Source organism: Pontibacter qinzhouensis (assembly GCF_008017455.1).
Taxonomy (GTDB): domain Bacteria; phylum Bacteroidota; class Bacteroidia; order Cytophagales; family Hymenobacteraceae; genus Pontibacter; species Pontibacter qinzhouensis.
This window is the reverse complement of the sequence record NZ_VRTY01000007.1, coordinates 1-57671: the sequence shown is the minus strand read 5'-3', so window position 1 is coordinate 57671 and position 57671 is coordinate 1. Positions and strand designations below refer to the sequence as shown.

Sequence of the window (57671 nt, the reverse complement as noted above, 5' to 3'; positions counted from 1 at the left end):
ACCGGCCGGAGTTATGTATTGAAAAGTGATTTTCTTGACGAAACTATCGAGCGAAACTCCGCTATAGGCGCGGGCATAACCGTTGGTTGGTAAAGTGTGGTTGGTGCCGGAGGCATAATCGCCGGCTGATTCGGGGCTGTAATTGCCTAAGAAAACGGAACCTGCATTGGTAATCTGCTCCAACACATCTTCAAACTGCGCAATGGCTAAAATCAGGTGCTCCGGTGCGTATTGGTTCGAAAAAGCAATCGCTTCTCCCACAGCGTTCACTACCACACCTAAACTATTATTTAATGCTTTTTCTGCCAACTCTTTACGTGGCAAGACATCAAGCTGAGATTTAAGTTCGCCTTCTACCTTATCGAGAAAACCAGGTGAAGTAGTTACCAGCAGTACCTGAGAATCGGCGCCATGCTCTGCCTGCGAAAGGAGGTCTGCCGCTACAAAAGCAGGATTGGCAGTGTCATCGGCAATCACCAACACTTCCGAAGGACCAGCTGGTAAATCGATGGCAACACCGTATTTATTTACCAATTGCTTCGCAACCGTTACGTACTGGTTACCAGGTCCGAAAATCTTATCGACAGCCGGTACGCTTTCTGTACCGAAAGCCATGGCGGCTATTGCCTGAGCTCCTCCTGCCTTCACTATTTTTGTAATTCCTAACAAAGCAGCAACATACAGAATGGCTGCGTGTACCGTTCCGTCTGCTGCCGGTGGGGTACAAAGTACTATATCGCGGCAACCAGCTATTTTGGCTGGCACTCCCAGCATGAGCAGTGTTGAGAACAAAGGAGCTGTGCCACCAGGTATGTATAGCCCTACCTTTTCGATGGCTACACTTTTGCGCCAACAGGTAACTCCCGGCATGGTTTCGGTTTGTTTTACCGGTTCGGACTGCGCCATATGAAACAACTGAATGTTACTGTAGGCCTGCAAAATAGCCTCCTTTAGCTCAACTGATACCTGCTGTTCAGCTGCCTTTATTTCTTCCGGGGAAACAAGTAAATGTTGAATAGTGGCTTTATCAAATTTTAGAGCAAGTGCCTGCAAAGCGGCATCGCCCTGCTCCTGCACCAGCCTAAACGTTTCCCGAATACCGGGCTCCAGCTCCTCCAGGTTTTTGGTAGGGCGCTGCATCAGGTCGGCCCAGGTTGCCTCAGCCGGATATAGTATTCTACGCATCATACAATCATCTTTTCGATTGGCACTACCAATATTCCCTGTGCTCCTGCTTCTTTCAGCTTTTCAATAATTTCCCAAAAATCATCTTCGTTCACAACCGAATGCAGTGAGCTCCAGCCTTCTTCTGCCAATGGCATAACTGTAGGTGCTTTAATCCCCGGCAATAACTGGCTAACCGACTCCACCTGGTCGTTTGGCACGTTTAGCACAATATACTTAGCCCGTTGCGCCCGTTGCACGGCATGCACCCGGAACAGGAGTTTCTCCAATATCTGCTTTTTCTCCTCGTCCAGGTTATCGTTGGCAATTAAAACAGCTTGTGAACTGAACACACGCTCCACCTCGCGTAGGCCATTGCTGATGAGTGTGCTGCCGGAGCTAACAATGTCGCAGATTGCCTCGGCCAGACCAATGCTGGGGGCAATTTCTACGGAGCCGCTAATGGTATGAATATGAGCTGTTACGCCGTGCTTTGTCAGGTAATCCTGCAGCAGGTTCGGGTAAGAGGTGGCAATGTTTTTACCTTCCAGGTCAGCAATGGAGTTGTACTCATCTGCTTTGGGTACAGCCAAAGAAAGGCGGCACTTGGAGAAGCCGAGCTTTTCTACGGTAAGATCCTGCTTGCCTTCTTCTACCAGCACATTTTCGCCCACAATACCAATATCGGCTACACCGTCGGCTACATAGCCCGGAATGTCGTCGTCGCGGAGGAAAAGAATTTCTAATGGGAAATTAGTAGACTCGGTCTTTAACTTTAAAGAACTGCTGATAAAAGAGATGCCACATTCACGGATCAGGTTAAGCGAATCGTCGCTGAGCCTGCCTGACTTTTGGATAGCTATTCGGAGCATTTTTTAGAGAGAAGTTTAGGTACAAAAATAGAGACTGCTTTGCATCTGGCAAAGTAGTTTACGGCTTCATTAGCCTGACGGGGCGATATAATGATATTATTCCTCTTACGAGGAATGATGGAAGTGATGATGAGGCGCAACAGAACCACAGGCAGCAGGCGCTGCAGCATGAAAAAGGGCTGTATAGATAGTGGTTTTGCTCATATGCGCTGCAAAAGTAACAGGAAATTTGAGAAATGAAAATATTTTTGTTTTTCTCTTGCCTTTCCTATAAAAAATCAGCCGAATATAACCGTAATGTTAAATTTCAACCTTTCTTCCTGAACAGCAGGGCAAGGCTAATTTGGAACATCAACGTGCTATGGTAGCCTGTAATTTTTAAAGCTTCTAAATTTTATTCCTTAACTTTATATTTTGATACATCAGCAGATGTATCTGGCATAATTTTTTCAGTTTGCTTCTATATAACGTAGCATATCTTCCTTAGAATGACAAAATACCTGTTAAGCCTCCTGTTGCTGTTGCTCTCTGTGCTGATCAGTGAGCCTGTGCTAGCGCAGTTAAAACTTCCGCAAGCGAGCCCGGAAGCGTTTGTGAAACAGACTATCGGTTTAACAGAAATTTCAATTCAGTACCATACGCCAAGCGTGCGTGGCCGTAAGATTTTCGGCAACCTGGTACCTTACGGCACCTTATGGCGTGCGGGTGCTAACGAAGCAACACTTATTAAGTTTTCGGATGATGTGTATTTGAACCACGAGCGGGTGCCGGCTGGAACCTACTCGTTTTTCATACTGCCGGAAAATGATACGGATTGGAACATTGTGCTGAACAAAGATACTACGCTTTGGGGCCTGGAGGGGTATAACGAACTAAATGATGTAGCCTACTTACGGGTTACTCCACAGAAAATAGATTTACAGGAAACCATGCAGTTTCAGTTTTCTGATATCGGCGCCAATACGGGCAAGCTGCACATGGTCTGGGAAAATTCGCGTGTTACGGTGCAGATAGAGACCGAGGTGGAGAAAAAGGCTATCGCTAACATCAGGCAGGCACTAAAAGAATCAGGCTCCGACGACTGGTTTATCTGGGCCCAGAGCGCTGAATATATGATTCCGAGAAAGGAGCACCATGAGGAGGCACTTACCTGGATAAACAAATCGATTGCAATTAAAGAGAACTTTTATAACAACTGGGTAAAAGCCCGCCTGTACGCTCAGAACCAGGAGTTTCAGGAGGCAGCTAACCTGACAGCTAAAGCCATGCAGCTAGGTAACACAGAGCCAGAAGCTTATAAAGTTTACGCCAGAGAAATTGAGGCTGCATATACCATCTGGAAAAAGAAGCGCTTTTAAAAAAAATTAATCCTTTGTACCCTTGGCCTTCCAGAGCGCAAAACGCTTTGGAAGGCCATTTTTATTTGAATAATTACCCTGGCTGCTTGCGGGTTAATTTGTAAACACGTTGTTATTCTGGAAAAATCTTGTGGGCTAAATCCGCTAGCTTCAGCTGTTGGCTTTGAAGATAAAGTTCGCAAAGTTGCTGTTATGTTATGTCAGCTCTTTTTTGAGGTCCCTACCTGCACAGTCTACTTTTATTGTGTGCACCTGGCCAAGGTATTCGATCTGTAGCAGCCATTGAAGAATAGATTTCTAGCTCCTTCTGATTGAACCTAAACGATAAGAGTAGGCATGTATTCTAATAAATAAGTTTACCCTTGGCAATTTTCTCCTTAAAATTCTTTTGGAGGCATATTTCCTTGAAATAATTCACTCCTGACAATGTACACAATAGGATCTCCCTGAAACATGTTAGTAGGTAACCATTAAAATTCAAGCTTACTTCCTGCCATCAGCTTTTTATTTATTTGCTTCCGTGTAAGAGTCTGCGGAATTTGTAATTTAGAGGTTCGGACAACACAACAGCTACGAATCTACATCTTATGAAAAGAATCATTTTAACCGGCTTGACGGCTGCCTTGCTTTTTTCCTGCTCCAGCCAAAAGTCAGAAACGGCTACTACTGCCATTACCGCAGAAGCCACCACCATACAACAGGACGCGCAGGAGTTTCTGGATGAGTACTCAAAAGAATACCAGCAGCTGTACACTGCCTCCGCTGAGGCAGAATGGGCCTCCAACACCCGTATTGTGGAAGGTGACTCTACCAATGCAGTCGCCACACGGCAGGCGAACGAGGCATTGGCACGCTTTACAGGCAGCAGCGATAACATAAAACAGGCGCGCACTTACCTGGAGCAGAAAGAGGAACTTACCAACCTGCAGGTACTGCAACTGGAGGAGATTCTGTATGCAGCGGCCAATAACCCGCAAACGGTGCCGGAGGTGGTAAAAGCGCGCATTAAAGCAGAAACCGAGCAAACCGAAAAGCTTTATGGGTTCGATTATAAGTTGAATGGCAAATCGGCTACCACCAACGACATCGATAAAATTTTGCGTTCTGAAAAGAATGTTCAGAAGCGGCTGGCGGCCTGGGAATCGAGCAAAGAAGTAGGCAAAGGCCTGCGCGAAGGCATTCTGAAGCTACGTGACCTGCGCAACCAAACGGTGCAGAGCCTTGGCTACGACGACTACTTCAGTTACCAGGCATCCGATTACGGCTTTTCGCGCGAAGAAATGATGGAACTGATGCAGCAACTGAACCAGGAACTACTGCCGCTTTACCGCGAGCTGCATACCTATGCCCGGTATGAGCTGGCAAAACAGTATGGCGTAAAGCAGGTGCCCGATATGCTGCCTGCCCACTGGCTCCCCAACCGCTGGGGCCAGGACTGGAGCGCGATAGTAGAAGTAAAAGGACTGGACCTGGATGGCGCTCTTAAGGCGAAAGGCGATAAATGGCTGGTGGAGCAGGCCGAGCGGTTTTATACCAGCTTGGGCTTCCCGGAGCTACCAAAATCCTTCTACGAAAAGTCGAGTCTTTACCCCTTGCCTGCTACTGCCAATTACAAAAAGAACAACCACGCCTCGGCCTGGCACATGGACCTGGGTACCGATGTGCGTAGCCTGATGAGTGTAGAGCCTAATGCCGATTGGTACGAGACCACTCATCATGAACTAGGCCATATTTATTATTATATGACCTACACCAACCCAGATGTGCCAGTGCTTTTACGGGGAGGTGCGAACAGAGCCTACCACGAAGCCATGGGAAGCCTGATGGGGCTGGCGGCTATGCAAAAGCCGTTTCTGGCTGAACTGCAGCTGGTTGATGCCTCTACAGAAACAGACGAGATCCAGACATTACTGAAAGAGGCGCTTAGTTACGTGGTATTCATTCCGTTTGCCTCCGGGGTTATGAGTGAGTGGGAACACGATTTCTATGCCAAAAACCTTCCGGAAGATCAGTTAAACAAGCGCTGGTGGGAATTAACTAAGAAATACCAGGGAATGGCACCTCCTGCTGAACGAGGCGAAGCTTTTACCGATGCCACCACCAAAACACATATTAACGATGATGCCGCGCAGTATTATGATTATGCCTTGTCGTATGTCATCTTGTTTCAACTGCACGACCACATTGCCAAGAACATTCTGAAGCAGGACCCGCACGCCACCAACTATTATGGCAGCAAAGAAGTGGGCGCTTTCCTAAAAGAAATTATGTACCCAGGTGCAAGTGCCGACTGGCGACAAATGCTGAAAGACAAAACCGGCGAAGAACTCAGTGCCCGCGCCATGGTCGCCTACTTTCAGCCCCTGATGGAATACCTGAAAGAGCAGAACAAAGGCCGGAAAGCAACTATTTAGGCATCAAGAGGTTAAGTTGTTAAAAATAGCCTTTATAATTTTTTAAAATATTTCGAGAACCTGCCTGCTAGAATCAACCAGTTAACAAAAAAGGAGCACAAGCCAAAACTTGTACTCCTTTTTTTGATCAAACTGAAAAATCCAGCATCTCTAATTTAACCTCAATTGCCAAACAAATCAGAGGAGAGGTAACGGTCGCCACGGTCGCAGATGATGCAGACAATCACACCTTCGGTTATGGTGTCCATTAGTTTAAGAGCGGCTGCCACGGCCCCTCCACTGCTCATACCGGCAAAAAGGCCTTCTTCCCGGGCAAGGCGGCGTGTCATGGCAGTTGCCTCTGCCTGAGATACGTCAATAACAATATCTACGCGCTCCGGCTCAAATATTTTTGGCAAGTACTCTTTGGGCCATCTCCTGATACCAGGAATCTGTGAACACTCCGTTGGTTGGGTACCAACAATCTGTACCTGTTCGTTCTGTTCCTTCAGGTAACGCGACACACCCATAATAGTACCTGTCGTGCCCATAGAAGATACAAAGTGGGTAATAGTACCCTGAGTGTCGTTCCAGATTTCAGGTCCGGTGGTTTCGTAGTGCGCCAGGTAGTTGTCGGGGTTGGCAAACTGGTTCAGCATCAGGTAACCTCCCTGCGCCACCTGGGCATGCACATAATCTATAGCGGCTTCCATAGAGCCTTCGGCTGGCGTTAAAACAACTTTAGCTCCAAAGGCTTCCATAGTTAACACACGCTCTCTGGTGGCATTCGCTGGCATCACCAATTCAATCTCTACCTCAAACATGCGTGCAATCATAGCCAGTGCAATGCCGGTGTTGCCGCTGGTGGCTTCAATTAGCTTCATGCCGGGTTTTAATTCTCCACGGTCTAAGGCTCCTTTTATCATGCCATAAGCGGCACGATCTTTTACACTGCCTCCAGGGTTATTACCTTCCAGTTTCCCCAGCAGTTTAACATTTGGGTTGGTCGAGATTGTTTTTAATTCCACTAATGGGGTATTGCCAATCAATTCTAGTAAAGTGGCCATAATCTGGTGTTTATTTTAAAGCGCTGGTTCCTGCTACTTTGCTAAACCTGTTTGCTGTTTTTTTTAAAAGATTTTATTGTTGAATTTCCTTCCGTTGCCACAGCGTAACAGATCGAATCAGAAGCCAGTCCTTTAGAAAAAGTTACAAATTCCTGCTAATCTAGTGAGGCAAAGTCTAGAAAAGGCCAAAATAATAAACCTTTACCAGATTTATTGTATCTGGCTAATTATTTAAACTTCCTGGCAGCAGCAATTGCCCTATAAGGTAAATGAGATTCCTGCAGGAGATGTTTACGATGTGACTAGAGAACTATTATTTTTAATCAATTAGGTGGTGCAGCAGCAGGTTCTCCGATTCTTGGCTTACGCACTACACATACAGACCTTAGTTAGTAGTATGTTCTTGAGGTATAGACTTTTGGAAAAAGAATAGGTAAAAATATATTCTTCTAAAAATTTTACTTATTCAATTAATCCTTCTACTTTAGAGTATCCTTATTTAAACTACCTAAAAATGTGTTCTGTGCAAACCATACAGCTTTCCGGCTGGTTTTGGCATATTTTGTTGTACCTGCTTTACCATACTATAACTTATCGTTTATCATGAAAAAAATTCTACTTGTCCTTTTTCTTGCAACAACATTTTTGTCTGGATGCGGCCCTCAAATTTACCAGGCCAATAATTTTGCCTCTGTTAAACAGAAGCACAAAGTTGTTGCTATTCTTCCTTTTGAGGTGCTGATAGAAGCCAAGCGTTTACCAAAAGGTGTTACCGTTGACATGCTGCAAGACCAGCAGCGTGATTATGGGTATGGCCTTCAAGGCGATGTGTACGGTTATTTCTTAAAGCAAGTGAGTAAAAACAAATACTCTGTCACTTTTCAGGATGTGTCTAAAACAAATGCTATTTTAAACGGTGCCTTTATTTCGTACGAGGACCTACGCTCCTATTCTAAAGATGAACTTTGCCAAATTTTAGGAGTTGATGCTGTGGTATCGGGTAAAGCAACTATGTCTAAACCTATGTCTGATGGTGCTGCCATTGCAGTGGGTTTACTTGTGGGTGCCTGGGGCGCTACTAACAGTGTAAACACCACCATAACAGTGCATGAAGGAGAAAAGGGCGACCTGATGTGGAAATATGATTACACTGCTTCTGGCAGCGTAGGCAGTAGCAGACAATCCTTGTCGAATGCACTTATGAAAAACTCCTCTAAAAACTTCCCTTACAAAAAATCTTAACACATAAAGAAGCAGGTTATCTTGTTCCCGCATCTCTATCTCACCAGTACTTAGCAAAAAAAGTAAAAGCCTGTGACTTCACAGGCTTTCTTATTTCACAAAATGACGAGTTACTCTTTCTACTACTGATGGTAAAATTCTGAACACGAAGTTTATATCTTAAAAGGCAAAACCAACAGAGGCTTTCACTACACTGTTATATGTTCTAAAAGTAGCGGCATTGTCGATAGGGCTAAGGCCGAAGTCGTAGCCGGCACTAAGGTTAAAGCCACTATTGAAGCGGTAGCCGACACCTCCTGTAAGAGCAAAGTCTATTTCACGCATCCCGCTTTTCATGTCCCACTCTGTGTTAAGCAGGTTAATACCAAGCGCCCCTGCCCTTGCACGAACTTTATTTGAGAGCAGGTAAGACACCTGCGGACCTGCAAAAATATGGAAGCCCTCGCCAACATACACCTTTGCCAGAATAGGTAGGTCAAGGTATTCTGCTTTGTTTGTGAGAGTCGCTCTAACGTTTAGAATATCTGTTATCTCAAAAGGTAAGGTTCCTGTTAAACGGGTACCTTTTTGTGAATATAACAGGCCGGGTTCTATTTCGAAGCCGGGTGCGATGGGTATGGAGATAAAAGCTCCGGCATGAAACCCCTCCCGCATCCGCTGCGTTACCGCCCCGTTAGTAAAATCGATTAAACTGTTAGCGCTCTTTACGCTCTCTCCTTGCCAGTTAGCCATATTTAGCCCGGCTTTGATGCCAAGGCGCACAGGTTGCTGCTGCGCCAAAGCCGATGATGCCGATAAACCCAGCACCACAGCCATCGCCATTAGTATGATGATATTTCTCATGATTCCTCTCCATTAAATGTTTGAAACTATTTTGGAGCTGCGCAGCTGTTTGTGTAAATAGAAAAACCGTGCCATGAATAAAATAACATCTATGGACCATCAGGATTGATTGGTTTAACACATTGATTTTCAGTTATAAAAAAATAGAGAATTTATAAAAACAGTTGAGTAAAAACCTGTGGCTGCAAGTAAACTACCGATGCCTTTCCCTAAAACTCCTATAGTTACTGCAGCTGCTACCGGCTTATGTCCTGATGCGATTGAACTGGTACTACGCACAGAGGCCGGTAGTAAAATCTTGTAATTCCAGACATCAATTACTTTCGGATGTTACGCACATCTACCAGGCAGTTCCTATAAGTTAGTTCTAACACTCTTAGTTACTCCTTCATCCGGTGCCCTTAAGCTTTACTGATGCATTGTAAAAGTCTAATAAGCTGTTTTAAAACCCATTATGCTAAGATAGAGAGGGCAGGAATACAATAGCTTCATTGTATCGATAAATCATTCCACTACCTTCTCTTTAGCATATTCTCTGATGAGTTCGGGCATCAGGATACTAAATCTTCAGGATAAAATAATTGCCATTGGGCGTGGTTCGCGTACCTTTGCAGCTTTACAAAAAGTGATTCAGAAAAAAGAATGACCGACAAAAAGTTAGTGCAACTCCACAAGCTGGCAGTTCACCGGGTAGGCAACAAAGCAAAAGAAGAAGGTGTTATCGTATCGAAGGACCTAGTAGATCTGCGGGATGAGCAGCTGACGAACCTGCTGTTAGGGTATTTCCTTTCACCATTTAAGCAAGAAGAGTTTTTTCGTTTTACCCATACCTCCGACCTTACTTTAAATGAGCTGTTTGCGTATGCCACTCTTATCTTTGGTAAACCGGAGAATTTCTATGAGTACTCCATTCACATACTGAACCACTTATATGAGCAGTCGGACCACCCGAAGGTAAAAAGCGGAGAACTGTACATCGCCTACTTTTCCGGCTGCGGCCTGGAAGAAGGAACAACAGTAGATGCCATCGGCATTTTTAAATCGGAGAATAAAGATACTTTCCTGACGTTTCAGGATGAAGAAGAAGACCTGGCACTGAATTACCACTCCGGGGTTAATGTAAAAAGTGTAGACAAAGGCTGCATGATTTTTAACACAGAAGCGGAGGATGGTTATCGGGTTAAGCTGGTTGACGCTAACAGTACAGATGCAGTGTTTTGGAAAGAGGATTTTCTGCACGTAACCGAGTTGAAAGACACCAACTTTACCACCAAAACCTACCTGAATCTTTGTAAAGATTTTTCGGAGGAAGTGTATGCCCAGAAAGACAGCAAAAAAGACCAGATCGATTTTATAAACCGCTCAGTAGATTATTTCTCCAAAAACGAGACGTTTGACCTGGAGGAGTTTACCAGCAGCGTAATTGATGAACCTGAGTCTGCGGAGCGGTTTAAAAACTACTCGCAAAGTTTTGCTGAAGAGCGCGGCATAGAGCAGTTCGATGACTTTACCATAAACAAAGCCACAGTTCGTAACATGAAACGCAAGTTTAAAAATTTCATTAAACTGGATACCCAAATAGAAATAAAATTAAGTGGCTACAACCCGGAGCAAAGCGAGCAGTTCATGGAGCGCGGGTATGACGAGGATCGCAACATGCACTTTTATAAAGTTTATTTCCACAGCGAATCATAAGGGCCACAGCTGCTTTGCGTGGTAGGCAGTTGCAGAATTTTAATTTGCGGAATGATTGTTGTAAAAAAGCAGTAAACTAAATAGCATTGATTCCGACATGTGCTAACACACAAGTACCAAAGACTTTTAACTTTATGAAACATATACTTTTTGTTTTGCTACTGGCAATAGGAACTCCTGCTGCTTTTGCACAAACCACTTCTGCCGCCAAAAAAGCAACTCCTGCCTCAGGTAAAACAGTGGAGCAGCGTGCACAGGAAATAACAGCTGGTATGGCCAAACACCTTGGCTTAACGCCAGATCAGGTGAAAAAAGTAGGAGCTATTAACCTGGCAAGCATGCAGCATGCCGAAGCCGCCAAAAATCAATACAAAGACAACCCGAAAATGCTGATGCAGCAAATGGACATGATCGGCCAGACAAGGCTATCGCAGATAAAGGAAGTCCTCTCGCCTGTGCAATTTGCCCAGTACCAGCAGCGGCGCGAAGAGAAAATGGGCGTTCCGAAAGAAGCACAAAGCAATCCCTCATCTGCCCAACCAGGAGGTTACCAGGATCAGAACTAGTATAGCTTGCTTAAGAGGTCTTAATAAATCTAAACTGTTTCTTACCAGCCGACATACATTGTTGAGAATATAATTGAATATTTCCCAAGTTCATTCGACTTAAACATGCCGGGTAGACCCTTGGCAAAATTTGGATGTTAAACCTTCTGGAGGCTGTATTCATTAGAATAATTTAGAAGCGAAAGTTGCAAAATGTTCATTTAGTTGAAAACAGCTTCATAAATTTTGAATAATTTAAACTAAGAAGACTGAACTGGTATCTGCTCTTAATAACTGATGTTGCGCACATTTATCAGGAAGTCTCCTTTAAATTGGTTCTAACACTTTTTCACTTTGCTGGTCGCATTAATGCGTAACATCAGTAAATAATTATTCACAGGCCTTTCAGTTGCTTTGCTGTGTAAGCCATTGATTTAAAAATAGATTAAAGGCCTTCATAGGAGCTGGCAATTTTACTAATGAATTTGCCCTTCCAAAGAAGTTTAAGCAAAATCTCATCAAGGGTAAGAAAACATAAAAAGCTGCAGCGATATGAGTTCGCTGCAGCTTTTTATGTTTTTGGTTCTACTTTTTTAGTTTATTAATTCTTTAATTCCAATACTCTTAAATTACCTGCTGCCAAAGTAGTATTGCTGTTACTTCGCCAACACTACTTCCTGATCGTGCTGGGGTGCCACATGTTGTATAGGTGCTGTAGCTGGCGTTACTAATCTATTTTTCGCTTCTGCCTCCTGCCGCTGCTGCTCTGTTACAAGTGTGCCTGGGGGCTTAAAGAGCAGCTGAAACACTTCTTTTGCAGATGTGGCATGTTTTAAATCGCGCCAGATGTCTATGTACTCGTGAAATACCAGGTAAACGGGGTTGTAAGATGTGACTGGTGTGGTAAGTCCGTATATTGGTTTTTCTTCTTCAGCCTCAAATGTTCCAAACATTCTATCCCAGATAATTAAAGTTGATCCGTAATTCTTGTCGATGTACTGTGGGTTTGAACCGTGGTGAGCCCGGTGGTGCGAAGGAGTTACAAAAATGTATTCAAAAGCGGCTGGCATTTTCCGGATAAGCTCGGTATGAATCCAGAACTGGTACAGCACTGCAATTTGGTGACAAACAAAAAACGTGAAAGGGTCAATTCCTATAAGGGGTACCGGTATAAAGAACACAAACTTAATCTGGTTTGTCCAACCGGTACGGAACGAAACCGAAAAATTCATTTTGGCGGACGAATGATGCGTAACGTGTGTAGCCCACCAGAACCGCTGCTCATGCGCAATACGGTGCGCCCAGTAACGGCAAAAATCAACGGCAATAAAGCAAACCAGAAAACCCCACCACACGCGTGGCATTGCCCACGGCACGATGTTATAGATGTACATGGCGATCGAGAAAAGAAAAATTTTCATCGCGCCGCCAATTACTGCATTAACGCCACCAATGGTCAAAGCTGCCAGAAAATCCTTTTTATGGTAGTAGTTTTTCTTTTTGTAAACCCCCACCAGCCATTCTGCCACCACCGAAATTACGATAAGGGGGGCAGCGTAGTGCATAATTGTTAAATCATTAAGCCCATCTAACTGGTCAAAGGTAATTAGCTCTTTGTTCATTAAATTTGTTTTTCTCATTCTAAACTTATATATACAAACGGGTATGTAGGTAAAGGGTTAACCGCGACATCAACCACAGCCTTATTTAAACAGATAATAGGGCCTTTACCTATCTGTAACTTAGTTTTTTAACTCAAACTAAGCCTTTGCCAGATATATTTTGCTTAACAGGTTACCACTCAAAAATTTGCTTTTTTATGAGCGGAGGGCTAAATTATCTGTGTCTATAAGATTGATAAAAATGAACATCAGAAAAAAAGTTAAAACGCTGTTACCACTAGAGGCCGGACGTTTTGTGGCATTAGATGTATTTGTTAAAGCTGCCGAGAAAGAGAAATGGAGCGAACAGGAGGTGCAATATGTGATAGATGAGGTGGTGGAGGCGCAAAACGATGGAGAAGGTTTGGAAATATTACAGTCGTATGTAGTTTAACTAATAGCTATAAGACTTGCACTGCCTTTGCTCCTACTGCAGAACCTGTCCAAATTAAATCCTTTGACCGAATATGCCATGAACATAAAAAAAGCCCGGAGATGCTGATGCATCCGGGCCTATGAAACAAACAGGACAACACGCTTAGGTTTATGCCAGCAAGTGCTACCCTTGACTAAATTTTTACCTTTCTTCTTCTAAATGCATTTTTCATTAGAATAATTAGATTAAATTATCATCCCCAAAAGCAGGGGTTAAACTACTGGTACCTACGATTCGGTTGAGGCGATAAATTTAGAAATCTGAACATTCTTCCATTTACCCATTACCTCGTCCTGCCTCCCTACCAGAATATCGATACGGTTACGGATGCGTTTGTGCATAGTGTCGCGAACGATATAAAGTCCGTCCAGATCGTCTGAAATACCGGACACGACCAGCGAATCGCCATAACTGATCTCGCCGCCCCACCGCTCATGCAGATCGCGCGAAACTGCGATCCAACGATGTTTGCCCGGATTTTTTTCATTTATTTTGGAGCCATCTGCGGTAATAAAAGGAGTATCGTCGGTCTGACCTGGCTCAGGAAAGTAAACAGTGGCTGTTACGGTAATAGGTTCAGGAGTAGCATCTGCAGTAGGTTCCTGTTCCGCTATGGTTTTTGGTTTAGCAATATTAAAAATTGTAGTTTCCTTATTTTTGTCAGCTTGCAGCGTCTCTGCTTTACTGACCGAAAATTCTTCATCCAAAACCATGAAAATGAAGAGTGCTACTGCTAGTAATTTGTACCTAATCATAAGCAATCTTTTTGTTATACATCGGTTTTCTAATAATAAATGGCTTTAACGATAGTTTTTCAACTAGGTTTCAAGACCTTACAATAGGCGCTGTTAAGCCAATATTTATATAAAATTCAAGGTATAAGCTCGATTATTATACAGGGTTAAATTTTTTATTTATTTAGTTATAATCAATTCATTTATCTATATGATATCTCTAATTATTAATATTTGTGAATATTTGTATAATTATTTTAATATAACCGGAGCTTAAACGCAGTGTGTTGGTAAAGCAAATTATCAGATAACACGGTAATAACCGAGTGATTTCAGCAGTTTAAAATTAAATTATTTAAAGAACCCTTAATTAATTTTCTTTGGTCAGATGAGTCAATTGTTCAATGTATATGTATCTGGCAATTATTATTACTCCCCAATTGAAACCTGGATCTAGAAGCCAGTTAAAGCAGGTTAAAATAAAAAAAGCCGGCAATTTCTGCCGGCCTTTCTCCTCTTTTTAATCAACTAAATTTAACTTTAGATCTATTTTGAATGGTAAACCATCTATTCCTATTTTTAAGTAATCGCGTAGCTAAAGAAGCAAAAAATTAAGGAGATTTCAAAACGAAATAGCAGGTTCAAGTACTGTTTGTGAAACTGGTGAAACCGGAGGTACTGGTTGGTTTTAAGATTTCTTAACGTATTTATCATACACCACATACCCAATGAACAATAGCAAACTGATGCCACCTAACCAAAGCAAACCAGATTTTAGGCGGTCACTGTTTTCGCCAAGCCAGGCCAGCAAAATAGTCAGGGGTATTATACCGGCAAGTGTTGCCGCCATAAACTTTAAATAACCCATTTTAGCAAAGCCAGCCACAAAACTTACGGCATCGTTGGAGAGCAGCGGAGAAATACGGGCAATTATAACAGCCCATATACCATAATCATCTACAAAACCTGCTACTTTTTTCTCTGCCTTATGGCCGATAATCTTACTTACGCCGGTCTCTCCCAGGGCATGTCCTATAAAATACCCAACCGTAGCAGCCACCGATACAGCTAATACAGCCAGAGCTGATCCCCAGACAGGTCCGTAAGCCAGTATAGCCACCAACATTAACGCTACCACGTTTACCACCACTAGAAACATTTGCGCTACCATAGCGCCAACCAGGAAAAACGGCCCCCAGAATCCAAACTGACTCACCCATTCAGAAATTTGCTCCTCTTCTCCGCTGGTCATCACTAGCCATGCCTCTTGCATGGTGTTTTTAAAATCAGGCGAAACAAAGTAGGCCAGTACCAGCACTACCACAATGGCTCCGGTTAGGTACAAGGGCCATTTACTTTCACCTACTTCTTTATTCTGCTCTTTTTGAGTTGCTTCTGCCATGTACCACCTAAACTTGTTGTTTAACCACTAGACGTAGAAACAGGTGCTTGAGTTGGGGCTTCTACCATGCCTGATGTAGAATTTAAGTAATATCGATGGTGGTAGGAGGTTTTATGATCAGGATTGGCTATTTTATATTGAATGTAGAACGGTAATTCGCTGCCTGATGTGTAGGTGCTGCTAAGATGTTGCTGTTGTAGCTCCTTCTGGTCCGGGCTAAGCGGTAGTAGTTCCTCATGATCGGGTTCGGGTTCGGGCATGCCGCTGCCAAACACGATGGCAGCCAGCAAACCAGCCAATATGCCACCTAAATGCCCCTCCCACGAAATTCTTTCTTCGTTTGGGAACAGGCCATAGATAAAGCCGCTATACAAAAACAGGATGGCCAGCGAAACTGCCAGTGCGCTTCTGTCGCGCCTGAACATGCCCAGGAAAAACAGATAGCCAACCATGGCGTACACAACCCCACTTGCACCAATGTGGTAAGAGTGGCGGCCAATAAACCAGGTTAGCAAACCACTGCCAACATAGCACACGGTTAACACTTGCCAGGCTACACGCCTATGCAGAAAAATAATGAGCCCCGTTAGCAGCACCAGCGGAAAAGAGTTTGAAAGTAAATGCGGTACACCACCATGAATGAGCGGGCTGGTAACCACCCCAATTAATCCGAAAAACCTACGTGGTAAAACTCCCAGCCAAACCAAATGAGCATCTGTCAGGAACTCCATCAGCTTAATAAGCCAAAGCAGACCGACAAACAACGCTCCTGGTAAAAAGCTGTAAGCAAACCGGTCACTTTCCTCCTGCAATGGTTTCATGTTACATGTAGAGTTTAGCTGTAGCGGCGTAAAATTAAAAGAGTGGTTGTGTAAAGTTAAGGTTTCTTTTGAAAGTACAGGAGAGGCTACCAGAGGAACCGAAACAAAATGCACCCTGAATCCATATATATGAATAGTGCTGCAATTTCAGAATAGAGATTAGTAAAACTTCTAAAGACTTTATCATCCGTTGGCGGCATAAAGATCAAACGGCTGATTCTAATAGGAGTTATTTCCGTTGTCTGCATTATTAAACGCCTCGTATGTATTCTATCTATACTAAAACATTCGCTGTGGCTGGCCTCTTGGTGCTGTTGCCAATTTACGCGTTTGTAAGAAAGCGGCAGACTCACCTATCACCCACAGCCGATGCTCCTTATGCAGCCTGGCTTACGTTTCTGGTGTATCTGTACCTGATCTTAACTCCTGTACTGGCTTTCGAGGAAAATCTTCCTGCAGGCAACTTAAGCAGCATCAGGTTTTTCGGATTAATGATTTATGCACGCCTGGTATTGCAGGCGGTACTGGTGCTGTGGGTAAAAAAGTGGTCTCCTCTTATTGGCATTAGCTACAATTTGTTTTGCTTGTTCCAGTTCAGCTACTTGTTTACTGTGTATGCCGAAGATTTCCATACAGAAGCCGTTACCTACCATTCTTCCAGCCTTTTTCTGGCTATTGTCGTGAGTAGCCTTGTAGTGGACAGCGTTTACGCACTGCTGTATTACCGCAATAACACCGTAGACAGGAAGCTTATGATTGCCCTTAATTTTTTGCATGCGGCAGCCTTACTGCTGCTGCTTATGAGTTTCTTTTTTTAAGCGACCCGACTTCAACATATCTACAACATCAGAATTTTCGGTTCGTAATAACAGGTAAAGCTGTCCGAGTTTTTTGGCAGCCATCTCACATTTTTTCAGACTCTCCACCTGGTGTACCTGGCAGCATCTTTTTGCATACTTGCAATAAGGTATTTCTGTAGCCTGTGCATCACTCTCTGAAAGTGTATCCTTCTTATTTCCAGATATTTCGTTATATTCGATATTGTATCATAAAGGCTATCCTCCATGAGTATCCGACTTATAACCAGCCTGTTTGTAATAGCATTTTGGATTTTGCAGCCATTAGTTTCTCCTGCTGCTCAAATTCTGGTGCCCATGGATGTAGCTCAAAAAGATCATTTGAAAGCCTATGGCATTGCCTTCTGGGTACTGCAAAAAGAACAGGAAGTAGACTGGCTACTGAATTACAGAGGAGGTAGCTTCGCTTTCCGGCAGGCCGAACCTGTTGAAAAAGAACTTCTGGCAAGAGGAGTATCTTACCAGGTGCTCTCTGATGCTGCCTACCAAGAGATTATAAGTCAGATCGCTCACCCTGACGCTAACATGGATGTGATGAAATTGGAAAAGGTGCCAAAAATTGCCGTATACTCCCCTCCTATGGCTGAGTTTGGAGAAGATGCTGTTACCCTGGTGCTCACTTATGCCGAAATTCCGTACGAGCTTGTGTTTGATGAGGAAGTGCTGGAACAGAAGCTGCTGAACTTCGATTGGCTGCACTTGCACCACGAGGACTTTACCGGCCAATATGGCCGTTCAATCGGTCGGCGACGCGGCAGAGATAAGTTTCTGGCAGAACAGCAGGAGGCCCAGCGGCTGGTCGTTAAATATGGCTATGACAAAGTATCGCAGATGAAGCATGGTGTGGCAATGCGCATTAAAGAGTTTGTAGCCGGTGGAGGCTTTATGTTTGCCATGTGCTCCGCCACCGACACATACGATATTGCACTGGCCGCTGAGGGAGTAGATATTGTCGATGAGCTTTACGACGGAGATGGCATTGACCCGGATGCACAACAAAAGCTGGATTTTACTAAAACATTTGCATTCCACAATTTTGTTATTAGCCAGAACGGCTACGACCGCGGGTTTTCCAGCATCGACAACCAACGCTGGGAAAGAGGCATTGACGAAGAAAATGACTTTTTTTCGCTCTTCACCTTTTCTGCCAAATGGGACCCGATTCCGACCATGTTAACCCAGAACCACAGCAAAACCATAAAAGGGTTTATGGGCCAGACGACTGCTTTCAAAAAAGAACAGGTAAAGCCTGAGGTAAACATAATGGGCGAGTTGCAGGCAGCAAACGAAGTGCGGTACATGAACGGCACTGTAGGCAAAGGCACCTGGACGTTTTATGGAGGCCACGATCCGGAAGCCTACCAGGCCCGTGGAAGCCATTACCCGACCGACTTAAGTCTGTACCCAAACTCTCCAGGCTACCGACTGATTCTGAACAACATCCTTTTCCCGGCTGCCAAAAAGAAAAAACCAAAAACCTGACAGGCATACCCTTGACACTTTTTGAATCAAGATCCTTTGGGAGGATGATTTCATTAGAATAATTGGGTAGTAGGGTTCAAAGCGTCTGCTGCTTTACAACACCTACACGAACTTATAATTGGTCAGCCGGTAGCTGATAAAAAACTAAATGTGACTTATTTAAAGTTTGCTACCTTCTCTTCCTCCTGTGTTTGCTAATGTACTGAATAACCGTAGCCTCTGAAATAACATCCTTTAAGGTTTAAAGATAGAAAGTGATGGCTTAATCCTGGATTATTGGATTAATTATAGTAGTTTCAGGTTGCTTATTTTGATCCTACATTGGTTTATTCACCAGTTATGCCTTTTACAGCATCCCTTAAGTATAATGTATCATGCCTTTTTCTCTGCCTGCTGCTGCAATCGTGCTTAGTGCAGCAAATTGATTTTTCGCCATACCAGGAAAGCTCTTATTACCAGCAAACGCTACAGGCGCTGGAGCATCAGGGGCCTACCATTACCACGGCAGATACCCTTCAGGTTGGTTGGGCCAAGGTGAATATGACGCCGCCGCGCCACAATCCGCTCGCCGGTTACGGCAAGCGGCGCGGCATGAAATATACCTCCGTACATGACTCAGCCTATGTCCGCACCTTTGCCTTCAACAACGGTAAAAGTCAGGCTTACCTGGTAGCACTCGACCTGCTTATAACACCCATGGCCGTTACAGAGGCCTTAGAAAAAGTCTACCCTAATCTGGGGCTACAGCCAGAGCAGGTATACCTGACAGCTACGCACACTCATACCAGCTTTGGCGGCTGGGGAAAAAAACTAATGGGACGCATCATGGCCGGTAAATACGATAGAAAAATTGTGCAAGCCACCGTTGATCGTATTTTGGAAAGTCTTGTGCTGGCAAAAGCAAATCAGCAACCTGCCAGGGTTGGTTACGGCGAAATTTATGCGGCCGAACTTGTGGCCAACCGCCTCACCGGCGATGCTGCGGCATTAGATACAACCATGCGTTTTTTAAAATTTGAGCAGAAAGGAGGAGCAACAGCCCTGTTTTGCAGCTTCTCAGCCCATCCTACTATTCTGCCCTCCATGCAACCTATCCTTTCCCGCGACTACCCAGGCGCTTTAGTCGACTCTCTGGAAACGCAGGTCGATTTTGCTGCATTTGCCGCAGGTGCAGTTGCAAGCCACCAGACCAAAGCCCCTCATGGCGATTCATTCAGTAGTACCGAAGCCGTAGGCCGGCAATTAGCCAGCAAATTATTAGCCGCAGAAAAATCAGTACCGATGGCCTATCAGCAGACGCTAGGTTATGCCCGTGTCCCTTTTGAATTACCAGCCACACAATGGCGCTCCGGCGATACTCACCGTTTTGCTCCTTTCCTGTTCAGGACGGTATTTGGCAATTATGGAGCCTACGTTAGCAGCCTCCAAATCGGTAGCATGGTATTACTCGGAGTGCCTGCCGATTATTCTGGTGAGTATATGAAACAGTTGCAGCCAGCGGCTCAACAACACAATAAAGAAGTAGTTGTTACAGGCTTTAACGGTGGCTACATAGGCTATATAACTCCAGAAGAACATTATCCACTTAAAAAATACGAAACCCGCGACATGAACTTTTACGGTCCCTATACTGGCACTTACCTGACAGAAATTTTACAGCGCCTGCTCCGGCTGCATGAGCAGAAGTAAAGTAAGTTACTGATGCGACTCCTGAGGTAATGTGCCGGAAAGCATCTACTGCTATCAAATGCTCAAGGGAGCTTCGCACCTTAACCACTTTCAGCCTTACCGATGTAAAGAAGCTTAGCTGCAGTTGCTGGTGCTATACAAATTCTATTTCTGAAAAGTTAAGAAGCCATTTATCACATGGTTTTTCGATTTTCCGGGAACTACTATTTGGAACTCTGATAAGTGAAGACGTTGTAGATAGTTATAGCTAAAACTTTTTACCAACTAGCATATTCCTAAAGTAAAAAGCTCCTGCACAGTGTTACTGCAGGAGCTTTTTGGTGTCTATGCCTTTGCTTTTGATTTTTTGTGCGTCTCCTGCTCCGGGTTAAGCCGGTTCAGTACTTCCAGGGCCTTGTTTACATGCTCCAGTGGTTTGGTACTGGAGTCGAACACATGCCGCACAATACCTTTTTTATCGATAATGTAAGTAGCACGCCCTGGCATAATGCCCAAAAACCGGGGTACTCCGTAGAGGCTCCTTACGCTACCACCTTTGTCGCTGAGGAGCAGAAAGGGCAAATGGTGAATTTTCTCGAACCGCTGATGCGTATCCAAACTGTCGGAGCTCACTCCTACTACCTCAGCGCCTTGTTCCCGAAACACCTCATACTGATCACGAAATTTGCAAGCCTGCTTTGTGCAGTCAGAGGTGTTATCTTTCGGGTAAAAATACAAGACAACATTTTTGCCTTTAAGCGTTTCACAAAGTCTAAAAAAGCCACCATCCTGTCGTTGCAACTCAAAATCAGGTGCTTTGTCACCAACTTTTACTATTTCACTCATTATAAATCTTCCGTCTGAAGTCCAGAATATCATCGAAAAATGTTTTCGATTTACAAACTTAAGTACAAACAACTTAAAAAGTAAACAAGTGCCTTTATTGTTGAAATTATAACAGAAGATCCCGCCAAATAAGCTCCCTTTCTCCACATTAAAACTTGTAAAATCTAATAGCTTAAAATTAATTTGTTCAATAAGCTACAAACAAATAAGCCTAGGATCTAAAATCTAATAAGTGTACTCCTTTGGCAGATTAATCCTCGTATGAATTTAGAGCTATAGTTTAAAATTATCACTTAAACATCTTAAAATAAGCCTCTTACTTCAAATATACATTCTTTTAACTCGGACCTTCCAACGGTTCTATAAGGGTAAATTAAACTCTCCAGGCGGGTAAAGGTATATATAGAAAAACGCTATGTTGTAGCAATTTGCTTTAATGTATTGTTAAAGTAAACCATCTGATTCATGACAGGATCACATAAAAAAGTTTGGGTAGTGGCTGGTTTGTCTGCTGTAGGTTACCTGTTGCTGGCCTATACTAGGCCGGCGCCCCTAAATGGGTGGCTTCTGCCGCTCTATGCGGGTATTTTTGCCTGCTATCTCTACTTAACGCAGCACAAGAGTTCTGTCTGGTTTGGGATTGGCACAGCAATGGCTTTTAGGGCATTGCTGCTGTTCGCCCTGCCTGCTTATCCTGTCGCTACACAAGAGCTTTGGTGGCAATCATTAACTAGTAGCTCCGTTTATGGTGTGCGGGCCTTTTGGATACTTGGTGAGTTCGGCTCTATTCTTCTACTGCTAAGGCTTCTCCGTAAAATGGGGCTGCCAGATAAGCACCTGCTTTGGTATGCCTTAAACCCAGTTGTTATACTTTCATTAACGCTTTACCTGCACCCCTATAACTGGCTTATTTTCTTCCTGTTGTTAAGTTTGTACCTGCTGAACTACCAGAAACATGTCTTAGCTGGTTTGGCTTTCGCTCTTACTATAGCGTTGGCACCCATACACCTGTTGCTGCTGCCATTGCTGCTCAAACGTATTAAGCTTAAATGCTTTGGTTTGTTCACTATAGGTTTATCAGGATCAGGTGCTATAATTTACCTGCTAGTGCAGCAACAGGTAGTCTGGCAACATGCTTTTATTCCGGTTGCGGTTCCTTTTGAAGGAGAAGTTTTTAACGCCAGTATTTTTCCGGTGCTGCAGTTGCTTAGCCAGATGTGCGGCCCAGGGTGCAGCCAGCTCCCGGTAGTGGTGGTGATAAGCACCGTGGCAGTGGCAGCGGTATTGCTTGCTTATTTTAAAGCGCTGCACTCGTTACGCAGGCTAACCGGGTATATGGCAACTGTACTAACAATTTTCTTACTCCTAAGCCGGACGGTGTATAGCTGGCAGCTGGTTCCGCTGCTGGTGCTTACCTGCCTCAGCCATTTCAGGTTTGCCATCGTCTGGACAGCAATGGTGATACTGCTTTACCTACCGGGATACGAGAAACAGGAAGCGCTTTTTGTAGTGCTGGAATACTCGCTGGTGTTAATCTGGCTCGTAGTGGAAATATACCTTTACAGGCAGCGCCGCATCCTCCACAACCTTCAGCCGAAACAAAGTCATCAGAAAGGTAAAACAGTAGGTTAACCGCTATTTGCCTACATCGAGCAAAGGCTGCAACAGAAAATCGTTCAGTGGCTTCACGGTTTTAAATGCATCGAGCACCAGCTCCATAAAATCGTGGCTCAGAACTTCCTTATCCGACAAAGGCTTTACTGCATTCCAGCTCTTGAAACGCAAGTACTGAATGGCAGGGTTATCTTTGTCGTAGCCTTTCGGAGTGGTTTTTAGCTGTTCTCCCGAGAGCTCCGGAAAATAGTTTCTAAATGAATTGCTTTCCACTATATCTTTAAAGGTTTCGAGGTTATAATCGATCTCCTGCCTCACCGCCTTCAGATCATCTGCAGGCGGCATCCAGAGACCACCGGCTACAAAAGATCTGTTGTTGGCTGATAGGTGCAGGTAGTAACCGGGCTTCGTCGATTTACGGCCTCCATCTGCTATGTAAGCGCCAAAATGGTCTTTATAAGGCCTTTTGTCATTAGAAAAACGAACATCGCGGTATATCCGGAAAACGAGGTCTTTGCCTTTTTGCCCATAGGCAATAGGTTCGAAGGCTTGCATGGCTGTCAAAAGCTCCTCCAGAAAATCAATATAATTTTTACGAGCCAGATCATATGAGGCTTTATGCTCCGCAAACCATTCGCGGGTATTGTGTTCAGCCAGTTCTTTTAAAAAACTTAAGGTAGAGGAATCTATTGTGCGTGCCATGGTAGTTATAGTTCAGAGGCTTTTACTGGTGTGTTGTTAAAACGTTGCGGCTTGCACCTTCATTGCAATAGAGAATTTTTTGTATGACCGCCTGCTGTTAAACCTTATTGTAGCATGATAGCTAAATTATGCTAATGAAAAGTGCCTTCCAAAGCAAAAAAGTAGTGTAAGCATGCAAGGGTAATAAGTTGTTAGCTGTATCCTAAAAGCTTATAAATAAGATAACCTGTCACCTCATGCAGCAGCAGGTGCCAATTAGTAAAGGCGTGAATACTAGGAATGAGGAGTTCATCTGGTGTGAATCTTCTGTCGTCGGCGTAGAAGTCGGCGCTGTAAGAAGTGGTGCTTAATCCAGCTTTTGCAAAGCACCCGGACGACCGTCGCATATGATAGGCTGAAGTTACCAGCAGCAGCTTTTGAAGCTCCGGGTGCTCCTGTAACAAGGCTGCCGTTAAAGTGGCATTCTCACGAGTGTTACGACTTTCAGTCTCCAGCAAGATACTATCTGTAGGCACTCCGGCTATCAGCAGCAACTCCCGAAGGTGCTCTGCTTCACTAGCAGGGTTTTTTCCTAATAAAGTAGCACCTCCCCCCGACAAAATAAATTTGTTTACTTTCCCTAATTTATACAGCTGCAGCGGGTGTAGCACCCTATCGGCTCCTTTGCGGGTATGCACTCTGTCGGGAACTGAGCTACTGCCGGAGGAGATGCCACCCAGTATGATGGCTGCATCGTAGTGCGCCACTTCACTCACGGGCGTAGCTTTTACTTCCCAGGTGCGCCAGGCCTCATTTGCTAAAAAAGGGTTTGAAAAGAGCAGCAAAATGGAAATTGCTCCTGTGAGGCAATGCTTTCTCCAGCGCAATGATTTTAGAAAAAATGCCAGCAAGAGTAACACCAGCACCCATATAAAAGGCATCAGAAAGTAATGTAGAACCTTCGAAAGAATAAAAAACATCGGGGTCAGGGAATGAAGCTTTGTTGTTCCTGCAATTGAAACCGGTTAGGTGGCAAAATAAGTAGCCACTTCTTAGTTGCAACAGGGTTGTTTAAGGAGGCAAGTTAGAAAGGGTTCTTTAAAAAATAAGCTTTATGCAGGAATATCCAGATGCATCTTTAAATGATTTACCAATTCTTCTAATGAAACAGGCCTTCAGAAGCAAAATGGCAGTTTTTCATCCAAGGGCATCATCAAAAAGATTAAAGCAAAACGCTTGAGACTTCATTTCAGACAAAGTTGATGAAGTAAAAATAGTTATTCACCAACTATATTTATAAAGAATGCACTTGTAGTTTAGCTTTGATAATTACAGATTAATTTTGTCAATATTAGTTATTTATCTACATTGTATATCTAAAAGTCGGTTTATGTAATTGCTTTACAGCTGATATTTTGGCAAATTCCGGCAACTCACAAGAACCTCCTGATCAGCCACAGCACAAGCGATAACAAGATGCTGAGGAGGATCATGGTGGTAATGGGTGCAAAAAATTTAAAGTTCTTCCGCTCCACCCTTATATCGCCGGGTAACTGGCCGAACCAACTTAACTTGTCGCCTGCCAGCCACACCACCAGCCCAATTACAACCAGAGCAACACCTGCCAAAACAATTAATTTTCCTGTAGATGCCATAATCTTTGTTATCTGATACACCTAAAAACCAATTCGCATCCCTAGCGAAACATTCAGGATGTCCCTGGGGCGCAAACCTCTTTCCTTTATCAGGGAGGTAAGCAGCAGGTCGTATGTGCCAGCTTCGCTATAAAGGCTAATGTTTTTTACAAGTTTAGTACGATCTTTCAGCTCGAAATTAACGGACGAGCCCACATAGCCTAGAATCCTGAGGCGCGTAGACCACCAGTAATAGCCATCCGGGTATAAGTCGTGCCACGAAAAACTGTATTGGTCGCCAAAGTGGTAGCTAAATCCGATACCGGCCCTTAATGGCGTTAAACTATGCCGCGACTTCAACTTGATCCGGAAAGGCTGGTAAATTGGCTTCAGTGTCAGCAGGTACTGGTTCTGCTCACTTTGGAACTTCGGCACAAAACCAGCCAGCAACTCTACCGCCACACGCTGGTTGAGGCTGGTATAATGAGGACCAACAGATAACATACCCATATTACCGGCAAACTGCAGAACCGCCCCATTCGGCACATACCAGGCCGACCTGAAGCTTTCCTGGCTATAATCCTCTTCTTCCTGCTGTTGCCCAAAGGCCATGTTTATAAGTAGAAAAAAAGAAGCTAGACTAAATAGCAGACGTTGCACCATGGGGCTTTAGAAATTAACTCGCTCCAGTTTAAACTGCTCTCCTACGATTTGCATCACCATGTACTCTCGCTCGTTGGTGGTTGCTACAGTCAGGTGGTCTACTCCTTCTTCTTCAACTTTATAAAAATCATAACGGTGCGTGTGCCCATGAATAGACAGACTGACATTATACTTCTCTAAAAGCCTTTGGTAACGGTCGTTGTTATGTTCGCCAAATTCGAAACTAGTTGGCGGAATATGCGACACAACAAACACAGTTTTGTAGCTGGCTCTATCCTGTAGTTGTGTCTCCAGCCAGTCGAGGTCTGGGGCTTTAAAATCGAACTCCAGGAAGTTTGTGTTTAGGAAAATGAATTTAGAAGAGCCCACTGCAAAACTGAAATCAAATTTACCGAACATAGCTCTGTACACATCCTGGCCATTTCCAACAGCATCATGATTTCCTATTACAGCCACATAAGGCACTCGCAGGCGATCCAGACTACGGTGAATCCAACGGAACTCTTTTAGGAGGCCGTAGTCGGTTATATCACCGGCGTGCAGTACAAAGGCGATGTCGTCACGGTGGTTCATATGGTGCACCATGTCGTCGTTATCGGCATAAAACCCTTGTGTGTCGGCAGTTAAGGCTACGGTTAGCGTGTCGGATGAAGAAGGCTGCTCCGCTAGAATCCGAGCGATGTGCTGTTCGTTGATGTTTCTTTCTTCAGGTTTTAGCCGCACTTCATACGGACTATACTCAAAGAGCTCGCAACCGGCCAATGCCAGCAACAGAGCGGGGAGCAGCAACCAGGAGGTTGTGCGGTAACAGTATATATTTTTCATAGTGTAGAAGCGGGTGTAAGCGGTAGTAATAAGCTATACCTACAGTACTATCGCTATGTTTCAATAATAGAGGCTTCTATTGCAGAACCGTGACTATTTTCTGAATATGTATCTCTTTTTTAAGTAACTAACGGTTAAAATTGGTACTGTAACATTAACTTCATTCAAAGGGCCTGGTCGCTGAGGCTTCCTCAAAAGTATAAATTTAGGGCTAAATAAATAGCACTTCTACTCCTGCTCAAAACAAATAAATGTTTAAACTATTAGTCGATAGCTTGTTATAATCAACCTGAATGTTTAGCTAATTACCTTGATGTTATGGCCTGCGACTTTTGTCAGAAAAAATAAGTGGTAGCCAGCAATTACTTATAGTGGTAGTAACAAAACAGCTTCTGCGCCTCCCACTTCTGATACTTTCGGATTATAGCTTATAAAACCTTAAATTTGCTCTTTGACTGAAGCTTAAAAACCGGAAACTTTGAAAGTCTGTATCGCTGAAAAACCGAGTGTAGCCCGTGAAATTGCGCAAGTGCTTGGCGCGAAAAACCGAAAAGACGGCTATTTTGAAGGTAATGGCTACCAGGTTACCTGGACCTTCGGGCATTTTTGCCAGTTGCGCGAACCCGACGATTACCGGCCGGAGTGGAAGCGCTGGAGCCTGTACGACCTGCCAATGCTACCCGAACGCTACGGCATTAAGCTCATGAAAGACAAAGGCATAGAACAGCAGTTTAAAGTAATACAGCGCCTACTCGACCAGGCAGAAGAAGTAATTAATTGCGGTGATGCCGGCCAGGAAGGTGAGGTGATTCAACGTTGGGTGCTAACGGAGGCAAAATACCGGAAACCCTTTAAGCGTCTCTGGATATCTTCCCTCACCGAAGATGCCATACGGGAAGGCTTTGCAAAATTGCGCGAAGGAACCGAATTTGACTTGCTGTACCAGGCCGGTAAAAGCCGTGCCATCGGCGACTGGCTCCTGGGGCTGAACGCCACCCGCTTGTTTACTTTGAAATATGCACAAGGTCGTCAGACACTTTCTATCGGGCGCGTGCAAACCCCTACGCTGGCTATGCTGGTGAACAGGCACCACGAAATCCAGAATTTCGTGCCGCAACCTTACTGGGAATTAAAAACAGTGTACCGCGATACCACCTTTTCGAGCACCAACGGACGGTTTCAGAAAGAGGAAGAGGCCCAGCAAATATTAGCGGCTATTCAAGAACAGGAACTCACCATAACAGATGTCGAGATTAAAAAAGGGATTGAAAGCCCGCCCAAGCTTTTCGACCTGACATCGCTACAGATTGAATGCAACAACAGGTTAGGTTTATCGGCAGATGAAACGTTGAAGACAGTTCAAAGCCTGTATGAGAAAAAAGTTGTTTCGTACCCGCGCGTAGATACTGTTTTCCTTCCGGACGATATTTATCCTAAAATACCAGGTATTCTCCAAGGTCTGACGAACTACCGGCAGGAAGTGGCGCCGCTGTTAGAGAACAAAATCAGGAAAACGAAAAAGGTCTTCAACAACAACAAAGTAACCGACCACCATGCCATTATACCCACTGGTGCTGCAGCCGGAAACCTTTACGACCGTGAAGCGAGTGTGTATGACATAATTACCCGCAGGTTCCTGGCTGCTTTTTATCCGGATTGTATCGTCAGCAACACAACGGTATTGGCTGAGTCAGCCGGTTATGCCTTTAGGGTAAAAGGCAAACAGATTCTGGAGCCAGGGTGGCGCCTGCTATATGGTGCCGAAGAAATAAAGGCAGAGCCCGCCACCAAAGAAGGTGAAAGCAAAGACGAAGAAGAAACTACTGGTGTATTGCCGCACTTCGAAAAGGGTGAACATGGGCCGCACGCTCCCCTGCTCGACAAGAAAATGACCAACCCACCGAAAGAGTACACCGAAGCCACCTTGCTGCGCTCTATGGAAACAGCAGGCCGGCAAGTGGAGGACGATGAACTGAAGGAGGCTCTGAAAGAAAACGGGATAGGGCGACCTTCTACCAGGGCCGCTATCATCGAAACGTTGTTCAAGCGGCAGTATATCCGGAAAGAGAAAAAGAAGATTATCCCTACTCAAATGGGGATTGACCTGATAGGCGTTATTCCAAACCAAACCTTAAAGTCTGCAGAGATGACGGGGCAATGGGAGCGAAAACTGCGGCAGATCGAAAGCGGCTCTTTCGCATCGGATGCCTTTCTGCAGGAGCTGCAGCAATTTGTCATTAGTTTGGTGCAGGAGGTGAAATACGACAAGGCAACCGTTACCCTGGAACCTCAGGAAGCGCCACCTGCTACTAAAACCACCAAACCATCAGCTACAAAAAAAACAGAAAAGCCTGCAAAAGCTGCAGCAACCGGAGAAACAGCTGAACTTGGCGCCTGCCCCGCCTGCAAACAAGGTCATGTTGTAAAAGGGTCAAAAGCTTTTGGATGTATTAGGTATAAAGACGGCTGTCGCTTTTTAATACCTATAGAACAGCACGGCAAGCAGCTAACTGAGAAGCAGGTTTCGGTACTGCTTCAGAAAGGAAGAACCAGTGTGATAAAAGGCTTTAAAAACCCGGCAGGTGATCGCTTTAACGCCAGCTTAGTTTTAAACGACGCGCATCAGGTGACAGTAGAAATTGCTGAGAGTGCTGAAGCCATAGATCCGTTTGCCCAATGCCCCCGCTGCAAACAAGGTCGGGTGCTGAAAGGCAAAGCTGCCTTTGGATGCAGCCGTTTCAGAGAAGGGTGCCATTTTACGGTTCCTTTTGAAATGAGTGGTAAAGCACTTACTGAAAAACAAATAGGTAATTTGCTGCTAAAAGGAAAAACCCCTGTGATTAAAGGCTTTGTATCGGCTAAAACAGGGCAGCCTTTCGATGCAGCCTTAACCCTGAATGAGCAGGGGCAGGTAGTGTATCAGTTCAGCTAGAAGTTCCAGATAGAGATAAAACCACAAGGCTTATGACGCAGGACGGGTTGAAGCTTTGAATTAATCTGTATAAGATATGCCACGCGTGAATTATTTGAATGAAACTGGCCTTCAGAAGCTTTTTCAGCTAAAATACCTCAAGGGTATACAAGGATTACCTGCACTTAATAGATTTGTTCTAAAATAAAGAGACATAAAAAAAGCGCCAGGTTATGGCGCTTTTTTTATGAAGTTTACTGATTCTTGATTTTAAAACTTACCTCTTTCGACGCGATGTTAGACCGGTGATCGGTGGCGGTTATCTCGAGGGTGTAGGTGCCTGGTGCAAACTGTTGCTGTCCCACAATAGTATCCAGCTCCAGCACTTTCACATCCGGATACTTGCTAAAGTTAATGAGGTCTGGCTCACCGTAGCTCCCTTTTACCAAAATTTTGAGTTCTTTAATCTCGTCTTTGTCAATTACCGATAATTTTATGGGTAGGCCCTCAGCAATGGCATAGCTCCTGCTGCTGGTCGGGGCTAAAACCCTAACTTCTGGTTTAGATCCATCAGGCGCGTTCTTATCCTCAAATATATCTTCGCAGGCAGTAAAACACAACAAGGCAACTATAGCTGCCAGTAATGCATTAAATTTCATAAAAGGTTGGCTTAAAAGTTTTTAGACTTAAAATTCATTAAAAGTATTGATGTAAACAAAATTTATAACAGATCATTTTGCATAACGTCTGCTCCTTCTGCAAGAACCAAGAAGACGCCAGGTATAGCAAGTTATTTTAGCGTTACAACATCAGACTTATTACATTCATTCCCTTTAACTATTACAAAATAATAATATTGTTTAAGAAAGATAAAGGCAGTTATAACCTATGATAGTAGCTATATAGCTATAGTTCAATTTATATGGAAAAGATAAAGAACAAATGATCATTAGTTGTAGAACAGGTATAACTTAATTTTCGAGACATAGACATAAGGATTGCAGGAGATTTAAAACCTGAAGAAATGGCAGTTTTATGCCCATTTAAGTTAAAAATCAGCTACTAAGGTTGGCAAAATTTGATGTTGTTAGCTGGTGGTCAGTTACTCGACAAACACACATCTCCTGTTATTCAATTTAACAAAAGGCAGATACTCACATGACTTAAATTAAATAACTTTAAGATTTTTCGTTCGTAAAAAAGCATGTCGCATGAAGAAATTTTAGCGACATTGTTCAATTGAAATTTATTTTTAACCTAAACAAATACCTATGAGAAGCTATGAAGATTCGGGTTATAACCCGTTCAATGAAAACAATCGTAACCAAAGCAGAGGTTCAGCCAGAAATTATTATTCTGATGAATTCGATTTAACCAATGGTCGTATCCGAAACGCTCACAGACATAACGAAGACCGTAGCGGATCGAGCGAAATGGGTTCAGGTCGTGATCATCATGCCTCTTCTGGCTACGGTGGCACATCTACTTACGGCAGATCAGCTGGTAACTCATCTAACAACTTTAATCAAGGTTCAAGTAACTATAATCAAGGATCAAGATCTGGTTCGTCTAACTACGGTGGTTCTAACTATGGCAGCAGCAACTACGGCTCTGGCAGCAGCCAGCGTAATTACGGCTCCAGAAACGACGATAACTGGAGTTCTAACCGACACGACTCTGACCGTAACAGCTGGGACCGTGCCGGCGACAGCATAGAAAATACCTGGGATAGAACTAAAAACAAAGTATCGAACGCCTGGGATAGAATGACCGACGACGACGATAACAACTATAACAGAAGCTCTCAGAACCGAAGCTATGGCTCTTACGGCTCTGGTTCCGGCAGCACGGGTTCTTCTAACTATGGCAACCGCTATGGTTCTGGTTCTGGTTCCGGATCTACGTCATCTTATGGTAACTCTGCGGGCTATGGAAGCTCCGGTGCCTACGGAAGCAGCAACTATGGATCTGGTAGTAGCAGACATTTAGATGATAGCAGTCGCAGCTGGGATCGTAATCGCAACCAAAACGATTGGGATCGCAACCGACACCAGGACGATGACAGAGGTTTCTTTGATCGCGCCGGAGACGAGGTAAAATCTTGGTTCGGAGATGAAGAGGCAGAAAGAAGAAGAAGAATGGACGAAATGCGTGATCGTGATTACGATAACGACTCTAACTCCTACAGGTCTGGTAGGTCATCCTCTTCTAACACCTACAGTGGTCCTCCTTACTCTTATGGCTCTTCTTCCAAAAGAGATTACGAATGGTAAGAGGCACAGCTGAATTAAGGAAGCTTTAATTGATAGAAGTTTTTTAGAGGCCGACTGCAATTGCAGCCGGCCTCTTTTTTTACATCATAATATAACAAAACCAATAGACTAGTTTTGTCAGATTTCCATTTTAATTAATGAATAGAATTTTCAGTAAATTTCTATGGTTCTTTATGTTCTCTGTCATTGAACCTGTGTTAAGACAATTTATTAAAATCACTAGTAAACGACGGGGCATATCCTATGAATTAATCTTTTCTCCTGCTCCTCCCCCTTCGTACATATACCCATTATTCAATATCTTAATATATTATTTTTTTTAACATTCGTGCAAGCAACTTAAAAATTAGAATATTAAGTAAAGAAAGCGACATTAAAAAGATATGCCTGAAATTTTAATTGCATTTTAACATTATTTTAACTGGGGTTTAATTGCAAAGTGTTCTATTTGTGACATAGCGTAAATAAATGTGTCATTGCTAAACTCCTTCTGCTGTGAAAAAAATAGTTATACCTACCAATTTAACCATACAATCGCTGAACCTGATAAAATATGGACTTCAGGTACTTAAAGGCGAAGTTTGTCAGATATATCTGCTGCACTTAATTCCTTTACCTGATTCTATACCCGAATTGTTAATGCTGCCGCGGGAGGAGGAGCGTCTGGAGAAAATTAATACTCCCTTCAATAAGACACTGGATAGAATCAGAAAATCATATGCCGTTGAAATCAGTAGCCTCCATGTAATTCATTTGTATGGTGATAGCCCAATTAAGGTTCAGAATTTTATAGATAACAACAACATAGATCTTATTTTAAGCCCGGTAAGCTCTACTACCATATCTGAGAAAGATTCCTATCATTCCTTCAGCTCTTTAGTTAAAGATGTTTCGTGCCCGGTACTTTATATTCCTGATAATGCCGAAACCACTGACTTCAGGAAAATAGCTTATGTGCTTGACACTGACGACAAGTACACCTTATTGCTAGACGATCTTCTTCTGAACCTCACCTCTACCAAAAATTACTATGTTACCTTCCTGGTTATTTTTAAGCCGGGTACAAATATGGAGAAACTGGAGTATGTGTTGAACAAGGTCTATATGAATGAAAAACTCAAAGGCATTAATTGCTCTGTTCACCTACTTCAGGAAAACAATTTTACAGGCGGTGTATACACCTTTGTAGAAGAATTTAAAGTAGACCTGCTCGTAACTGGCCGAAAGAAAAATCTTTTCGATACAATTTTTACCCGCAAAAGAATTTCGAGCGATGTAGCGAAACACACAAGGGTGCCATTCTTAACCATAAGTTAGCCATCATGCCAACCTTACCCTACGGTGTATGAAAGGCTCCATTTTCGGTCGTCTTTACAGTTAACTTCATGTTGTAGGTGATAGGCGAAACTGGTAATTCAATTTTTAAAGAGGTGCGCTTTATACTAGACAAAGACTATGCTACTGAAAAAAAATATTCCCATTTCCTATATATTCGGCAAGGTTAAATACGAAATTTTGTTTGTCGCTATATATGCCTCAGCTATTGGTTTCTGGGACAAATACTTCCATACAGTTAATATTTATATTCCGCTCAGTGTTCCTATGGTTTTAGGCACGGTGCTCTCGCTGCTGCTGGCTTTTAAATCGAATCAGGCATACGATCGTTGGTGGGAAGCCCGCATAGTTTGGGGTGCCATTGTAAACGACTCCCGCACGCTCATCAGGCAGCTGCTTAACTTTATGGCAGACCCATATGTTTCGGTTAATGTTAAAGATTTTCAGGACAGGTTTACTATGCGTCAAATAGCCTGGTGCTATAGCCTGGGCCAGTCGTTGCGGAACAAGCCAGCCATAGAAGGTTTAAACAAATACCTTAGCCCCGATGAGCTGGCATTTGTTAGCCGGCACGATAACGTGCCCAATGCGCTATTACAATTACACGGCCGCGACCTGAAAACCATGCTGGAAGAAGGCCAGATAAACAAGTACCAACAGGTAGAAATGGAGGATACCCTCACCCGCCTTTGCGACTCAATGGGGAAATGCGAACGAATAAAAAATACAGTGTTTCCGGTTACTTACAGCCTCTACATCCATTTCTCGCTTTTCATTTTTGTACTGCTACTCCCCTTTGCCCTGCTGGACTCTTTTGGTATAATGGAGATTCCTATGGTTATCACGATAGCACTTTCCTTCTTCCTTATAGAGAAAATGGCTATTCATTTACAAGATCCATTTGAAAACAAACCCACCGATACACCGGTTACAGCCATCGCACGATCTATAGAACGGAACCTGCGACAAATGATAAACGACCAGAAGGTGCCTGAAAAACTGCAGCCAACCAGCTATTATGTACTTTAAAAACACTTACCCTTGAGCGAAAAATGCTTTATTTGCTTTTGGAGAGGTATTTTATTGGAATAATTTAGTTGCTGAACTATTTGATGAGTTGATGGAAGCAAGAAACAATAGTAAGCCCTACTATACATGGTAAGTAGAGCTGTTGCCAAATTATTATTAATACTACAAAGCAAAAAAGGGTTCTGCCAGCAGAACCCTTTTTTGCTTAATTTAATCGACCTTTCAAATAAGGAATAATTAACTCCTACGTTAAGTGCCGGTATCAGTGTTCATATATGTATTACAGCTTCTTATTAAGGCGCAGTAACAATACTATTCTGCTATATTCTCCTCAGCAAAGCTGTAGATGTGGTCAAACTGCTTGAACGTATCTACCTGCACCTCCAGGTCTTTTAAGTATCCTTCTTTTAGATCGTATACCAATCCGTAGAGCTTTGGTGGATTCTCTGATTGCAATGCATTTTGGATGATGGATGTTTTAGAAAGATTATGTACCTGCTCTATTACGTTGAGCTCCACTAAACGGCGGTGCCGCGCTTTCTCATCATTAATGGCCATAATTTCCTCCTCATGCAGCCTGATAACATCTTTTATGTTCCGTAACCAGTTATCTATTAAACCAAATTGCTGGTTTCCGGCAGCAGCGGCAACACCTCCGCAGCCGTAATGGCCGCATACAATTATTACCTTAACTTTTAAAACCTCAACGGCATACTGCAGCACCGACAGCATATTCACATCGGTGTGTACCACCATGTTAGCTATATTACGGTGCACAAACATTTCGCCCGGGCCGGTACCGGAAATTTCGTTGGCAGGCACCCTGCTATCGGAACAGCCTATAAAGAGGTACCTTGGCTCCTGCCCCTCAGCTAATTTATTAAAATAGTCAGGGTCTTCACCTAATTTTTGTGCAACCCATTCTTTGTTGTTCTTCAGTATTCTATCCATTGTAGTAGTTAAACTGTGAAATACTCTTTACCTGTTTCTGTTAATGCATTTCCGTTACAGGCACCTCATCAACTTTTATAACCTCCACAAAAATATTGCGCTCGTGGGCCGATTTCTTAAAGTTCTGTATAGCCTCCAGTACATCATAATCAATGTATTCGGAGTTGCCACCATCTATAATAACATGGCTGTCGTTCGGTAAATGCTCCAGTGTAAGTATAATACTTGCCTTATTCAGGAAAGAAACGTGCTCGCTTAATTTAATTCTGATAACCTCTTTATTCTTGTGGTCCTCTTTATGGAAGAAGTAAGGAGAAATGTAATTGGCCTTCAGGATAAAGAATATACCAATAGACAAACCAACAAAGATACCGATTAGTAAATCAGTAAACAGAATAGCCAGTACAGTTACAATAAAGGGTATAAACTGCTCATGCCCCAGCTTGAACTGGTACTTGTACAGCATTGGTTTCGTAAGTTTGAAACCAACCACTAATAGTACGGCTGCCAAAGCAGACAAAGGAATCAGGTTCATGAAACCAGCCAGAAAGAGTACAGAAAGTGCCAGGAACAAACCATGAACAAAGGCAGAAACTTTAGTTTGTGCGCCGGCGGCCAGGTTAGTAGAGCCTCGTACGATTACGGCTGTCATAGGAAGGCCACCAAGCAAGCCAGCTACAATATTACCAACACCCTGCGCTTTAAGCTCACGGTTATTTGGTGTGCGGCGCTTGTGTGGGTCAAGCTTATCAATTGCTTCGACGCTTAATAGAGTCTCGAGGCTGGCTACAATGGCAATTGTAAAGGCCACAACATATAACGAAGGGTTGGTCAATTGGTCGAAACTCATAAATGATAGTTCGTTTACAAGGCCGTTAAAACCATCAATAATAGGTAAAGACACTAAGTGAGTAGATGAAACAGCAAGTGCCGGATAGAAATTCAGGAACAAGGCATTTATGCCAATAGAAGCCAGAACAGCAAGTAAGGCTCCCGGAACGAAGCTCAGGATCTTATGATTCTTAATTTTCGGATTATCCCAGAGCAGTATAATAGCAAGTGCTATAATACCTATAACAAGCGCGCCAAGCTGAATTTTAGAAAAAGCATATCCTATCTCAGTGAAGGTGTTACGGCCATCTGCCTGGAAGAAAGTCATTTCTCCGAAGAAATCTTCATCAGCACCCATAAAGTGAGGTATCTGTTTTAATATCAGGATGAGACCAATGGCGGCCAGCATACCTTTAATAACAGACGAAGGAAAGTATAGGCCAATAACACCAGCTTTCACAAAGCCCAGAATTAACTGTAAAACACCTGCTATTACCACTGCCAGTAAAAACGCCTCATAAGAGCCCAACGTGGCAATACCATTCAATACAATAACAGTTAAACCAGCTGCCGGCCCACTTACGCTAAGCTGGGACCCACTGAGCCAGGATACCAGCACACCACCTACTACTCCGGTAACCAAACCGGCAAAAAGAGGTGCACCAGAGGCCAGCGAGATACCAAGACATAAGGGTAGTGCAACAAAAAATACAACTAATCCGGATGGAATGTCTTTTGCAAGATGCGCCAGATAGTTGGGCGTGAAATGTGGATTCTTCATAAAATGTACAAAATATGCTAAATTTTTTATTAAAATAATGCAAAATATGGAATTGTAAAAATCTTTTGCAGCTTAAAATTAAAAGTAGCTTAAGCACATTAAATCAAAATTAAAAACACATTAAAATGAGATTAAAATCAGGGTTTGTTAGGAATAAACCCGTAAGCCTGTGGCAATGAAATGGTTACTTCTGTTCCTCTGTTTATAATAGATTCTATCCGAATGTGCCCGGCATGTAACTTAAGTATACGATCTGTTAAGGGGAGGCCAATGCCATGCCCTGTTATGTTACGAACGTTGCCTGCTCTGAAAAAGGGAATGAACACATGTTTTAGGTCTGCCGCTGCAATACCCAAGCCTTCATCTTTCACTTTTAGAAGCACATCGGTCTTTGATACAGAAATAAGAACTACAATATGATGTCCTTCCGGCGAGAATTTAACAGCATTTTCAAGTACATTTAAAAAAGCGATTAACAGTAGCGCCTCATTTCCCTTCACCACCAGCCGGTCTTCTTCATCAGGGAAGTTATTGAAATTGATATCGAACCTGGCCGCCGGATTTCGTTTTATGGCCTGATCGCGGGCCTGCCACACCAGCTCATCGAAACGCAGAAAAGATTTTTTAATTTTAGATGGGTCGATGCTGGCTTGCGCTATTTGTAATAAGCCGTTCGATAGCTCCGTCAACAGCCGGGCATCTTCGAGGTTCGATTGTAGTACCCGTTTATATTCTGCCGGATCGCGGTCGCTCATGAGGGCAACCTCGAGCTCTCCTATCATGGTAGTAAGGGGGGTACGTAGTTCATGCGAGGCATTAGACACAAAGGTACGCTGCATATCGAAGGCCAGCTCCAGCCTGTTAAGCATATTATTAAAGGTCTGGGCCAGTTGCGACACCTCATCTTTTCCATCGGCGTTACTCAGGCGGGTGTTCAGCTCCGAAGCACTTATTTTCTCTACCTCGCTTACTACCTTAGTAATAGGCCGTAAGGCCTCCTTGGCAAAAGCCCAACCTGCAAGCAACACCACTACCAATGAGCCGAACCAGCCACCTATTAGTATATACTTCAGGTATTGCATTTTCAGTAGGTTGTAGGCATCTACAGAGGAGGCCACTACTACAAACTGCCCCTGGTTATCTGAAAAAGTGATGCCAACCAGCTGCCTTGCGCCTTCCTCATAGTTTACCTGCCCTTTCTTCTTTATTTTCTCGATTGTCTCCGGGCTTACCTGTATGGCTTGGTCCCCGTTTGAGAATATAAGTTCTCCGGCAGCCGTGTAAATATGAGCCGACTCGTAGGGCAGCTCCTGGTAATAGCTGATCTGGTTACGTTGTTGCGTCTTCGGATCTACTTCATCGGCATCGAGCACATAGGTAGCAATTACGTGGGCCCTTCGCTCAATCCGCTCATAAAAATCATCTTTTCGGTAGAGGGAGTTAAAATAGTAGATAACCAGTGAAAAGAGCAGCAGAATTAAAGCAAAAATGGTAGTAAACTGTAGCGTCAGCTTTGTTCTGATTTTCATGCGGCACCATCGTCTTTTAGCACATACCCCATGCCTACCAATGTATGAATAAGCTTCGGCGAGAAATTTTTATCGATTTTTTTCCGAAGGAAGTTAATGTACACATCTATTACATTACTCCCTGTGTCGAAAGATGTCTCCCATACGTTCTCCACAATATCTACCCGCGACACCACCCGCCCCTTGTTGCGTAGCAGGTAGTATAGCAGGGAGAACTCTCGGGCAGTTAAGGTAATTTGCTGGCCAGCCCGGGTAACTGTTTTCTTTACCATGTCCATTTCCAAGTCGCTCAGGTTCAGTTTCTCGCCTGGGGTTATATCTGCAGAGCGGCGGGTAAGTGCCCTGATGCGGGCAAGGAGTTCCTTAAACTCGAAGGGCTTGGTCAGGTAATCATCTGCCCCTGCGTCTAGTCCTACAATTTTATCATCGGTAGTTCCCAAAGCGGTCAGCATGAGAATAGATACAGACAGATTCTGTTTTCTTATTTGGCGGCAGATGTCGAGGCCGCTGGCATTTGGCAGAATAATATCGAGTATGATAAGGTCGTAATCGTGCTGCAGGGCAAGCTTAACACCAAAAAAGCCGTCGTAAGCCAGGTCCACTTCATACGACTGTTCTTCCAGTCCTTTCTTAATAAATGATGCTACTTTAGGTTCGTCCTCTATCAGTAGTATTTTCATGTAATTTTTTGTTGAGGGGTAAGAGTTAGGTTAGGTACGCGCTGGTTAGGCTGTCGAGCTGGTCATGCAACTCCTAAGAGGTGTATCAGTAGCCGCCGTAACAGTTTTTTAAATTACACTTTTTAATAAGCTAATAAAAAACTGACACCAGTATTTTGTGTACAAAGCTACAACGGTAGGTCTGGCAAAGTTGTATATTAAATCACCTTAGCCTAAAAATGTTTTTGCTTTTCCGAAATTTAGAAGGATGGCAATCTGTAGCAAGAGGTAAGCCATCTGAATTGTATTTACCCAACTACTTGAAGGTGAATAACCTAAGCTATCTTTTATGACCAGATGTTTAAACGGGGCTGTGGCTCCTGCTTGGGAAAATAAATATAAACCCATGCTTACCAGTGTAGCGCTGTGTTAAACTGGCTGCTAAAACAAAGAAGTTTGTGTGGGGCAGTAGAAAAGCGAACACCAAAAAAGAACATGGATATGCCTTGGCTACTCGGCAGAATAACCTCACCAGCATGAAAATAAGAAAAAGACAAAGCATGCTTTCCTCTACTCCTGCGGCAGCTGTAAAAGCTATAGTCGAAGGAGGCAGCCTGCTGCAGAACAGGACACCCTTGGCACAAAAATGCTGTTTTAGCTTCTGAAGGCTATTTTGATTTAAATAATTGGTCAAGACTTCCGACCTGAGTGCCTGCCTTGCTCGTGGAATACTTTATAAAGTGTAGCCAAAAAGTGTTTATTCCGCTGGCTCTTGGCGCGTGGCAGCAGTACCTGGCAGTATTAGTTTTGGTTTAAGGTGACAGCTTGCCGGATAAGGTCTTCGAAATAAGGCTGGTCTATGTCCTCTTCAGTACGAAGAATGATGTGCGGGTACCCTCCTTTCCTGCTCACCAGCCTTTTGGCAGGATCATCTAACTCCTCCCCTCTAAAGAAGCCGAGGTGCAGGCAATTCCGCGAGGAGGCGAAGTAGCAAACCGGGCCATAAAAGAAATAGCAGGGGTTGTCCCAACGAAAGGTTTCTTCCAGATGTGGCACCGCATTCTGTATAATGTTTCGCAGCTTAATAGCGAGCGGCAACTTGTCGGCTTGTAGCGTATCCAGGTAATGGTCTACCTGGTTCGGTGTAGTTTTAGTTCTCATGTACTGGTTTCCTCAGCAAACACTGATTTATTTGAATGTCTAAATATAACTATTTGCTAATATTTAGCAAACCTTCTGCTCCTTTCTTCATTATCTAATTTTAAACTGATTTTAAATTTATTAGAACCATCTCAGGTTTATAATACTAACTTACGTTTGTTTTTAATTTTTCCCAAAACTAAAGCTTTACTTAAACCTTTTAATATTAAAAAGCAAGCTATAAGGTTTAACCAGCAGTGGCAACTGCTGCTTATTAGCCCAGGTTTGTTGGCGCATAACCTGCAACTGCTTTTAACCTCAATTATTCTAATGAAAACGGCCTTCAGAAGAAATAAGATTTAAATATTGCCAAGGGCTAGCTAGTAACCGCTAACTCTGCTGAACTGTAAATGCTGAAGTAATTTATCCTCAAGAAAATCTAAGTCACAGAAACCTTTTACCAGAAGTTCCGGTCCGCGCTGTGTTTCGAGGTAAACACTCGGGAAACTTGTTGCACCAATACGCTCTGCCAGCTTAAACTCCTCCTCTAACTGCTCCATTATTTCATCCGATTCATATAAGGCGAAAAACAGATTCTCTGAAATCCCGAACAATTTTACTACCTGGTAAATATTATCAGGATTCGTCAGATCCAGGCCATCGGCAAAAAAGGCAGAGTGCAGCGCCCGGAGCACCTCCAGCGTCAGGACGGGCCTTAGTAGTTTCACCACCAGTAAGGCCCGGCATACAGGCTCAGTATGGTACACAAAATACCTCTTCAGGAAGAAGCGGTAGTCGAACGGAAGGTTGACGCGTTGCTGCACACGATGCCAGCTTACTGCCAGGCGCTCTTTTTCGGATGCTAAGAGCGGTTCGGTCGCGTAAGCCTGCATATCGCCAATGAGTATTTTTATGTTAAGCCGGCCGTGCCACAGAGCCCGCAAGCGCCGCATAACCGGTGTAAAGCCGTAGCACCAGGCACACATAGGGTTGGTAACATAAAGAATAGTGGGTGTTTGAGGAGCTGTGGTCATGGTTATAATATAAGTACCCTCTATTTATCGTACAGCCGGCCAACTTGGTTGACTTAAAAACAAGCTACTCCTCCTTAACGCGGCAGCTTCAGGCGCTTCCTCTGTATTGTACATGCTGCCTTAAGGTAGCTAATATGCATTAATTATATGTATTATATCAGATTGTTTTTCAAAAGATTAGCATCTTATACATAAATCATTTTCACAGACATACCTCCATCTATAATAAGACTTTGCCCGGTTATAAATCCAGCTTTGTCGGAGCATAAAAATAATGCAGCCTCTGCAATATCGGACGGCACACCTACCCTGCCCACCGGGTGTTGCTCCTTGTCTTGCTGGCTGTGGTTTGGTTCCTGGCGTCGGCTGCTTTTTTGCCAGTTGCCTGTTTCGATCCAACCTGGGGCAATGGCATTTACCCGTATCCCGTCTTGAGAAAGACTAATGGCAAGTGCATGTGTTAGGGCTTCAATTCCTCCTTTCGATACCGAATAAGGAAAGGTGTTCGCCTCCGACATAAAAGCGCGCGTTGAGCTAATATTTAAAATGCAAGGGTGCTGCGAAAGCCGGAGCAGTGGTACGGCATATTTGGCGCAAAGAACAGGCCCACGCAAATTAATGGCGAGCACCTGATCAAACATCTGCATATCCAGCGCCTCAATTGGTGCTACCACCGGATCGGCAAGTGCGGCATTGTTAATGAGTACGTCCAGCTTTCCGTAGGTTCCTGCTATTTGTTCCAGCAGAGCCGCCACCTGCTCTTCTAAAGCTACATTACAGAGCTGGAACTGAACCCTCTCATTAACTTTTCTTATTCTCTCAACAGCCTCGCCACCGGCTTCTTCATCTATATCGGCCACTATAACTGCAGCGCCAGCCTCAGCAAACTTTAGTGCCAGACCCAAACCAATGCCTTGAGCTCCCCCTGTAACCAAAACTGTCTTGTCTTTATAATACTTCCGCATTTAATAAGTTTGTAATACTCTGTATATAGGAGTTTTGAACTTCGTAAGTTAAAGCTTATATAATAATGCTCCAGTGCTTCTCCAACTCCACCTCTGCCATTGTGTACCGCTTAATTGAAACGAGGAAGGACCTGATGATGCAGCAAATCCACTTTGGCTGTGGACTTTAATTATTATACGAATTATGCTACAGAAGCCACAGCTACCTTGGTTTTACGTAATTCAGAATTTTTCCAATAAAATTGGCCTTCCAACAATATTCTCTACAAAAATCCTCAAGGGTAAGTAAGCTAAATTTAATTAACTTCATTTGTAGCAATAACCTGTAAAGCATCTTAAAATAAAAGTGCAGGAGACACTTGTTAAATAAAAATTCGTATACTATATAGGATTGCTGCTAAGCTAGCATCACTTCCTGAAGCTACCTTGCTTGAGGCGATAACAGCAAATTAAAGTCAGTAATTTTTACGTAACTACTGAATTCTCCATCTACTGGTAAACCCTTCCAGTACAAAAGATCTAAGGGTGCATTGTACTTAAAAAATACACGAACGCTAGTTAATTAATATATAAAAACCGATTTTACTGATAAAATTTTAGAAAAATCAATAGAAGTCAGGGAAATACTTGAGATTACGTGATTTTTTCTTCAATATAGCAGAAGCAAACAATACAACATCCGCATAATGATTAAATATTCTGGCCAGACCCGCATACTGGTAGCTGTTGACTGCATAATTTTCGGCTTCGATGGTGAAAACTACAAACTACTGCTTGTGCAGCGCGGCTTTGCGCCCGAAAGAGCAAAGTGGAGCTTAATGGGCGGTTTTATTCGTCCTGAGGAAACCTTAGAGCAGGCTGCCAATCGAATTCTGAAACAGCTTACCGGTCTCGAAAATGTGTACATGGAGCAGTTGCAGGCTTTCAGCAACCCGAACCGCGACCCTGTGGAGAGAACAATTGCCGTTGCATTTTTTGCCCTGATCGACATTCATAAATACGAGAAACAACTCAGCAAAGACTACCATGCAGAATGGTTCCCTATTAAGGAAATGCCACAGCTGATCTTCGACCATGAGAAAATGGTAGAGATGGCCAAAAACAGCCTGCGCTACAAAGCAGCCTTCCACCCTATCCTGTTCGAGCTGTTGCCCGAAAAATTTACCATTCCGCAGCTGCAGGCGCTTTACGAAGGGCTTTACGACACCACCCTCGACAAACGGAACTTCAGCCGAAAGCTCCTCTCTACAGGCCTTTTAATTAAACAAGCCGACAAAGATAAGGAGAGCTCCAAAAAAGGGGCCTTTTATTACAAACTCGACCAGACAAAGTATCTCGATGATTTTCAGTCGTTTCTGAATTTTATTCCGAAGCCTGATAAATTTCTGATAAACGAAACATCACTTAACTAACTTTAATTAGCTCAAGCTTTTTTTTTTAGATTTATAAGTGTTAATTTGACACAAAATTAAAACTTAAAGCCTTGAACAAAGATTCATACGTTATCGGAGTAGATTACGGGTCAGATTCTGTGCGCTCCGTGTTGGTTAATGCCGCCAACGGCCAGGAGATCTCTGCCTCTGTGTATTACTACCCACGTTGGAAAGCAGGTGATTTCTGCGTTCCAGCCGACAACCAGTTCCGCCAGCACCCGCTGGATTACGTGGAAGGTTTGGAACATACCATAAAAGACTGTCTGGCAAAAGCAGGCGACCCCGCAATAGCGGCAGCTGTAAAGGGAATATCTGTAGACACCACTGGTTCTACGCCTGTAGCTGTCGACAAAACAGGAACTCCACTTTCACTGCTTCCTGGTTTTGAGCAAAACCCTAATGCTATGTTTGTGCTCTGGAAAGATCACACCGGGGTACACGAAGCGGCAGAAATAAACCAGCATGCCACCAAGTTCGACACCAATTACCTGCAGTTTGTAGGCGGTATCTACTCTTCTGAGTGGTTCTGGTCTAAGCTGCTGCATGTGCTCCGTGCCGATGAGCAGGTGCGTGGCGCCATCTATTCCTGGGTAGAGCATTGCGACTGGATTCCGTTCCTGCTGACAGGCGGTTCGGATGTGGCGCAGATGAAGCGAAGCGTATGTGCTGCAGGCCATAAAGCTTTGTGGGCAGCTGAGTTCGGTGGTCTTCCACCAGAAGAATTTTTCGCTACTCTTGATCCGCTCCTGAAAGGCTTCAGAGAAAGACTGTTTGAAGATACGTATTCTTCTGATGTAGCTGCCGGAAACCTGAGCCAGGAATGGGCCGACCGACTAGGTCTTACAACAGATGTAGTGATAGGTGTAGGCGCTTTTGATGCCCACATGGGTGCAGTAGGTGGCCAGATTGAGCCTTATTATGTGAGTAAAGTAATGGGTACCTCTACCTGCGATATGGTAGTGGCACCAACCGCAGAGTTAGCAGATACCTTGGTAAATGGCATCTGCGGCCAAGTACCTGGTTCTGTTATACCCGGCATGATGGGTCTGGAGGCAGGCCAGTCGGCTTTCGGCGATACCTATGCCTGGTTTAAGCGCCTCGTGATGTGGCCGCTGCAGAACCTGCTGACCGACTCAAAAGTTGTTGATGCTGAAACAGCAAAAGCCCTTATCGAAGAGTTATCTGATAAAATAATACCGACATTGGCCGAACAGGCAGCAGCCTTGCCTCTTACCGAAAACAGCGAGTTTGCTATCGACTGGTTTAACGGTCGCCGCACGCCAGATGCCAACCAGATGCTGAAAGGTGCCATTGCCGGACTAGGTTTAGGAAGCGATGCACCACGTGTGTTCAGAGCTTTGGTAGAAGCGACCTGCTTCGGAGCAAAAAAAATTGTAGACCGCTTTATTGAGCAGGGTGTTCCGGTAAAGGGTTTGATCGGTTTAGGTGGTGTGGCACGTAAGTCTCCTTTTATTATGCAGATGATGGCCGATGTGATGAACATGCCTATCCGGATTCATAAGTCGGAGCAGACATGTGCTATTGGAGCCGCTATGTTTGCTGCCACTGCTGCTGGCCTTTACCCTGCCGTAGAAGATGCCATGGCTGCTATGGGGCAAGGTTTCGATGCCGAATACACACCAGATGCTGCACGGGCTGCTGTTTATGCCAAGCGCTTCCGTAAGTTCACAGAGCTGGGAAATGCCATTGAAAAGCAAACCGTAAGCTCCAAACCGGAAGAGGTTTCAGATGTTCAAGAAGAAGTTGTAAGATAAGTTTACAAATGGATAAATATCAAGATATTAAGGAAGCTGCTTACCAGGCGAACATGCAGCTCCCAAAACTGGGTTTAGTTCTTTTTACTTTTGGTAACGTGAGTGCCGCCAACCGCAATCTGGGTGTGTTTGCCATTAAACCAAGTGGCGTACCCTACGAAGATCTTTCGCCAGAGAAAATGGTGATCGTTGACTTTGACGGGGTAACTGTGGAAGGCTCTCTCCGGCCGTCGTCTGACACTAAAACCCATGCGGTACTCTACAAGCACTGGGAGAACATTGGCGGCATTGTGCACACGCACTCCACCTACGCCACCGCCTGGGCACAGGCACAACGCGACATCCCGATTTACGGCACCACACACGCCGACCACAACACCTTCGACATTCCATGCGCTCCTCCCATGAACGATGAGATGATTCAGGGCGATTATGAGTACCAGACTGGTTTCCAGATTATGAATGCCCTGGAGAGCAAAGGCATGAGCTACGAAGAAATGGAAATGGTGCTGGTAGGCAACCACGCTCCCTTTACCTGGGGTAAAACACCGGAAAAGGCTGTTTATAACAGTGCCGTGGTAGAAGAAGTAGCGCGCATGGCCTACCTCACCGAGCAAATCAGGCCAAGTGTTCCGCGTTTACAGGATTCGCTTATTCGCAAGCACTACGACCGGAAACATGGGGCCGGCTCTTATTACGGCCAATAGCATTTCAGACACCTAATGCAGCTAGTTCCTTCATCAGCAAAAAGCAGCCCTTTTACTCCGGTGCATCAACTAGGGTAAATTGGCTGCTTTTTCTCTTTCTTGTAAGTTAGCTTCATCTGAAAGAATAACTGCTATTTTAATTTTGGTTCTTGTTTCAACCTCTATCCAATTATTTAAATAAAATACCCCTTCCAAAAGGTTTTTATGCTTTTCACTCTCAAGGGTTGAGCGGCATTTTAGCAGCAGTAGTGGCTTAAGGTGTGAGGTAACCCTTGGCACTTTTGAGAAGAAATTGCTTTGGAAGGACCATTTCATTTAAATAATTCTGTCAGAACCTCTTATTTCTTATTTCCGCTAAGAAAATAGTTTTAACGGTTAAGCAGCTTTGCAACGGGCAGAATGGGTAAAAAAGCATAACGAACATACGTATTCCTTTCATTTTGAAAAAAATGTGCCTACTATTTTCCAAGCATAAGTTAGGCGTAAAAGAAAATCCCTATATTTAAATCAAATTCGAAAAACTGTTTAAACAAAACCAACTCACACAACACTAAAACTGACACATGAATTCTGGATTCTCAACACTGGATTACATCGTCTTTATTCTCTATGCCTGCGTCATCATCTTTATGGGACTTTGGGTATCGAGATCGAAGAAAGGTGTAGAAAAGACGGCACAGGAGTATTTCCTGGCAGACAAATCGCTCACCTGGTGGGCTGTTGGCGCCTCGCTTATTGCGGCCAACATTTCGGCAGAGCACTTTATTGGCACCTCCGGCTCCGGGTTTGCCATTGGTCTGGCCATATCGGCTTACGAGTGGATGGCCGCACTCGCGCTTATAATAGTGGCAAAATACTTCCTGCCTGTGTTCATCGACAAAGGTATTTACACCATGCCACAGTTCCTGAACGATCGCTTTAACCGAGGTGTTAGTACAGCCTTTGCCGTTTTCTGGTTACTGGTTTATGTATTTGTAAACTTAACATCTGTAAGTTACCTGGGTGCGCTGGCACTGGAGCAGATTATGGGTGTTCCGTTGGTGTACGGCATCATAGGCCTGTTGCTTTTCTCTGCCATTTACTCTATTTATGGTGGCCTGGAAGCGGTTGCCTGGACTGACGTTGTCCAAGTGTTCTTTATGGTGGGCGGCGGTCTGGTTACCACTTTCCTGGCATTGGATGCAGTAGGTGAGGGCGAAGGCATATTTGCTGGTCTGGCAAACATCTATGAAAAAGGCCGAGACCATTTCTCTATGATTATTCCGGAAGGGCATCTGATGATCCCGGACGGCACAGGTGGCCAGAAGGATGCCTTTATTGACTTACCGGGTATTGCGGTAATTGCGGGTGCCATGTGGGCTACCAACCTCGGTTACTGGGGCTTTAACCAATACATTATCCAAAAAGGACTTGCTGCCAAAAGTATTAACGAGGCAAAAAGAGGCCTTTTGTTTGCCGGCTACCTGAAGCTCCTGATGCCGCTTATCGTAGTTATCCCGGGTATTACGGCTTATGTATTGTTAAATGCGCACACCCCGGAAGAACTTGCTGTTATTTTAGGTAAGCCAGTCGAAGCCGTTGGTACTATAGCAAAATCTGACCAGGCTTACCCGTGGCTGCTGAAGAACTTTGTGCCTACCGGTGTAAGAGGCTTAGCTTTTGCGGCTCTTGCTGCGGCTATTGTCTCTTCGCTTGCCTCGATGGTGAACAGTACCTCCACCATTTTCACCATGGACATTTTTAAACCTTACTTTAGCCCGAACGCCAGTAACAAACTGCTGGTACGTGTTGGGCGTATTGTTGCCCTGGTATCTTTAGCTATAGCTGCCCTGGTAGCGCCTCAGCTGGCCTCTCTGGACCAGGTGTTCCAATATATTCAGGAGTATACAGGTTATATTTACCCTGGCGTAGTGGCTGTATTCGGCATGGGCCTTTTCTGGAAACAGATTACACCAAATGCAGCTCTCTGGACCGCCATTGCCACTATTCCGGCTGGTATAATTTTCAAAATCATTAGCCCTGATATGCCGTTCCTGCTGCGCATGGGGTATGTGTTCATTATCCTTTGCATTATCGCCTGTGCTATCAGCTTTCTGGAAACAGGCGCTAAAGTTAAAATGCCGCTTCCTGATGAAAAAAGACAGCGTCAGCTTACAGCGTACTCTTACATGTTCTTTGCGTTGGGTTTAGTGGCACTGGTGCTAACAGTTATTTTTGCGCAAGAGTACAGCCACCTGGCCATAGAAGCTGGTTACTTTATGGCAGCCATGCTCCTTATGATCGGTATAATACTTTATACAAATGCCCGGGTTGAGCTGGCCGATAAGAGAGCCATCGTATCAGATCCGACATTATTTAACACGGGCACAGCATTTAATATAGGTGCTGTTGGTATCGTCGTAATTTTGTTTCTCATTTATTATTTCCTCTGGTACTAATAAAAAGGGTGTTTACTAACGAAAGTTGGTAAGCACCTTTTTTTTAGCTTAATTTGTTATTGTAGATTAGACAATTATTATCATGATAGATTTAAAACAATTTGAGGTCTGGTTCATTACAGGTAGCCAGCACCTTTATGGCGAAGAAACGCTGAAACAGGTAGATGCGCATTCAGCAGAAATCACTGCTGGTCTTGACCAGGCTGCCGATGTACCCGTTCGTGTTGTTTTCAAGCCGGTGGTTAAAACAACAGAGGAGATCTTCAGAATTTGCCAGGAAGCTAACGTGGCCGAAAACTGCGTAGGTGTAATTGCCTGGATGCACACCTTCTCTCCTGCTAAAATGTGGATCAACGGGCTGAAAGTTCTTCAGAAACCTTTGTTGCACCTGCACACCCAGTTTAACCGCGACATTCCGTGGAGCACCATCGACATGGACTTCATGAACCTGACCCAAAGCGCCCACGGCGACCGTGAGTTCGGGTTTATGGTTTCGCGTATGCGCATTAACCGCAAAGTAGTGGTTGGCCACTGGCAGGAAGCCGAAGTTCAGAAAGAAATCGGTAACTGGAGCCGTGTAGCCTGTGGCTGGTACGACTGGCAAGGTGCTAAATTTGTGCGCTTCGGCGATAACATGCGCTTTGTAGCCGTTACAGATGGCGACAAAGTAGAGGCTGAACTGAAATTTGGTTTCGCTGTGAACACCCACGGCATCGGCGACCTTGTAAAAGTAATAAACGAGGTTAGCGAAGAAGCAGTAGATGCGCTGGTAGCCGAGTACGAAGAAAAATACACCATAGCTGAACCACTAAAAGAAGGTGGTGCACAAAGAGAGTCTTTAAGAGAGGCGGCTAAAATTGAAATTGGCATGCGCACTTTCTTAGAGGCTGGTGGCTACAAAGGTTTCTCCGACACGTTTGAAGACCTGCACGGCATGCCACAGTTACCAGGCATTGCTGTTCAGCGCCTCATGAACGAAGGTTACGGCTTTGCCGGCGAAGGCGACTGGAAAACAGCTGCTTTGGTAAGAGCCATGAAAGTAATGGGTAGTGGCCTGGAAGGTGGTAACGCCTTTATGGAAGACTATACTTACCACTTCGAACCAGGAAATTCATTGGTACTTGGTTCACACATGCTGGAAGTAGACGAGTGCCTTGCAGCCGACAAACCATCCTGCGAAATCCATCCTCTAGGTATTGGCGGTAAAGCAGATCCGGTACGCCTGGTATTCAATGCCAAAGGTGGCGCTGCTCTGAACGCTTCTGTCGTGGATATGGGTAACCGTTTCCGTTTAATCGTAAACGAAGTGGAAGCTGTTGATCCGCAGCAGGATCTGCCGAAGCTGCCTGTAGCCCGCGTACTCTGGAAACCACTTCCTGACATGAAAACAGGTGCCGCTGCCTGGATTCTGGCCGGTGGTGCCCACCACACCTGCTACAGCCAAAACATTTCAGCCGAGCAACTTGAAGACTTCGCTGAAATGGCTGGCATTGAGTGCGTTAGAATAGGAAAAGATACCACCTTGAGCAACCTTAAAAATGAGTTGCGCTGGAGCGAGGCTTATTTCCAGCTGTACCGCTAGTAGTTAGATTTTAGATGCTAGAGTTTAGATACTAGATTATAAATAGTCTTTAAGCTGCTTTTTTTTGCTTAAATAGCTAAAATGCAGTAGCAAAGTAAAACAAAAAGAGCGGGCCTAAACCCGCTCTTTTTGTTTTGTTATTTTCACTTTAACCTTTTACTGTATTGGAAGAAAATCTGGTAAATAAGCCAAAATAACCTCACGTACCGTTTCTGGTTTTCAGTCCATAGTTTACCAATTATTCGAATGAAAACCTCCTTCAAAAGCGTTTAGGGGCATTTTTGATTCAAGGGTATTCAGAATGAAAACTTAGAAAAGCTCCTTTACCTTAGGATCTGTGTAGTCGGTGATAAAGCAGAGAATGTTATCGTACGCACTGAACTCATCTTTTTCGTGCGTGGTAGTTAGCACCACGCATTGCATACCCGCGTTTCTGGCTGCCTCCACTCCTTTTGGCGCATCTTCGAGCACCACACAATCTGCCGGATCTATGCCTAGTAACTGAGCTGCTTTTACAAATGTTTCCGGGTCTGGTTTGCTTTCGGTTACATCGTCGGCGCTAACCACTGCACCGAAATATTGCCGGATGTTCAGGTTATCGAGCACGAAATCGATGTTAAACGGGATGGCGGCAGAGCCAACAGCCATTTTAATGCCGTGCTGGTGCGCCCTTTCCAGAACGTCATCCAGGCCATTAATAAGTTTCAGGTGCTCGAAATAGGCTTTCTGATACCTTCTCTCCTTCTCAAAAGAAATTTCGGTTACCCGGTCTTCCGGGAAATGCTCCTTGCCGAAAATACGGGCCAGCACTTCGCTGTTCTTGCCATACATGTGGCCTTTTACTTCTTCATACGACAGCGTTGCGCCCAAGTCCTCGTTCAGGATCTGGTGCCAGGCCTTGGTATGGAATTGCATATCGTCAATCATGGTGCCGTTCAGATCGAACAGCAGAGCTTTGGGTTGTAATTTCATAGTTTATTAAACTAGTTTGTGGCAATCTAAAACATCTTTCTGAAAATTGCAGCAAAAGGTTCCGATTTTGAAACGAAACCGCGCAGTTGCCCCCACACAGAAACTGCACACAGGTATTGCTGCTGGCTTATTTTTTTCAGAAAAGTCCGCCTATAATTTTATTGAACACCCTTGGATCATGTAAGGCAAAAAACCTTTTGGAGGCGGTTTTCATTAGAATAATTACTACGGCAAGTTATTGCTTCATCATAAAATGAAGGCTAAATGGTAGAGGGACATTTGTTAAAAACCAGATTCGCTTATATTTGTTTAAAACAACTCAACGCCTGTAGTTAGTATTGCCTTTTTTAATTTTAGTTTGATGCTGACTTAACCTACGCGAGTAAAATACAATATTGTCGCGGCTCTCGCTAAGCCCAAAATTTAAATTGATCTGTTTTGAGAAAACTTGAAAAAAGAGAGTACGATGCCGTTGTAGTAGGCTCCGGGCCGAATGGCTTAGGCGCTGCCATTACCTTGCAGCAGGCTGGGCTGTCGGTGCTGGTAATAGAGGGCAAGGATACCATTGGCGGCGGGTTGCGCTCTGCTGAGCTTACACTGCCGGGCTTTGTGCACGATATCTGTTCAGCTATTCATCCGCTGGCAGCTGAGTCGCCTTTGTTCAAGGCGCTGCCCCTGCACCTGCACGGGCTCGAGTACCTGACTCCTCCCATCTCAGCGGCACACCCTTTTGATAACGGAACAGCGGCAGTGCTCAAAAAATCGATCGCTGAAACGGCCCGCCTGTTAGGAGCGGATGAGGAATCTTACCTGCAGCTCATGAAGCGTGTCGTAACAGACTGGCCCAATATAGCCCATGCCACCTTAGGACCACTTACCATACCAAAGCACCCTTTTGCCTTAGCGCGCTTTGGCCTCAACGCCCTCACCTCGGCAGAGCTACTGGCTAAAATGCGTTTCGAAACCATGGAGGCACGCGGGCTTTGGGCAGGCATGGCAGCTCACTCCATTCAGCCGCTCAGCAATTTAACAACCTCTGCCATTGGCCTGGTGCTTATGGCGATGGGGCACCTGCGTGGCTGGCCCGTACCCAAAGGTGGTTCGCAAAGTATTGCCAATGCTCTTGCCTCTTACTTTACCTCGCTAGGCGGAAAAATTGAAACCGGCTTGTATGTGCATTCACTGAAGCAGCTGCCCTCATCGCATGCCGTGCTGCTGGATGTTACGCCAAAGCAGCTGCTGAAAATCGCAGGACACCAGTTCTCTTCGGTGTACAAATGGCAGCTGCAGAAGTATCGTTATGGAATGGGCGTCTTTAAAGTGGATTGGGCCTTAGATGGTCCTATTCCCTTTACCGCTCCGGAATGCCGACAGGCCGGAACTATACATTTAGGGAATACTTTGGAGGAAATTGCAGCTTCTGAGAAACAAACGTCAGCAGGTCTTCATCCGGAAAAGCCGTTTGTACTGCTGGCGCAACAGAGCCTTTTCGATGCCTCGCGCGCTCCGGAAGGCAAACACACCGCCTGGGCCTATTGTCATGTGCCTAATGGCTCCCTGGTCGATATGACCACGGCCATCGAGAAGCAGGTAGAACGGTTTGCCCCCGGTTTCCGCGACCTGATTCTGGAGAGGCACGTGATGAACACGCTGCAGATGGAGACGTATAATGCCAACTACATTGGTGGCGACATTAACGGTGGTATTATTGATATCGGGCAGTTGTTTACCAGGCCGGCTTTGCGTCCGTCGCCATACCGGACCTCTGCCAAAGGTATTTACATCTGCTCCTCGTCTACGCCACCTGGCGGCGGTGTGCATGGCATGTGCGGCTACCATGCTGCCAGCCGCGCCCTCAAAGATATTTTCAATCTGAAACCACTGTCTCTTAAATAGCCTGCCATTCGTATGAGAAAAAGTGCACCAGCCATTAGCCCGGAACTGAAACAAGCCATCAGTTCGCTCAGCCACTCCGAAAAGGATAAATTGCTCTACCGACTGCTCAAGCTAAACCCCGACCTGGTGGAGCGTCTGCAATTTGAGCTTGTAGAGCAGGGCGACTCGCTCATGCAGCGCCGTGAAGAATTGACAAGCCGCATTAACGACATGCTGGCCTACGAACCCTACTCACCGGGTTACCTGATGATGGACCTGCGCTCGCTTAATGGAGAGATTACCCGCCACGTAAAGCACACCAAAGACAAAGAAGGTGAAATTCAGCTGACGCTTTACATGCTGCGCCAATGCCTGGAACTACATGGGGCTTTTATAGTAACTCACCTGTACCGCGCCGATACACTTCAAAATTACCTGATTAAACGCATGGAAGCAGTGCTGCAAAAGCTCCGGAAAATGCACGAAGATCTTTATGTAGAATATGAAGCAGATGTAACTTATATTCTAAAGCAACTACATGAAAAAATTGCACCAAAGCTGGCGAAAAAGTCTCTTCCGGAACATTGGCCGGAATAATAAGGCCTGTAGGAGGCGGAAGAGATTATGAACTTAGATGTACGATAGGTTAACAGCAAAATTTAATTAAAGCACAGGTATTACCAGCTGTTGATTGTTTCCTGATGCAAAATACCTTTTTGATTTTAAGTGGTCTAAAAATCTAATTTTAGTTGACTATGGAAAATAAGAGTGAGAACAATTTGATGCCAAGTCCATTTAAGCAGACTTACTTCCACGGCACAAAGGTCGACTTACAAATCGGCAATTTTATACAGACTGGAATCAGCTCAAATTATGGGCAAAAGAATAAAGCTACATACATCTACTTAACAGCAACCTTGGATGCAGCCATCTGGGGAGCTGAACTTGCTTCAGGAGAAGGGCGCGAAAGAATATATGTAGTAGAGCCTACAGGTATAATAGAGGATGACCCGAATTTAACCGACAAAAAATTTCCGGGTAACCCCACCATGTCTTACCGGTCAAAACATCCATTTAAAGTTGTTGGAGAAGTTACGATTTGGCAGGGGCATTCAGCAGAACAGGTTAAGGCCATGAAAGATGGATTAGCGAAACTTGCCGAACAAGGAATAGAAGCAATAGAAGATTAGCGTAAGTGCCAGATTTTCTAAACGAACTTAAGACAAACCAGGTGATACTAGTGCTCTTCCAATTTAGTTTTTAGAATTAAAAGCCCAGCAAACGTGCTTTCTCTACCTCATTTCTAATTTTTAATTTGAAAGAGCACTAGCCTCTTTTGCTTTAGAAGAAATTTAGTATTACTATTGATTCATTCGTTCGCAAATATCCTTGGGGGATCCCCTGACAGCCCTTTCTTTGCATGAAACAAACTAATTGCTGACGTACCCAAAGATGATACAAACAAGAAGAGCACTCTTTTTAGGCTTTTTCATCATTTTTACCTTTTCAACTCGGGCACAAACAGTAACAGAGTTTAACGGCATCGACAGGCATTACCAAACCTGTTTGGACAAAGGATCTAATATGCTCAATTGCTTCCAAGGTTACTACTACCAAATGGATAGCTTGCTTAACGTTGTTTATAACAATCTCCGCCATCCGCTTAATTTACTGGAGAAAGCTGCCCTAAAAAAGGAACAACTGAATTGGCTTGCCAGGAGAGATGCCTATTTTAAAGAGGTTGATACTGCGCTCGCTGCCGAAAACAAAGATGGGTTTGCAGGCAGCGACAGCAGAATGATAGCCTTTGATGACAAAGCCCGGTTTGTAAGGAAAAGAGTAGAAGAACTTTTGATAAAACTGGCTGAAAGTCAAAAGCATCAAAGTAAATAGCTTAATCCTCTTACCTACTATTACTCGACCTCCCTAACCTATTGCCCCTCCTACTTCACGAACAACCGCTGGTCGAACGCGAAAGGTACAGCATCTACAATTTCTACCTTCCGGAAATCGTGGTGGCGGGGGTTTAGCAGGAAATTATGGTTACCCTGTACAGTGGCAGAGGGTACTTTCAGTGTCAGAAACTTAGCATCAAAAACAAATGAGTCACCTATTTCCTGGGTAGAGTTGGGGTGCGGAAAAAGTTTCCAGTCGCGGGGAAGGTCTTTTAGGGGCAGCTCTAGTATAGGCAGCTCATCCGGCACCTCCAGGCTAACCAGGTAATAATCGTTTGGTACAATGCCGAGTGGTGTGTGCACGGCAATCTCTACGGTGCAAAGGGCAATCGATTCGCTGGTGTACAGCATGGCCACACCTTTGCTGTTCCACCGCCCACCGGCCAGCTCCGCTCCTTTCCCCGACAGGTCGTTTCGGTACCTGCCTTTGCTCAGGCGGTATACGATCATGCCAGCACGCCATGTTCTATACGCGTCAGCTCGTCTTTTAGCAGGCTGATGCCGAACGTTGTATCCAGCAGTTCTTTTGGTCTAAGGCCGGCCAGCGCCACACTCTGGGTCTCGAGCCAAATGTTAAATTTATCCTGGTCGCCAAATACCTCAATGCCTTTGTTATAAACCAGAATTACTTCAATTATTTTTTCGGAGTGAATGGGGTCGAAGGTGCGTTTCTCTTTTTTGTAACGCTGAAAAGTGCGCTCCGACAGGTGCAGGAAACCAGACCATTCATCGGTGCTGAACGGACTTTTATCGGCAATAGATTTAAACGCTTCATATTTAATTCCTTGCCGGGCAGCCCGCACCAGCGCCAGCAGGTTCCTGTCGTCGGTGAGGTCGTAGCTTAGGTTGCTATCAATTTTTAATGCTTCAGCCATGGTACTTTCGCGTTTATTAGATTTTAATTTCAATATACGTAAATTGTCAGAATTATAACGCCATTTGTCTTAAATTAGTTTAATACCTTTTTAACTGGTTCTGCCATGGCCTATTATTTTAATGAGTGCTCTTCTGCTCCTGCTTAAATATGGTTCCGAAAATGATCTGTCCTATTTGTACGCTTGCGGCTCCTACTGAAGCCTTGCTGCATAAGAAGAACTTGATTTTTTGGTTTTGGTATCCGAAATTCACCTACGCAACACATCCTTCAACAGCAGGAATGGAAGCGGAAACTCCATAAAGGCTATTTCCCCAATTATTTAAATGAAAACAGCCTTCCAAAGCAAAAACTGATCGTGCAACCTCAAGGGTCTGCCAGTGACATGAGGAGCAGTATATGGCGGCTTTACCCGAGGTACAGATCAGGAGGAACATCTTAAACAAAAGCACACGCGTAAAACTTAACTAATTTAAAAACCAATAATAAAACTTATGAAATTTAACCCACTTGGTGATACCGGCGTGCTGGTATCGGAACTGTGTTTCGGAACCATGACGTTTGGTGGCGAAGGCTACTGGGAAGCAATCGGCAAACAACAAATAGAGGAGGTAAACGAGCTGCTGAAGATGGCTGTAGACGCTGGCATAAACTTCATAGATACGGCCAATGTGTACTCCTACGGGCAGTCGGAGCAATTGCTGGGGGAAAGCCTGAAGCAGACGGGGCTGCAACGCAACGAGCTTTTTATTGCCAGCAAGGTTCGCGGACGCATGGCTCCGGGTGCTAACAACATCGGCCTCTCCCGCTACCACATTATGCAGTCGGTAGACGAAAGCCTGAAGCGCCTGCAGATGGACCACATCGACCTGCTGTACGTGCACGGAGTCGATAAGCTGACATCGGTGGAACAGGTGGTGCAAACGCTGCACGATGTGGTGGTAAGCGGTAAAGCGCGCTATGTAGGTGTCTGCAACTGGCCGGCCTGGATGGTAATGAAAGCCATCGGAATTGCCAGGCAGCAAGGCTGGCACGAGTTTGCGGCCATGCAGTATTTCTATGCCATTGCCAACCGCGATTCGGAGCGCGACCTGCTACCAATGGCCGAAGATCAGAAGCTGGGCTTTATGCCCTGGAGCCCGCTGGCAGGTGGTTTCTTGTCTGGCAAGTTCACCCGCGACAAAACCAACACCGGAGGCCAGTCTCGCCGCGATAACTTCGATTTCCCGGTAATTGACAAAGAAAAAGCCTACGACATAATCGAGGTACTCCTGCGCATGGGCGAAAGCCGTGGTGTATCGGCGGCAGAAGTGGCTCTGGCATGGGTACGGCAACAGAAGGGCGTAACAAGCACCATAATCGGGGCTAAAAACCCGGACCAGCTGCGCTCCAACATCCACTCCACCACCTTCCAGCTTTCTGAAGAAGAGCTGCAGCAACTCGAAGCGGTAAGCAAACCCGCCCCCTCCTATCCCGATTGGATGGTAGAACGCCAGATGCGTGAGCGTTATCCGGAAGAATAGTTTTATTTTTATACACGGATCTGAAGCCTTGGCCAAAAAACCTGAAAAGTTTGTTGGAAGGGCTGTTTGATTTGAATAATTTGAGCAAATACCATTCAGCAGATAAGTAGAAGCTCCTCTTTTTGTAACAACCGCATTAAATGAAGTCTTAACAATTTAATGCAATAAAGCGGCAGCTAACCAGATGAAGCAGACACCATGACAGCCGGAGCGAACAAATAACTATTGCAAAGCCCTTCTGCACCTACAGAAGGGTTTTTTACATTCCTTCACACATCATATAGCACTATTTTAGAGCCGCTGGCGTTATAGCTGCTAACCAATAAATATTTTATGCGATTATGGGGAGTGGCGGCAAGCGCTATGGTTATTTGCCTGGGTGCTTGCAACACGCAAAATGCTTTAACAGAACACCAACAGGAGACGCACCGCGCCATCACGCTGGCCGATGTTGTGCCGGTAAGCCAGGTAAGCTCTGCAGAGGAATTGCATCAGCAAAAAAAATTCAGGGAGCAGTACATAAAACGTTTTTCAACAGCAAAAACAGCTGCTACGCACTTTGTAATTGAAGCCAAACGTAACTTTAACGAACAAAA

General features: G+C 44.5%; 50 protein-coding genes and 1 pseudogene (1 of these 51 running past the window's edge). 25 read left to right on the top strand and 26 right to left on the bottom strand.

Annotated elements, in window-relative coordinates:
- Positions 1 to 1185 carry the 5' portion of a histidinol dehydrogenase gene (gene hisD / locus FVR03_RS02950; protein WP_147920309.1) on the bottom strand. Its footprint begins 105 nt before the window's first position, so 1185 of the gene's 1290 nt are visible here — the first part of the coding sequence; it begins with the start codon at positions 1183 to 1185; its stop codon lies beyond the left edge, outside the window.
- Positions 1185 to 2036 carry an ATP phosphoribosyltransferase gene (hisG, locus tag FVR03_RS02945; RefSeq protein ID WP_147920275.1) on the bottom strand — a complete coding sequence of 284 codons (852 nt, stop codon included), beginning with the start codon at positions 2034 to 2036 and terminating at the stop codon, positions 1185 to 1187. The genes hisD and hisG overlap by 1 nt, the downstream gene beginning before the upstream one ends.
- Positions 2037 to 2524: 488 nt before the next feature.
- On the opposite strand from hisG, the gene FVR03_RS02940 reads away from it, so the two are divergent.
- Positions 2525 to 3394, top strand: coding sequence for a DUF2911 domain-containing protein (locus tag FVR03_RS02940; protein ID WP_147920274.1), 870 nt, complete (start codon positions 2525 to 2527; stop codon positions 3392 to 3394).
- Between the two features lie 587 nt (positions 3395 to 3981).
- Complete coding sequence (locus tag FVR03_RS02935) at positions 3982 to 5808, top strand: M2 family metallopeptidase (protein WP_147920273.1); 1827 nt, start codon at positions 3982 to 3984, stop codon at positions 5806 to 5808.
- A gap of 161 nt (positions 5809 to 5969) precedes the next feature.
- Here the strand turns inward: FVR03_RS02935 and cysM are convergent, their stop codons facing one another.
- Positions 5970 to 6854 (bottom strand): cysteine synthase CysM, encoded by an 885-nt coding sequence (cysM, locus tag FVR03_RS02930; protein ID WP_147920272.1) that lies wholly within the window; start codon positions 6852 to 6854, stop codon positions 5970 to 5972.
- A gap of 603 nt (positions 6855 to 7457) precedes the next feature.
- Here cysM and FVR03_RS02925 point away from each other — a divergent pair.
- Positions 7458 to 8096, top strand: a complete 639-nt coding sequence (locus FVR03_RS02925) for a hypothetical protein (RefSeq protein WP_147920271.1) — start codon at positions 7458 to 7460, stop codon at positions 8094 to 8096.
- Positions 8097 to 8255: 159 nt separating this feature from the next.
- Here the strand turns inward: FVR03_RS02925 and FVR03_RS02920 are convergent, their stop codons facing one another.
- Complete coding sequence (locus tag FVR03_RS02920) at positions 8256 to 8939, bottom strand: porin family protein (RefSeq protein ID WP_255474036.1); 684 nt, start codon at positions 8937 to 8939, stop codon at positions 8256 to 8258.
- A 642-nt stretch (positions 8940 to 9581) separates the two neighbouring features.
- Here FVR03_RS02920 and FVR03_RS02915 point away from each other — a divergent pair.
- A complete protein-coding gene (locus FVR03_RS02915; protein WP_147920270.1) occupies positions 9582 to 10634 on the top strand; it encodes a nucleoid-associated protein in 1053 nt (350 codons plus the stop codon).
- Between the two features lie 134 nt (positions 10635 to 10768).
- On the top strand, positions 10769 to 11200 hold the full coding sequence (locus FVR03_RS02910) for a DUF4890 domain-containing protein (RefSeq protein WP_147920269.1): 432 nt from the start codon (positions 10769 to 10771) through the stop codon (positions 11198 to 11200).
- A 635-nt stretch (positions 11201 to 11835) separates the two neighbouring features.
- Here the strand turns inward: FVR03_RS02910 and FVR03_RS02905 are convergent.
- Complete coding sequence (locus tag FVR03_RS02905) at positions 11836 to 12801, bottom strand: sterol desaturase family protein (protein WP_147920268.1); 966 nt, start codon at positions 12799 to 12801, stop codon at positions 11836 to 11838.
- 241 nt (positions 12802 to 13042) lie between these two features.
- On the opposite strand from FVR03_RS02905, the gene FVR03_RS02900 reads away from it, so the two are divergent.
- Positions 13043 to 13234: a hypothetical protein gene (locus tag FVR03_RS02900; protein ID WP_147920267.1), complete on the top strand. Its 192-nt coding sequence runs from the start codon at positions 13043 to 13045 to the stop codon at positions 13232 to 13234.
- A 269-nt stretch (positions 13235 to 13503) separates the two neighbouring features.
- Here FVR03_RS02900 and FVR03_RS02895 read toward each other — a convergent pair whose 3' ends face one another.
- The 3 genes from FVR03_RS02895 to FVR03_RS02885 all read right to left on the bottom strand — a co-directional run bounded on the left by FVR03_RS02895 (position 13504) and on the right by FVR03_RS02885 (position 16233).
- The gene (locus FVR03_RS02895) at positions 13504 to 14031 is read right to left on the bottom strand and encodes an RlpA-like double-psi beta-barrel domain-containing protein (RefSeq protein WP_187270020.1); all 528 of its coding nucleotides are present in this window, start codon (positions 14029 to 14031) and stop codon (positions 13504 to 13506) included.
- Between the two features lie 667 nt (positions 14032 to 14698).
- On the bottom strand, positions 14699 to 15412 hold the full coding sequence (locus FVR03_RS02890; protein WP_147920266.1) for a TVP38/TMEM64 family protein: 714 nt from the start codon (positions 15410 to 15412) through the stop codon (positions 14699 to 14701).
- A gap of 20 nt (positions 15413 to 15432) precedes the next feature.
- Positions 15433 to 16233, bottom strand: a complete 801-nt coding sequence (locus FVR03_RS02885) for a rhomboid family intramembrane serine protease (protein ID WP_147920265.1) — start codon at positions 16231 to 16233, stop codon at positions 15433 to 15435.
- A gap of 263 nt (positions 16234 to 16496) precedes the next feature.
- On the opposite strand from FVR03_RS02885, the gene FVR03_RS02880 reads away from it, so the two are divergent.
- The 3 genes from FVR03_RS02880 (at position 16497) to FVR03_RS02870 (ending at position 20261) form a co-directional block, all read left to right on the top strand.
- Positions 16497 to 17051, top strand: coding sequence for a hypothetical protein (locus FVR03_RS02880; RefSeq protein WP_147920264.1), 555 nt, complete (start codon positions 16497 to 16499; stop codon positions 17049 to 17051).
- 246 nt (positions 17052 to 17297) lie between these two features.
- Entirely contained in the window at positions 17298 to 18572 is a 1275-nt protein-coding gene (locus FVR03_RS02875; RefSeq protein WP_147920263.1) for an asparagine synthetase B, read from the top strand.
- A 411-nt stretch (positions 18573 to 18983) separates the two neighbouring features.
- Positions 18984 to 20261 (top strand): neutral/alkaline non-lysosomal ceramidase N-terminal domain-containing protein, encoded by a 1278-nt coding sequence (locus tag FVR03_RS02870; RefSeq protein WP_255474035.1) that lies wholly within the window; start codon positions 18984 to 18986, stop codon positions 20259 to 20261.
- A gap of 324 nt (positions 20262 to 20585) precedes the next feature.
- Here the strand turns inward: FVR03_RS02870 and FVR03_RS02865 are convergent, their stop codons facing one another.
- The gene (locus tag FVR03_RS02865) at positions 20586 to 21086 is read right to left on the bottom strand and encodes a peroxiredoxin (RefSeq protein WP_147920261.1); all 501 of its coding nucleotides are present in this window, start codon (positions 21084 to 21086) and stop codon (positions 20586 to 20588) included.
- A 465-nt stretch (positions 21087 to 21551) separates the two neighbouring features.
- On the opposite strand from FVR03_RS02865, the gene FVR03_RS02860 reads away from it, so the two are divergent.
- Positions 21552 to 22718, top strand: coding sequence for a hypothetical protein (locus FVR03_RS02860; RefSeq protein ID WP_147920260.1), 1167 nt, complete (start codon positions 21552 to 21554; stop codon positions 22716 to 22718).
- A 3-nt stretch (positions 22719 to 22721) separates the two neighbouring features.
- On the opposite strand, the gene FVR03_RS02855 is transcribed toward FVR03_RS02860, so the two are convergent.
- The 5 genes from FVR03_RS02855 to FVR03_RS02835 form a co-directional block, all read right to left on the bottom strand.
- Entirely contained in the window at positions 22722 to 23402 is a 681-nt protein-coding gene (locus tag FVR03_RS02855; RefSeq protein ID WP_147920259.1) for a DUF2461 domain-containing protein, read from the bottom strand.
- A 191-nt stretch (positions 23403 to 23593) separates the two neighbouring features.
- Entirely contained in the window at positions 23594 to 24322 is a 729-nt protein-coding gene (locus tag FVR03_RS02850) for a YdcF family protein (RefSeq protein WP_255474034.1), read from the bottom strand.
- Between the two features lie 492 nt (positions 24323 to 24814).
- Positions 24815 to 25036 (bottom strand): DUF2905 domain-containing protein, encoded by a 222-nt coding sequence (locus FVR03_RS02845; protein ID WP_147920257.1) that lies wholly within the window; start codon positions 25034 to 25036, stop codon positions 24815 to 24817.
- A gap of 21 nt (positions 25037 to 25057) precedes the next feature.
- On the bottom strand, positions 25058 to 25627 hold the full coding sequence (locus FVR03_RS02840; protein ID WP_147920256.1) for a hypothetical protein: 570 nt from the start codon (positions 25625 to 25627) through the stop codon (positions 25058 to 25060).
- A gap of 57 nt (positions 25628 to 25684) precedes the next feature.
- Complete coding sequence (locus FVR03_RS02835; RefSeq protein WP_147920255.1) at positions 25685 to 26503, bottom strand: metallophosphoesterase family protein; 819 nt, start codon at positions 26501 to 26503, stop codon at positions 25685 to 25687.
- 478 nt (positions 26504 to 26981) lie between these two features.
- Here FVR03_RS02835 and FVR03_RS02830 point away from each other — a divergent pair, with 478 nt between their 5' ends.
- A complete protein-coding gene (locus tag FVR03_RS02830) occupies positions 26982 to 29435 on the top strand; it encodes a type IA DNA topoisomerase (RefSeq protein ID WP_147920254.1) in 2454 nt (817 codons plus the stop codon).
- A gap of 233 nt (positions 29436 to 29668) precedes the next feature.
- Here the strand turns inward: FVR03_RS02830 and FVR03_RS02825 are convergent, their stop codons facing one another.
- The gene (locus tag FVR03_RS02825; RefSeq protein WP_147920253.1) at positions 29669 to 30073 is read right to left on the bottom strand and encodes a hypothetical protein; all 405 of its coding nucleotides are present in this window, start codon (positions 30071 to 30073) and stop codon (positions 29669 to 29671) included.
- A 612-nt stretch (positions 30074 to 30685) separates the two neighbouring features.
- Between FVR03_RS02825 and FVR03_RS02820 the strand changes: the two genes are divergently transcribed.
- The 3 genes from FVR03_RS02820 to FVR03_RS02810 all read left to right on the top strand — a co-directional run bounded on the left by FVR03_RS02820 (position 30686) and on the right by FVR03_RS02810 (position 34051).
- Positions 30686 to 31687 carry an SWFGD domain-containing protein gene (locus tag FVR03_RS02820; protein ID WP_147920252.1) on the top strand — a complete coding sequence of 334 codons (1002 nt, stop codon included), beginning with the start codon at positions 30686 to 30688 and terminating at the stop codon, positions 31685 to 31687.
- Positions 31688 to 32182: 495 nt separating this feature from the next.
- Positions 32183 to 33004 carry a universal stress protein gene (locus FVR03_RS02815; RefSeq protein WP_147920251.1) on the top strand — a complete coding sequence of 274 codons (822 nt, stop codon included), beginning with the start codon at positions 32183 to 32185 and terminating at the stop codon, positions 33002 to 33004.
- Positions 33005 to 33142: 138 nt separating this feature from the next.
- Positions 33143 to 34051 (top strand): bestrophin family protein, encoded by a 909-nt coding sequence (locus tag FVR03_RS02810; protein WP_147920250.1) that lies wholly within the window; start codon positions 33143 to 33145, stop codon positions 34049 to 34051.
- A gap of 312 nt (positions 34052 to 34363) precedes the next feature.
- Here the strand turns inward: FVR03_RS02810 and FVR03_RS02805 are convergent, their stop codons facing one another.
- The 7 genes from FVR03_RS02805 to FVR03_RS02775 form a co-directional block, all read right to left on the bottom strand.
- A complete protein-coding gene (locus tag FVR03_RS02805; RefSeq protein ID WP_147920249.1) occupies positions 34364 to 35002 on the bottom strand; it encodes a carbonic anhydrase in 639 nt (212 codons plus the stop codon).
- Positions 35003 to 35042: 40 nt separating this feature from the next.
- Positions 35043 to 36614, bottom strand: a complete 1572-nt coding sequence (locus FVR03_RS02800; RefSeq protein WP_147920248.1) for a SulP family inorganic anion transporter — start codon at positions 36612 to 36614, stop codon at positions 35043 to 35045.
- 137 nt (positions 36615 to 36751) lie between these two features.
- Positions 36752 to 38143, bottom strand: a complete 1392-nt coding sequence (locus FVR03_RS02795; protein WP_147920247.1) for a HAMP domain-containing sensor histidine kinase — start codon at positions 38141 to 38143, stop codon at positions 36752 to 36754.
- Positions 38140 to 38823 (bottom strand): response regulator, encoded by a 684-nt coding sequence (locus FVR03_RS02790; protein ID WP_147920246.1) that lies wholly within the window; start codon positions 38821 to 38823, stop codon positions 38140 to 38142. The genes FVR03_RS02795 and FVR03_RS02790 overlap by 4 nt, the downstream gene beginning before the upstream one ends.
- Positions 38824 to 39603: 780 nt before the next feature.
- Positions 39604 to 39963, bottom strand: a complete 360-nt coding sequence (locus FVR03_RS02785) for a DUF1801 domain-containing protein (RefSeq protein ID WP_147920245.1) — start codon at positions 39961 to 39963, stop codon at positions 39604 to 39606.
- A gap of 359 nt (positions 39964 to 40322) precedes the next feature.
- Positions 40323 to 40976: a DsbA family protein gene (locus FVR03_RS02780; RefSeq protein WP_147920244.1), complete on the bottom strand. Its 654-nt coding sequence runs from the start codon at positions 40974 to 40976 to the stop codon at positions 40323 to 40325.
- A 185-nt stretch (positions 40977 to 41161) separates the two neighbouring features.
- Positions 41162 to 41941 (bottom strand): SDR family NAD(P)-dependent oxidoreductase, encoded by a 780-nt coding sequence (locus FVR03_RS02775; protein WP_147920243.1) that lies wholly within the window; start codon positions 41939 to 41941, stop codon positions 41162 to 41164.
- Positions 41942 to 42627: 686 nt separating this feature from the next.
- Between FVR03_RS02775 and FVR03_RS02770 the strand changes: the two genes are divergently transcribed.
- The 3 genes from FVR03_RS02770 (at position 42628) to FVR03_RS02760 (ending at position 45856) form a co-directional block, all read left to right on the top strand.
- Complete coding sequence (locus FVR03_RS02770; RefSeq protein WP_147920242.1) at positions 42628 to 43353, top strand: NUDIX hydrolase; 726 nt, start codon at positions 42628 to 42630, stop codon at positions 43351 to 43353.
- A gap of 71 nt (positions 43354 to 43424) precedes the next feature.
- Positions 43425 to 45149, top strand: coding sequence for a ribulokinase (locus FVR03_RS02765; protein ID WP_147920241.1), 1725 nt, complete (start codon positions 43425 to 43427; stop codon positions 45147 to 45149).
- Positions 45150 to 45157: 8 nt separating this feature from the next.
- On the top strand, positions 45158 to 45856 hold the full coding sequence (locus FVR03_RS02760; protein WP_147920240.1) for an L-ribulose-5-phosphate 4-epimerase: 699 nt from the start codon (positions 45158 to 45160) through the stop codon (positions 45854 to 45856).
- Positions 45857 to 45925: 69 nt separating this feature from the next.
- Here the strand turns inward: FVR03_RS02760 and FVR03_RS02755 are convergent, their stop codons facing one another.
- Positions 45926 to 46171 (bottom strand): hypothetical protein, encoded by a 246-nt coding sequence (locus FVR03_RS02755; protein WP_147920239.1) that lies wholly within the window; start codon positions 46169 to 46171, stop codon positions 45926 to 45928.
- A gap of 248 nt (positions 46172 to 46419) precedes the next feature.
- Here FVR03_RS02755 and FVR03_RS02750 point away from each other — a divergent pair, with 248 nt between their 5' ends.
- Both FVR03_RS02750 and araA read left to right on the top strand, forming a co-directional pair.
- Positions 46420 to 48294, top strand: a complete 1875-nt coding sequence (locus tag FVR03_RS02750) for a sodium/sugar symporter (protein ID WP_147920238.1) — start codon at positions 46420 to 46422, stop codon at positions 48292 to 48294.
- Between the two features lie 82 nt (positions 48295 to 48376).
- A complete protein-coding gene (gene araA / locus FVR03_RS02745; RefSeq protein ID WP_147920237.1) occupies positions 48377 to 49876 on the top strand; it encodes an L-arabinose isomerase in 1500 nt (499 codons plus the stop codon).
- Between the two features lie 309 nt (positions 49877 to 50185).
- Here araA and FVR03_RS02740 read toward each other — a convergent pair whose 3' ends face one another.
- Positions 50186 to 50848, bottom strand: a complete 663-nt coding sequence (locus FVR03_RS02740) for an HAD family hydrolase (protein WP_147920236.1) — start codon at positions 50846 to 50848, stop codon at positions 50186 to 50188.
- A gap of 438 nt (positions 50849 to 51286) precedes the next feature.
- On the opposite strand from FVR03_RS02740, the gene FVR03_RS02735 reads away from it, so the two are divergent.
- The 4 genes from FVR03_RS02735 (at position 51287) to FVR03_RS02720 (ending at position 54616) form a co-directional block, all read left to right on the top strand.
- On the top strand, positions 51287 to 52744 hold the full coding sequence (locus FVR03_RS02735; protein WP_147920235.1) for a phytoene desaturase family protein: 1458 nt from the start codon (positions 51287 to 51289) through the stop codon (positions 52742 to 52744).
- Between the two features lie 12 nt (positions 52745 to 52756).
- A complete protein-coding gene (locus tag FVR03_RS02730) occupies positions 52757 to 53320 on the top strand; it encodes a hypothetical protein (protein ID WP_147920234.1) in 564 nt (187 codons plus the stop codon).
- Positions 53321 to 53478: 158 nt separating this feature from the next.
- Positions 53479 to 53913 carry an NAD(+)--rifampin ADP-ribosyltransferase gene (arr, locus tag FVR03_RS02725; RefSeq protein ID WP_147920233.1) on the top strand — a complete coding sequence of 145 codons (435 nt, stop codon included), beginning with the start codon at positions 53479 to 53481 and terminating at the stop codon, positions 53911 to 53913.
- Between the two features lie 262 nt (positions 53914 to 54175).
- Positions 54176 to 54616: a lysozyme inhibitor LprI family protein gene (locus FVR03_RS02720; RefSeq protein ID WP_147920232.1), complete on the top strand. Its 441-nt coding sequence runs from the start codon at positions 54176 to 54178 to the stop codon at positions 54614 to 54616.
- Between the two features lie 50 nt (positions 54617 to 54666).
- Here the strand turns inward: FVR03_RS02720 and FVR03_RS02715 are convergent, their stop codons facing one another.
- Both FVR03_RS02715 and FVR03_RS02710 read right to left on the bottom strand, forming a co-directional pair.
- Positions 54667 to 55128, bottom strand: a complete 462-nt coding sequence (locus FVR03_RS02715) for an RES family NAD+ phosphorylase (RefSeq protein WP_147920231.1) — start codon at positions 55126 to 55128, stop codon at positions 54667 to 54669.
- The gene (locus tag FVR03_RS02710; RefSeq protein WP_147920230.1) at positions 55125 to 55553 is read right to left on the bottom strand and encodes an Xre family toxin-antitoxin system antitoxin; all 429 of its coding nucleotides are present in this window, start codon (positions 55551 to 55553) and stop codon (positions 55125 to 55127) included. The genes FVR03_RS02715 and FVR03_RS02710 overlap by 4 nt, the downstream gene beginning before the upstream one ends.
- Before the next feature lie 493 nt (positions 55554 to 56046).
- Between FVR03_RS02710 and FVR03_RS02705 the strand changes: the two genes are divergently transcribed.
- Positions 56047 to 57075: an aldo/keto reductase gene (locus FVR03_RS02705; protein ID WP_147920229.1), complete on the top strand. Its 1029-nt coding sequence runs from the start codon at positions 56047 to 56049 to the stop codon at positions 57073 to 57075.
- 333 nt (positions 57076 to 57408) lie between these two features.
- Positions 57409 to 57671 (top strand): annotated as a pseudogene (locus tag FVR03_RS02700) (hypothetical protein); the annotation flags it as partial.

Excerpts from the sequence above, each read along its gene's own strand:
- FVR03_RS02805 (WP_147920249.1), bottom strand. The coding sequence starts at position 35,002 with ATGGATAGAATACTGAAGAACAACAAAGAATGGGTTGCACAAAAATTA.
- FVR03_RS02730 (WP_147920234.1), top strand. The coding sequence starts at position 52,757 with ATGAGAAAAAGTGCACCAGCCATTAGCCCGGAACTGAAACAAGCCATC.
- FVR03_RS02780 (WP_147920244.1), bottom strand. The coding sequence starts at position 40,976 with ATGACCACAGCTCCTCAAACACCCACTATTCTTTATGTTACCAACCCT.
- FVR03_RS02940 (WP_147920274.1), top strand. The coding sequence starts at position 2,525 with ATGACAAAATACCTGTTAAGCCTCCTGTTGCTGTTGCTCTCTGTGCTG.
- FVR03_RS02910 (WP_147920269.1), top strand. The coding sequence starts at position 10,769 with ATGAAACATATACTTTTTGTTTTGCTACTGGCAATAGGAACTCCTGCT.
- FVR03_RS02810 (WP_147920250.1), top strand. The coding sequence starts at position 33,143 with ATGCTACTGAAAAAAAATATTCCCATTTCCTATATATTCGGCAAGGTT.
- FVR03_RS02845 (WP_147920257.1), bottom strand. The coding sequence starts at position 25,036 with ATGGCATCTACAGGAAAATTAATTGTTTTGGCAGGTGTTGCTCTGGTT.
- arr (WP_147920233.1), top strand. The coding sequence starts at position 53,479 with ATGGAAAATAAGAGTGAGAACAATTTGATGCCAAGTCCATTTAAGCAG.
- FVR03_RS02905 (WP_147920268.1), bottom strand. The coding sequence starts at position 12,801 with ATGAACAAAGAGCTAATTACCTTTGACCAGTTAGATGGGCTTAATGAT.
- FVR03_RS02885 (WP_147920265.1), bottom strand. The coding sequence starts at position 16,233 with ATGAAACCATTGCAGGAGGAAAGTGACCGGTTTGCTTACAGCTTTTTA.
- hisG (WP_147920275.1), bottom strand. The coding sequence starts at position 2,036 with ATGCTCCGAATAGCTATCCAAAAGTCAGGCAGGCTCAGCGACGATTCG.
- FVR03_RS02835 (WP_147920255.1), bottom strand. The coding sequence starts at position 26,503 with ATGAAAAATATATACTGTTACCGCACAACCTCCTGGTTGCTGCTCCCC.
- FVR03_RS02875 (WP_147920263.1), top strand. The coding sequence starts at position 17,298 with ATGAGTATCCGACTTATAACCAGCCTGTTTGTAATAGCATTTTGGATT.
- FVR03_RS02750 (WP_147920238.1), top strand. The coding sequence starts at position 46,420 with ATGAATTCTGGATTCTCAACACTGGATTACATCGTCTTTATTCTCTAT.
- FVR03_RS02795 (WP_147920247.1), bottom strand. The coding sequence starts at position 38,143 with ATGAAAATCAGAACAAAGCTGACGCTACAGTTTACTACCATTTTTGCT.
- FVR03_RS02800 (WP_147920248.1), bottom strand. The coding sequence starts at position 36,614 with ATGAAGAATCCACATTTCACGCCCAACTATCTGGCGCATCTTGCAAAA.
- FVR03_RS02820 (WP_147920252.1), top strand. The coding sequence starts at position 30,686 with ATGAGAAGCTATGAAGATTCGGGTTATAACCCGTTCAATGAAAACAAT.
- FVR03_RS02720 (WP_147920232.1), top strand. The coding sequence starts at position 54,176 with ATGATACAAACAAGAAGAGCACTCTTTTTAGGCTTTTTCATCATTTTT.
- FVR03_RS02825 (WP_147920253.1), bottom strand. The coding sequence starts at position 30,073 with ATGAAATTTAATGCATTACTGGCAGCTATAGTTGCCTTGTTGTGTTTT.
- FVR03_RS02705 (WP_147920229.1), top strand. The coding sequence starts at position 56,047 with ATGAAATTTAACCCACTTGGTGATACCGGCGTGCTGGTATCGGAACTG.
- FVR03_RS02740 (WP_147920236.1), bottom strand. The coding sequence starts at position 50,848 with ATGAAATTACAACCCAAAGCTCTGCTGTTCGATCTGAACGGCACCATG.
- FVR03_RS02920 (WP_255474036.1), bottom strand. The coding sequence starts at position 8,939 with ATGAGAAATATCATCATACTAATGGCGATGGCTGTGGTGCTGGGTTTA.
- FVR03_RS02935 (WP_147920273.1), top strand. The coding sequence starts at position 3,982 with ATGAAAAGAATCATTTTAACCGGCTTGACGGCTGCCTTGCTTTTTTCC.
- FVR03_RS02755 (WP_147920239.1), bottom strand. The coding sequence starts at position 46,171 with ATGAAATGGTCCTTCCAAAGCAATTTCTTCTCAAAAGTGCCAAGGGTT.
- FVR03_RS02785 (WP_147920245.1), bottom strand. The coding sequence starts at position 39,963 with ATGAGAACTAAAACTACACCGAACCAGGTAGACCATTACCTGGATACG.
- FVR03_RS02855 (WP_147920259.1), bottom strand. The coding sequence starts at position 23,402 with ATGGCACGCACAATAGATTCCTCTACCTTAAGTTTTTTAAAAGAACTG.
- FVR03_RS02790 (WP_147920246.1), bottom strand. The coding sequence starts at position 38,823 with ATGAAAATACTACTGATAGAGGACGAACCTAAAGTAGCATCATTTATT.
- FVR03_RS02895 (WP_187270020.1), bottom strand. The coding sequence starts at position 14,031 with ATGATTAGGTACAAATTACTAGCAGTAGCACTCTTCATTTTCATGGTT.
- FVR03_RS02880 (WP_147920264.1), top strand. The coding sequence starts at position 16,497 with ATGTATTCTATCTATACTAAAACATTCGCTGTGGCTGGCCTCTTGGTG.
- FVR03_RS02850 (WP_255474034.1), bottom strand. The coding sequence starts at position 24,322 with ATGCCTTTTATATGGGTGCTGGTGTTACTCTTGCTGGCATTTTTTCTA.
- FVR03_RS02760 (WP_147920240.1), top strand. The coding sequence starts at position 45,158 with ATGGATAAATATCAAGATATTAAGGAAGCTGCTTACCAGGCGAACATG.
- FVR03_RS02770 (WP_147920242.1), top strand. The coding sequence starts at position 42,628 with ATGATTAAATATTCTGGCCAGACCCGCATACTGGTAGCTGTTGACTGC.
- FVR03_RS02710 (WP_147920230.1), bottom strand. The coding sequence starts at position 55,553 with ATGGCTGAAGCATTAAAAATTGATAGCAACCTAAGCTACGACCTCACC.
- FVR03_RS02715 (WP_147920231.1), bottom strand. The coding sequence starts at position 55,128 with ATGATCGTATACCGCCTGAGCAAAGGCAGGTACCGAAACGACCTGTCG.
- FVR03_RS02925 (WP_147920271.1), top strand. The coding sequence starts at position 7,458 with ATGAAAAAAATTCTACTTGTCCTTTTTCTTGCAACAACATTTTTGTCT.
- araA (WP_147920237.1), top strand. The coding sequence starts at position 48,377 with ATGATAGATTTAAAACAATTTGAGGTCTGGTTCATTACAGGTAGCCAG.
- FVR03_RS02900 (WP_147920267.1), top strand. The coding sequence starts at position 13,043 with ATGAACATCAGAAAAAAAGTTAAAACGCTGTTACCACTAGAGGCCGGA.
- FVR03_RS02860 (WP_147920260.1), top strand. The coding sequence starts at position 21,552 with ATGACAGGATCACATAAAAAAGTTTGGGTAGTGGCTGGTTTGTCTGCT.
- FVR03_RS02840 (WP_147920256.1), bottom strand. The coding sequence starts at position 25,627 with ATGGCCTTTGGGCAACAGCAGGAAGAAGAGGATTATAGCCAGGAAAGC.
- FVR03_RS02865 (WP_147920261.1), bottom strand. The coding sequence starts at position 21,086 with ATGAGTGAAATAGTAAAAGTTGGTGACAAAGCACCTGATTTTGAGTTG.
- FVR03_RS02890 (WP_147920266.1), bottom strand. The coding sequence starts at position 15,412 with ATGGCAGAAGCAACTCAAAAAGAGCAGAATAAAGAAGTAGGTGAAAGT.
- FVR03_RS02915 (WP_147920270.1), top strand. The coding sequence starts at position 9,582 with ATGACCGACAAAAAGTTAGTGCAACTCCACAAGCTGGCAGTTCACCGG.
- cysM (WP_147920272.1), bottom strand. The coding sequence starts at position 6,854 with ATGGCCACTTTACTAGAATTGATTGGCAATACCCCATTAGTGGAATTA.
- FVR03_RS02775 (WP_147920243.1), bottom strand. The coding sequence starts at position 41,941 with ATGCGGAAGTATTATAAAGACAAGACAGTTTTGGTTACAGGGGGAGCT.